The following is a 52,579-nucleotide window of genomic DNA, read 5'->3' on the forward strand; positions in this document are numbered from 1 at the left end:
GAGGTGCCAAACACCGCCGTCGATATGAACTCTTGGGCGGTATCAGCCTGTTATCCCCGGAGTACCTTTTATCCGTTGAGCGATGGCCCTTCCATTCAGAACCACCGGATCACTATGACCTGCTTTCGCACCTGCTCGCGCCGTCACGCTCGCAGTCAAGCTGGCTTATGCCATTGCACTAACCTCCTGATGTCCGACCAGGATTAGCCAACCTTCGTGCTCCTCCGTTACTCTTTAGGAGGAGACCGCCCCAGTCAAACTACCCACCAGACACTGTCCTCAACCCGGATCACGGGTCCACGTTAGAACATCAAACATTAAAGGGTGGTATTTCAAGGTCGGCTCCATGCAGACTGGCGTCCACACTTCAAAGCCTCCCACCTATCCTACACATCAAGGCTCAATGTTCAGTGTCAAGCTATAGTAAAGGTTCACGGGGTCTTTCCGTCTTGCCGCGGGTACACTGCATCTTCACAGCGAGTTCAATTTCACTGAGTCTCGGGTGGAGACAGCCTGGCCATCATTACGCCATTCGTGCAGGTCGGAACTTACCCGACAAGGAATTTCGCTACCTTAGGACCGTTATAGTTACGGCCGCCGTTTACCGGGGCTTCGATCAAGAGCTTCGCCTTGCGGCTGACCCCATCAATTAACCTTCCGGCACCGGGCAGGCGTCACACCGTATACGTCCACTTTCGTGTTTGCACAGTGCTGTGTTTTTAATAAACAGTTGCAGCCAGCTGGTATCTTCGACTGATTTCAGCTCCACGAGCAAGTCGCTTCACCTACATATCAGCGTGCCTTCTCCCGAAGTTACGGCACCATTTTGCCTAGTTCCTTCACCCGAGTTCTCTCAAGCGCCTTGGTATTCTCTACCTGACCACCTGTGTCGGTTTGGGGTACGATTTGATGTTACCTGATGCTTAGAGGCTTTTCCTGGAAGCAGGGCATTTGTTGCTTCAGCACCGTAGTGCCTCGTCATCACGCCTCAGCCTTGATTCTCCGGATTTGCCTGGAAAATCAGCCTACACGCTTAAACCGGGACAACCGTCGCCCGGCCAACATAGCCTTCTCCGTCCCCCCTTCGCAGTAACACCAAGTACAGGAATATTAACCTGTTTCCCATCGACTACGCCTTTCGGCCTCGCCTTAGGGGTCGACTCACCCTGCCCCGATTAACGTTGGACAGGAACCCTTGGTCTTCCGGCGAGCGGGCTTTTCACCCGCTTTATCGTTACTTATGTCAGCATTCGCACTTCTGATACCTCCAGCATGCCTCACAGCACACCTTCAACGGCTTACAGAACGCTCCCCTACCCAACAACACATAGTGTCGCTGCCGCAGCTTCGGTGCATGGTTTAGCCCCGTTACATCTTCCGCGCAGGCCGACTCGACCAGTGAGCTATTACGCTTTCTTTAAATGATGGCTGCTTCTAAGCCAACATCCTGGCTGTCTGGGCCTTCCCACATCGTTTCCCACTTAACCATGACTTTGGGACCTTAGCTGGCGGTCTGGGTTGTTTCCCTCTTCACGACGGACGTTAGCACCCGCCGTGTGTCTCCCGTGATAACATTCTCCGGTATTCGCAGTTTGCATCGGGTTGGTAAGTCGGGATGACCCCCTTGCCGAAACAGTGCTCTACCCCCGGAGATGAATTCACGAGGCGCTACCTAAATAGCTTTCGGGGAGAACCAGCTATCTCCCGGTTTGATTGGCCTTTCCCCCCCAGCCACAAGTCATCCGCTAATTTTTCAACATTAGTCGGTTCGGTCCTCCAGTTAGTGTTACCCAACCTTCAACCTGCCCATGGCTAGATCACCGGGTTTCGGGTCTATACCCTGCAACTTAACGCCCAGTTAAGACTCGGTTTCCCTTCGGCTCCCCTATTCGGTTAACCTTGCTACAGAATATAAGTCGCTGACCCATTATACAAAAGGTACGCAGTCACCCCATTAAAGAGGCTCCCACTGCTTGTACGTACACGGTTTCAGGTTCTTTTTCACTCCCCTCGCCGGGGTTCTTTTCGCCTTTCCCTCACGGTACTGGTTCACTATCGGTCAGTCAGGAGTATTTAGCCTTGGAGGATGGTCCCCCCATATTCAGACAGGATACCACGTGTCCCGCCCTACTCATCGAGCTCACAGCATGTGCATTTTTGTGTACGGGGCTGTCACCCTGTATCGCACGCCTTTCCAGACGCTTCCACTAACACACATACTGATTCAGGCTCTGGGCTCCTCCCCGTTCGCTCGCCGCTACTGGGGGAATCTCGGTTGATTTCTTTTCCTCGGGGTACTTAGATGTTTCAGTTCCCCCGGTTCGCCTCATTAACCTATGGATTCAGTTAATGATAGTGTGACGGATCACACTGGGTTTCCCCATTCGGAAATCGCCGGTTATAACGGTTCATATCACCTTACCGACGCTTATCGCAGATTAGCACGTCCTTCATCGCCTCTGACTGCCAGGGCATCCACCGTGTACGCTTAGTCGCTTAACCTCACAACCCGAAGATGTTTCTTACGAACCATCATCGTGTTGCGAAAATTTGAGAGACTCACGAACAACTTTCGTTGTTCAGTGTTTCAATTTTCAGCTTGATCCAGATTTTTAAAGAGCAAATATCTCAAACATCACTCGTAAGTGAGTTTTGAGATACAGTGGCCGGCGACTTTCACTCACAAACCAGCAAGTGGCGTCCCCTAGGGGATTCGAACCCCTGTTACCGCCGTGAAAGGGCGGTGTCCTGGGCCTCTAGACGAAGGGGACGTATCAGTCTGCTTCGCAAGACGCCTTGCTTTTCACTTTCTATCAGACAATCTGTGTGAGCACTTCAAAGAACGCTTCTTTAAGGTAAGGAGGTGATCCAACCGCAGGTTCCCCTACGGTTACCTTGTTACGACTTCACCCCAGTCATGAATCACAAAGTGGTAAGCGCCCTCCCGAAGGTTAAGCTACCTACTTCTTTTGCAACCCACTCCCATGGTGTGACGGGCGGTGTGTACAAGGCCCGGGAACGTATTCACCGTGGCATTCTGATCCACGATTACTAGCGATTCCGACTTCATGGAGTCGAGTTGCAGACTCCAATCCGGACTACGACGCACTTTATGAGGTCCGCTTGCTCTCGCGAGGTCGCTTCTCTTTGTATGCGCCATTGTAGCACGTGTGTAGCCCTGGTCGTAAGGGCCATGATGACTTGACGTCATCCCCACCTTCCTCCAGTTTATCACTGGCAGTCTCCTTTGAGTTCCCGGCCGGACCGCTGGCAACAAAGGATAAGGGTTGCGCTCGTTGCGGGACTTAACCCAACATTTCACAACACGAGCTGACGACAGCCATGCAGCACCTGTCTCACAGTTCCCGAAGGCACCATCCCATCTCTGGAATGTTCTGTGGATGTCAAGACCAGGTAAGGTTCTTCGCGTTGCATCGAATTAAACCACATGCTCCACCGCTTGTGCGGGCCCCCGTCAATTCATTTGAGTTTTAACCTTGCGGCCGTACTCCCCAGGCGGTCGACTTAACGCGTTAGCTCCGGAAGCCACGCCTCAAGGGCACAACCTCCAAGTCGACATCGTTTACGGCGTGGACTACCAGGGTATCTAATCCTGTTTGCTCCCCACGCTTTCGCACCTGAGCGTCAGTCTTCGTCCAGGGGGCCGCCTTCGCCACCGGTATTCCTCCAGATCTCTACGCATTTCACCGCTACACCTGGAATTCTACCCCCCTCTACGAGACTCAAGCTTGCCAGTATCAGATGCAGTTCCCAGGTTGAGCCCGGGGATTTCACATCTGACTTAACAAACCGCCTGCGTGCGCTTTACGCCCAGTAATTCCGATTAACGCTTGCACCCTCCGTATTACCGCGGCTGCTGGCACGGAGTTAGCCGGTGCTTCTTCTGCGGGTAACGTCAATGAGCAAAGGTATTAACTTTACTCCCTTCCTCCCCGCTGAAAGTACTTTACAACCCGAAGGCCTTCTTCATACACGCGGCATGGCTGCATCAGGCTTGCGCCCATTGTGCAATATTCCCCACTGCTGCCTCCCGTAGGAGTCTGGACCGTGTCTCAGTTCCAGTGTGGCTGGTCATCCTCTCAGACCAGCTAGAGATCGTCGCCTAGGTGGGCCGTTACCCCGCCTACTAGCTAATCCCATCTGGGCACATCCGATGGCAAGAGGCCCGAAGGTCCCCCTCTTTGGTCTTGCGACGTTATGCGGTATTAGCTACCGTTTCCAGTAGTTATCCCCCTCCATCGGGCAGTTTCCCAGACATTACTCCCCCGTCCGCCACTCGTCAGCAAAGAAGCAAGCTTCTTTCTGTTACCGTTCGACTTGCATGTGTTAGGCCTGCCGCCAGCGTTCAATCTGAGCCATGATCAAACTCTTCAATTTAAAAGTTTGATGCTCAAAGAATTAAACTTCGTAATGAATTACGTGTTCACTCTTGAGACTTGGTATTCATTTAGCGTCTTGCGACGTTAAGAATCCGTATCTTCGAGTGCCCACACAGATTGTCTGATAAATTGTTAAAGAGCAGTGCCGCTTCGCTTTTTCTCAGCGGCGCGGGGTGTGCATAATACGCTTTCCCGCTACAGAGTCAAGCATTTTTTCGCTTTTCTCTGTCGAAGTTCTCAGGAGAACCCCGCTGACCCGGCGGCTTATTTGCCGTTGTTCCGTGTCAGTGGTGGCGCATTATAGGGAGTTATTCCGGCCTGACAAGCGAAAAATATAAAAACTTTATCGTTCGCTCAATTTTCAGGCAAAACACCCCGAACATGGTCTTTTCCGTCTAACTTATAGACAGAAACGAGCCCCGAAGGACTCGTTTTATCATTTACTGGACGGCGACAATGCGGTCTTCATTAACTTCCAGGCGAATGACTTTGCCAGGAACCAATTCACCAGACAGTATTTGCTGCGCCAGCGGGTTTTCGATCTGTTGCTGGATAGCACGTTTCAGAGGACGTGCACCATAAACCGGATCGTAACCATTCTCGCTCAGCAGTTTCAGTGCCTCGTCAGAAATGTGGATTTCATAACCACGTTCTTCCAGACGTTTGTACAGACGTTTCAACTGGATCTGAGCAATCGAAGCGATATGTTGTTCACCCAACGGGTGGAAGACCACAACTTCATCGATACGGTTTATGAATTCCGGACGGAAGTTATGGCTAACCACGCCGAGCACCAGCTCTTTCATGCGCGCATAATCCAGTTCACCGAAACGTTCCTGGATCAGATCGGAGCCGAGGTTAGAGGTCATAATGACCACCGTATTACGGAAATCGACCGTTCTCCCCTGCCCATCAGTCAGACGTCCGTCATCCAGAACCTGCAACAGAATGTTGAATACATCCGGATGCGCTTTTTCCACTTCATCCAGCAGAATGACGGAATAAGGACGACGACGCACCGCTTCAGTCAGGTAGCCACCTTCTTCATAACCCACATATCCCGGAGGTGCACCAACCAGACGAGACACCGAGTGTTTCTCCATAAACTCGGACATATCGATACGAACCATCGCCTCGTCACTGTCGAACATAAAATTCGCCAGCGCCTTACAGAGTTCGGTTTTACCTACACCCGTTGGACCGAGGAACAAGAACGAACCAATCGGGCGATTAGGATCCGCAAGCCCCGCACGGCTACGACGAATGGCGTTAGATACCGCATCAACGGCTTCGTTTTGGCCAATAACACGATGGTGCAGTTCTTGCTCCATACGCAGCAGTTTTTCGCGCTCACTTTCCATCATGCGAGAAACAGGAATGCCCGTCCAACGCGCCAACACTTCAGCAATTTCTGCGTCAGTCACTTTATTACGCAACAGACGCATGGTTTTGCCTTCGAGCTGTGTAGCCGCTTCCAGTTGTTTTTCGAGCTCCGGAATTTTGCCGTATTGCAGTTCGGACATCCGCGCCAGATCACCTACACGGCGCGCCTGTTCAATGGCGATTTTCGCCTGTTCCAGTTCGGCTTTAATGGTCTGGGTGCCAGAGAGTGACGCTTTCTCTGCTTTCCACTCCTCTTCTAACTCAGAGTACTGGCGTTCTTTGTCACTCAGTTCTTCATTGAGCATATCCAGACGTTTTTTACTGGCTTCATCAGACTCTTTCATTAACGCCTGTTGTTCCAGCTTAAGCTGGATAATTCGACGATCGAGTCGGTCAAGCTCTTCCGGTTTTGAGTCAATCTGCATACGGATACTGGATGCCGCTTCATCGATCAGGTCGATGGCTTTATCTGGCAACTGACGGTCAGCAATGTAGCGATGAGACAACGTCGCCGCTGCAACAATTGCCGGGTCAGTAATTTGCACATGGTGGTGCAGCTCGTAACGTTCTTTCAGGCCACGTAGAATAGCAATGGTGTCTTCCACCGTTGGCTCGGCAACAAACACTTTCTGGAAACGACGTTCCAGCGCCGCATCTTTTTCAATGTACTGGCGATATTCATCAAGGGTGGTCGCGCCCACGCAGTGCAGTTCACCACGGGCCAGTGCCGGTTTCAGCATATTCCCGGCGTCCATTGCGCCATCGGCTTTACCTGCGCCCACCATGGTGTGCAGCTCATCGATAAACAGAATGACGTTGCCTTCCTGTTTCGACAGATCGTTCAGCACGCCTTTCAGACGTTCTTCAAACTCACCACGATATTTCGCCCCAGCCACCAGCGCGCCCATATCCAGCGCCAGTACGCGGCGGCCTTTCAGCCCTTCCGGTACTTCGCCATTGATAATACGCTGCGCCAAACCTTCAACGATGGCGGTTTTACCGACACCAGGTTCACCGATCAGTACCGGGTTATTTTTAGTACGGCGTTGCAGTACCTGAATGGTACGACGAATTTCTTCATCACGACCAATTACCGGATCGAGTTTACCTTGTTCGGCACGTTCGGTAAGGTCAATGGTATATTTTTTCAAAGCCTGACGTTGGTCTTCGGCTCCTTGATCATTCACGCTTTCACCTCCACGCATTTGTTCAATCGCTTGAGTAATGTTGGCGGTGGTCGCCCCTGCTGCTTTCAGGATGTCGGCCAGCGTGCCGCGAGACTCAAGTGCCGCCAGAACAAACAGTTCTGACGAGATAAAGTTATCACCACGTTTTTGCGCCAGCTTGTCGCAAAGATTAAGAACGCGCACCAGATCCTGTGAAGGCTGGACATCGCCCCCTGTACCTTCAACCTGCGGTAAACGATTTAATGCCTGATTGATATCTGTGCGCAATTGGCCAGCATTAATGCCAGCGGATGTTAATAAAGGACTAACCGACCCCCCTTCCTGATTCAGCAGGGCGCTCATTAAATGAAGTGGTTCGATGAATTGGTTGTCGTGCCCGAGTGCAAGTGATTGGGCATCGGCAAGAGCAAGCTGGAATTTGTTAGTAAGACGATCCAGACGCATAACTCCTCCCATAACGGATCAAAGTTGCTACTGGAGATTAAATGAGGTCATCCCTCAATTATTCAAGGTTATTGACCAGATTAATGTGAAAAGAAAATCACGCGTACCGGATCGTCTTGATTCTTTAGGTTATATCAGCCAAATGAAACTTGCCATACGACCCGTGCACTTGTCGCGACGATAAGAGAAGAAAGTCTCATTTTCAGTGTATGTACAGCGATTACCACCGAAAATTTGTTCAACACCGACGTTCGCCAGACGCTGCCGGGCAAGCAGATAAATATCCGCCAGATATTTATCACCACGCTGAATGAAAGCCTCGCTCGCTTTGGCATCTACTGCCATAAATGCCTCGCGAACCTCCGGCCCCACTTCAAAGGCGCGCGGACCAATTGCAGGTCCCAGCCAGGCAAGAATGTTTTCTGGCTTATCAGCAAAACAAGAAACTGTCTCCTCCAGCACACCAGCGCAAAGTCCACGCCAGCCAGCATGAGCAGCGGCGACTTCCGTTCCCGCACGGTTGCAAAACAGCACAGGCAGGCAGTCGGCAGTCATCACAGCGCAAACCGTGCCAGGTGTGTTGCTATAAGATGCATCCGCCCGTTTAGAGGCATAAGGTTCGCCAGTAAGCCTTAGAACATCTTTCCCATGTACCTGCTCAAGCCACACCGGTTTTGAAGGCAAATTGCCCGCAGCAAAAAGTCGCCTGCGATTCTCCTCAACGTGTTCCGGGTTATCACCACAATGGGCCCCCAGATTGAGAGAATCGTAAGGCGGTAAGCTAACGCCGCCAATACGGGTAGAGCTACAGGCCGCAACACCTTTTGGCAACGGCCACTGCGGGACAATCAACTTACTCATAACCAGTCCACTTCATCCTTATGCTCTTCGAAATCGGCGCGCATCACCTCAATCAGTTCAACCATATCTTGTGGGATAGGCGCGTGCCATTCCATTTCGATACCGGAAATCGGGTGATAGAGACGTAGCATCGTTGCGTGAAGCGCCTGACGATCAAACTTACGCAGCGTGGAGATAAACGCTTCCGACGCCCCCTTCGGCGGACGCGGGCGACCACCATAAACCGGATCACCCACCAGCGGATGAGTGATATGCGCCATATGCACGCGGATCTGATGCGTACGTCCTGTTTCGAGACGCAACCGCAGACGCGTGTGCACACGGAAGTGTTCCATGATGCGATAGTGAGTGACCGCTGGTTTGCCCATCGGATGCACCGCCATATGGGTGCGTTTGGTGGGATGGCGGCTGATTGGCTCGTCCACCGTGCCACCCGCAGTCATATGACCAATCGCTACGGCTTCGTACTCACGGGTAATTTCACGCCGTTGCAGAGACTCCACCAAACGCGTCTGAGCTGGAACCGTTTTTGCCACAACCATCAAACCCGTCGTGTCTTTATCCAGACGATGGACAATGCCCGCACGCGGAACATCTGCAATTGGCGGATAGTAATGAAGCAACGCATTCAACACCGTGCCATCAGGGTTACCCGCGCCAGGATGTACAACCAGGTCGCGCGGTTTATTAATAACAATGATGTCTTCATCTTCATAGACGATATCCAGTGGGATATCCTGCGGTTCAAAACGCGCTTCTTCTTCAATTTCGGCGTTGATGGCAACCTGCTCGCCACCCAATACTTTTTCTTTCGGCTTATCACAAACTTTGCCGTTAACCAGCACGCGCTGGTCGAGGATCCATTCTTTTATCCGCGAACGTGAATAATCCGGGAACATTTCGGCCAAAGCTTGATCTAAGCGTTGACCGAGTTGGTTTTCGGACACTGTTGCAGTGAGTTGTACTCGTTGTGCCATATATACTGCTTCTTCGTTTATCGTTGGGGTTTTACGGCTTTGCCGTTTAATATAGTGTGCTATTGTAGCTGGTCTTAACCGGGAGCAGGAACAGAGAATCTCCCGTAATACATTTTGAGGAAAGTCAAAACGTCATGACGCGCATGAAATATCTGGTGGCAGCCGCCACATTAAGCCTGTTTTTGGCGGGTTGCTCGGGTTCAAAGGAAGAAGTACCTGATAATCCGCCAAATGAAATTTACGCGACTGCACAACAAAAGCTGCAGGACGGTAACTGGAGACAGGCAATAACGCAACTGGAAGCGTTAGATAATCGCTATCCGTTTGGTCCGTATTCACAGCAGGTGCAGTTGGATCTCATCTACGCCTATTATAAAAACGCCGATCTGCCGTTAGCACAGGCTGCCATCGATCGTTTTATTCGCCTGAACCCGACCCATCCGAATATCGATTATGTCATGTATATGCGTGGCCTGACCAATATGGCACTGGATGACAGTGCGCTACAAGGATTCTTTGGCGTTGACCGTAGCGATCGCGATCCTCAACATGCTCGAGCTGCGTTTAGTGACTTTTCCAAATTAGTTCGCGGCTATCCGAACAGTCAGTACACCACCGATGCCACCAAACGTCTGGTGTTCCTGAAAGATCGCCTGGCGAAATATGAATACTCTGTTGCCGAGTACTATACAGAACGCGGCGCATGGGTTGCTGTCGTTAACCGTGTAGAAGGCATGCTGCGTGATTTCCCGGATACTCAGGCTACACGTGATGCTCTGCCACTAATGGAAAATGCTTACCGTCAGATGCAGATGAATGCACAAGCTGAAAAAGTCGCGAAAATCATCGCCGCAAACAGCAGTAATACATAACAGAATTCTGAAACACAAAACGGCAGCCCTTGAGCTCTAATGCCGATCAGTTAAGGATCAGTTGACCGATCCAGTGGCTGTGTAAAAATCCGGAAACGCTCACTCGTTTCCGGATTTTTTTATGCACATTGGACAGGCCCTTGATCTGGTATCCCGTTACGATTCTCTGCGTAACCCACTGACTTCTCTGGGGGATTACCTCGACCCCGAACTCATCTCTCGTTGCCTTGCTGAATCAGGTACTGTAACGCTACGCAAGCGCCGTCTTCCCCTCGAAATGATGGTCTGGTGTATTGTTGGCATGGCGCTTGAGCGTAAAGAACCTCTTCACCAGATTGTGAATCGCCTGGACATCATGCTACCGGGCAATCGCCCCTTCGTTGCCCCCAGTGCCGTTATTCAGGCCCGCCAGCGCCTGGGAAGTGAGGCTGTCCGCCGCGTGTTCACGAAAACAGCGCAGCTCTGGCATAACGCCACGCCGCATCCGCACTGGTGCGGCCTGACCCTGCTGGCCATCGATGGTGTGTTCTGGCGCACACCGGATACACCAGAGAACGATGCAGCCTTCCCCCGCCAGACACATGCCGGGAACCCGGCGCTCTACCCGCAGGTCAAAATGGTCTGCCAGATGGAACTGACCAGCCATCTGCTGACGGCTGCAGCTTTCGGCACGATGAAGAACAGCGAAAATGAGCTTGCTGAGCAACTTATAGAACAAACCGGCGATAACACCCTGACGTTAATGGATAAAGGTTATTACTCACTGGGACTGTTAAATGCCTGGAGCCTGGCGGGAGAACACCGCCACTGGATGATCCCTCTCAGAAAGGGAGCGCAATATGAAGAGATCAGAAAACTGGGTAAAGGCGATCATCTGGTGAAGCTGAAAACCAGCCCGCAGGCACGAAAAAAGTGGCCGGGACTGGGAAATGAGGTGACAGCCCGCCTGCTGACCGTGACGCGCAAAGGAAAAGTCTGCCATCTGCTGACGTCGATGACGGACGCCATGCGCTTCCCCGGAGGAGAAATGGCGGATCTGTACAGTCATCGCTGGGAAATCGAACTGGGATACAGGGAGATAAAACAGACGATGCAACTGAGCAGGCTGACGCTGAGAAGTAAAAAGCCGGAGCTTGTGGAGCAAGAGCTGTGGGGTGTCTTACTGGCTTATAATCTGGTGAGATATCAGATGATTAAAATGGCGGAACATCTGAAAGGTTACTGGCCGAATCAACTGAGTTTCTCAGAATCATGCGGAATGGTGATGAGAATGCTGATGACATTGCAGGGCGCTTCACCGGGACGTATACCGGAGCTGATGCGCGATCTTGCAAGTATGGGACAACTAGTGAAATTACCGACAAGAAGGGAAAGGGCCTTCCCGAGAGTGGTAAAGGAGAGGCCCTGGAAATACCCCACAGCCCCGAAAAAGAGCCAGTCAGTTGCTTAACTGACTGGCATTACAGCCCTTGAGCTGCCGTTTTTTTTATTCTGTAACGCGTGTAACTGAAGCGATTTAGTCGCGATCGATCTCATCAAATATGGCTCGCTTTGAGACATTCCTCAAGTAAAAAAACACTTCTTCCTGCGATTTCTCACAAAAAAACTTCGTTGACAAAAAGTGACAAAATTATGAGATTTCCATCACACATTTTGACATCAGGAACGGTATGCTGAATTCACCAAGACGGGAAGACAAGAGGTAAAATTTATGACAATGAACATTACCAGTAAACAAATGGAAATTACTCCGGCCATCCGCCAACATGTCGAAGACCGTCTCGCCAAACTGGAAAAATGGCAAACACATCTGATTAATCCACATATCATTCTGTCCAAAGAGCCACAAGGGTTCGTTGCTGACGCCACTATCAATACACCTAACGGCGTTCTTGTTGCCAGTGGTAAACATGAAGATATGTACACCGCAATTAACGAATTGATCAACAAGCTGGAACGGCAGCTCAATAAACTGCAGCACAAAGGCGAAGCACGTCGTGCCGCAACATCGGTGAAAGACGCCAACTTTGTCGAAGAAGTTGAAGAAGAGTAGTCCTTTATATTGAGTGTATCGCCAACGCGCCTTCGGGCGCGTTTTTTGTTGACAGCGTGAAAACAGTGCGGGTACTGTACTGAAGTCGCTTAAGGAAACAAATATGAAACACACTCTGTTCTTCTTCGCATTCTTTTTTACCTTCCCCTGAATGGGAGGCGTTTCGTCGTGTGAAACAGAATGCGAAGACGAACAATAAGGCCTCCCAAACCGGGGGGCCTTTTTTATTGATAACAAAAAAGGCAACACTATGACATCGGAAAACCCGTTACTGGCGCTGCGTGAGAAAATCAGCTCGCTGGATGAAAAATTACTGGCGCTACTGGCAGAGCGGCGCGAACTTGCTGTCGAGGTGGGAAAAGCCAAACTGCTCTCTCATCGCCCGGTACGTGATATCGATCGTGAACGCGATTTACTGGAAAAACTGATTACACTCGGTAAAACGCACCATCTGGATGCGCACTACATTACCCGTCTGTTCCAGCTTATCATTGAAGATTCCGTATTGACCCAGCAGGCACTGCTCCAGCAGCATCTCAATAAAATTAATCCGCACTCTGCCCGCATTGCTTTTCTTGGCCCGAAAGGTTCCTACTCACACCTTGCCGCCCGTCAGTATGCTGCCCGTCACTTCGAGCAATTTATTGAAAGTGGTTGTGTCAAATTTGCTGATATTTTTAATCAGGTGGAAACAGGTCAGGCCGACTATGCCGTCGTACCGATTGAAAATACCAGCTCCGGTGCCATTAACGATGTCTACGATCTGCTGCAACATACCAGCTTATCGATTGTTGGCGAGATGACGCTGACCATTGACCACTGCCTGCTGGTTTCTGGTACTACAGATTTATCCACCATCAACACGGTCTACAGCCATCCGCAGCCATTCCAGCAATGCAGTAAATTCCTTAATCGCTATCCGCACTGGAAGATTGAATATACCGAAAGTACGTCCGCGGCGATGGAAAAGGTTGCACAGGCAAAATCACCGCATGTTGCTGCATTGGGGAGCGAGGCAGGCGGCACTTTGTACGGCTTACAGGTGTTGGAGCGCATTGAGGCAAATCAGCGACAAAACTTCACCCGATTTGTCGTGCTGGCGCGTAAAGCCATTAACGTTTCAGACCAGGTTCCGGCAAAAACCACGCTGTTAATGGCCACCGGACAACAAGCCGGTGCACTGGTTGAAGCACTGCTGGTGCTGCGCAATCATAATCTGATCATGACCCGTCTGGAATCACGTCCGATTCACGGTAATCCGTGGGAAGAGATGTTTTATCTGGATATTCAGGCCAACCTTGAATCAGCAGAAATGCAAAAAGCATTGAAAGAGTTAGGTGAAATCACCCGTTCGATGAAGGTGTTGGGCTGTTACCCAAGCGAGAATGTGGTGCCTGTCGATCCTGCATGATGAAGCCGTGCCGGATGTGATACGTATCACCCGGCACAAAATTATTACTGCCGGTTGTCGTTTGCCTGACGCAATAACACACGGCTTTCACTCTGGAAGCGTTGCGCGTAATCACCGAACCAGTGCTCAACCTTGCGGAAACTGTCAATAAACGCCTGCTTATCGCCCTGCTCCAGCAACTCAATCGCCTCGCCAAAACGTTTATAGTAACGTTTGATCAGCGCCAGATTACGTTCTGACGACATGATGATGTCGGCATAAAGCTGCGGATCCTGGGCAAACAGTCGCCCGACCATCGCCAGTTCAAGGCGATAAATGGGCGAAGAGAGCGCCAGAAGTTGCTCAAGCTGAACATTTTCTTCTGCCAGATGCAGGCCATAAGCAAAAGTAGCAAAGTGGCGCAACGCCTGGATAAACGCCATATTCTGATCGTGCTCCACGGCGCTAATGCGATGTAACCGTGCGCCCCAGACCTGAATTTGCTCCAGAAACCATTGATACGCTTCCGGCTGGCGGCCATCACACCAGACAACGACCTGTTTCGCCAGGCTACCGCTGTCCGGGCCGAACATCGGGTGTAGCCCCAGCACCGGACCATCATGCGCCGCCAGCATGGCCTGCAACGGTCCATTTTTCACCGATGCCAGATCAACCAGAATACAGTCTTGCGGTAAACGCGGCAATTTTCCTATGACCTGCTCAGTAACATGAATCGGCACACTAACAATCACCATTCCGGCATCGGCAACAATCTCAGCCGCACGTTCCCAATCATGTTGTTCAAGGATCCGCACCTGATAACCCGAGAGTGTCAGCATCTTCTCGAACAATCGCCCCATCTGACCGCCACCGCCGACGATAACCACCGGGCGCAACGTAGGACAAAGCGTTTTAAAGCCTTTGTCGTTCTCGCTGGAGTAAGATTCACGCATCACCCGACGCAGGATGTCTTCAATGAGATCCGGCGGCACTCCGAGAGCTTCAGCCTCGGCGCGCCGCGAGGCCAGCATGGATGCCTCACGCTCCGGAACATAAATAGGCAACCCAAAACGGCTCTTCACCTCACCGACTTCGGCAACCAGTTCCAGACGCTTCGCTAATAAATTCAGCAGCTCTTTATCGACTTCATCAATTTGATCGCGTAATGCGGTCAACTCAGCAACCATAATAAACCTCTTAAGCCACGCGTGCCGTCAACTGTCCGTTGAGATCATGATGAATCTCACGCAGCAAGGCATCTGTCATTTCCCAGCTAATGCAGGCATCGGTAACGGATACACCGTATTTCATTGCGCTGCGCGGTTGCTCGGAAGACTGATTGCCTTCGTGGATATTACTTTCGATCATCAGACCAATAATTGAGCGATTGCCATCTTTGATTTGGGCAACCACGGACTCTGCTACCGCAGGTTGGCGGCGATAATCTTTATTGGAATTACCGTGGCTGCAATCTACCATCAGTGAGGGACGCAGTCCCGCCTGTTCCATCTCTTTTTCACATTGCGCAATATCCGCAGGGCTATAATTCGGTGCTTTGCCGCCGCGCAGGATCACATGTCCGTCCGGATTACCTTGCGTTTGTAGCAACGCAACCTGCCCTGCCTGGTTAATACCGACAAAACGGTGTGGCTGGGCGGCAGCTCGCATGGCGTTAATTGCCGTTGCCAGACTGCCATCGGTGCCGTTTTTAAAACCAACCGGCATAGACAGGCCAGATGCCATTTCACGGTGTGTTTGCGATTCTGTGGTGCGAGCACCAATTGCAGACCAGCTAAACAGATCACCAAGATATTGCGGGCTGTTTGGATCTAACGCCTCCGTCGCCAACGGCAGCCCCATGTTCACCAGTTCAAGCAGCAACTTACGCGCAATTTGCAGCCCGGCTTCTACGTCAAAAGAGCCATCCATATGTGGATCGTTAATTAACCCTTTCCAGCCGACAGTAGTACGGGGTTTTTCAAAATAGACGCGCATCACCAGATAGAGGTTATCGCTGACCTCTTCGGCAAGAGCTTTAAATCGACGAGCATATTCCAGAGCCGTTTCAGGATCATGAATGGAACAAGGACCACACACTACCAGCAGACGAGGATCGCGCCCGGCGATAATATCTGAAATGGTTTTACGCGAATCGGCAATCCTGGCTTCTTGTTGCAGGCTTAATGGAAAAGCGGCCTTCAATTGTTCCGGGGTCATCAGAACCTGTTCATCGGTAATGTGTACGTTATTCAGCGCGTCTTTTTGCATGATGGTGATCCTGTTTATGCTCGTTTGCGATAGTTGATCCTCAACGAGGATGACGTAACGATAACACAACAAGTAAAGATTTCAATCCAAATTTCGTAAATAATAGTTTACACATGCAGTTTTAATGCTTCTGAGACAATTAATTTCGTAAAAATAAATTTACACCACTATCAAAAACAATCCGCTATGCTTTGAAAAAGGAGAAAAAATGATGAAAAAATTTATCGGTCCCCTGTTGGCCTTAGTGATTAGCGGTTGCCAGATTGATCCTTATACTCACGCGCCAACCTTGACCAGTACCGACTGGTATGACGTTGGTATGGAAGATGCTATATCAGGCGTTGCCATAAAAGACGACGATACATTTAACGATTCACCAACAGATCGGGTGGTATACCTTAAAGGATATGCCGAAGGACAAAAGAAAACCTGCCAGCCTGATTTTACTTACGCCAGAGGGCTATCTGGTAAAAGCTTTCCCGCCAGTTGTGACACCGTGGAAAATGCCAGTCAACTGCATGAAGTATGGCAAAAAGGAGCCGATGAAAATGCCAGCACGATACGATTGAATTAATTTAAACCTCATCAATAAATTAATCATAAGATTTAACTTATTTGAATTTTAATTCTCGTTTTGATGACGAGTGCATAAAATAATGATATTTTAATGAGCATCCTAAAGAAAATTTTCGATGCGTTTCGAGCAACGGTGGTGAGGATCCCTGAATGCGCTTTTCTCACCGACCGATTTTACTACTGCTCTTTCTCCTGGCAGGATCGCCATTACTCGCTCAGGGTGCTTCTGACGTTACAAAAAATATACGTTTGATGGTTTCCGGTATCGTCAGCTACACTCGCTGGCCTGCATTGACTGGCCCACCAAGGCTATGTATTTTTTCATCTTCACGTTTTAGCGCAGCCCTACAAGAGAACAACGCAACTTCTTTGCCTTATCTCCCCATCATCATTAACTCTAAACAAGAGGCACTGATTTCAAGCTGCGATGGCTTTTATTTTGGCAACGAGTCACCGACATTCCAGATAGAATTAATCGATGAATATCCGTCTAAGGCGTTATTATTAATAGCCGAACAAAATACCGAGTGCATTATTGGCAGCGCCTTTTGCCTGATCATCAACAATAATAATGTCAGATTTGCCGTAAACCTGGATGCCTTATCGCGTAGTGGTGTAAAGGTCAACCCGGATGTCTTAATGCTCGCACGGAAGAAAAATGATGGGTAACGATAATTCTCTTAATAAGCGCCCCACGTTTAAAAGAGCATTACGCAATATCAGCATGACCAGCGTATTTATCACTATGACGCTGATCTGGCTGCTGCTTTCCGTGACATCGGTGCTGACCCTGAAACAATACGCGCAAAAAAACCTGGCACTCACCGCAGCGACAATGACTTACAGTCTGGAAGCTGCTGTCGTTTTTGCCGATGGTCCGGCAGCCACAGAAACGTTAGCCGCGCTGGGTCAGCAGGGCCAATTTTCAACCGCAGAAGTGCGAGATAACCAGCAAAACATTCTGGCATCCTGGCATTACACCAGTAAGGCTCCGGGCGAGACATTCAGTAATTTCATTAGCCACTGGCTCTTCCCCGCTCCCGTCATTCAGCCGATTCGCCATAATGGCAAAATCATTGGCGAAGTACAGTTAACTGCTCGCGACAACTCAATCAGTCATTTTATCTGGTTATCGCTGGCTGTTCTGACGGGTTGCATTCTGCTGGCATCAGGCATTGCAATCACCCTTACCCGCCATTTGCATAACGGACTGGTGGAAGCGCTAAAAAACATCACTGACGTCGTTCATGATGTGCGCTCCAACCGCAATTTTTCCCGCCGTGTTTCGGAAGAACGAATCGCAGAATTTCACCGCTTTGCTCTCGACTTCAATAGCTTGCTGGATGAAATGGAAGAGTGGCAGCTCCGTTTGCAGGCAAAAAATGCCCAGCTTCTACGTACCGCGCTACATGACCCATTAACCGGGCTGGCGAACCGCGCTGCATTCCGCAACTGTATCAATACGTTAATGAGTGATTCTGCTGCACGAGAAACCTCAGCTTTACTTTTTCTTGATGGCGATAATTTCAAATATATCAATGACACATGGGGGCACGCGACGGGCGATCAGGTCTTGATCGAGATAGCCATACGGTTAATGGAATTTAGCGGAAAACGACATCAGTCATACCGCATAGGAGGCGACGAGTTCGCCATGGTTCTGTCTGGCGTACTGTCAGAATATGAAGTGCAGCGCATCTGTGCAGATCTCACACAAACCTTTCATCGCCCATTCAATCTCCATAACGGTCATCAGGCCAGCATGACCTTAAGTATTGGATACGCCCTGACTCGTGAACACGATTCTGCCGAAAAATTACAAGAGCTGGCCGATCGTAATATGTATCAGGCCAAGCACCAGCGCGCCGAAACGCGGGTGAAATAACAAGGAAATATCTACATGATAAAGCAACTGGTAGCACCTCTGGTTTTCTCTTCTCTGATACTGGCAGGTTGCCAGGCTCCACAAGGCAAGTTTACCCCAGAGCAAGTCGCTGCTATGCAGTCTTATGGTTTTACTGAATCCGCCGGTGACTGGTCACTTGGCTTATCAGACACGATTCTGTTTGCTAAAAATGACTACAAACTACTTCCGGAAAGTCAGCAACAGATCCAAACCATGGCGGCGAAACTGGCTTCTACCGGGCTAACACATGCCCGTATGGATGGTCATACCGATAACTACGGTGAAGATAGCTACAATGAAGCCTTATCACTGAAGAGAGCGAATGTCGTCGCAGATGCCTGGGCTGAAGGTGGGCAAATTCCTCGCAGCAATCTCTCTACTCAAGGCTTAGGGAAAAAATACCCCATCGCCAGCAACCAGACATCTCAGGGTCGGGCCGAGAACCGCCGCGTCGCTGTGGTGATAAGTGCGCCTTAAACTCAATTTCAGTAGATAAAAAAAGGGCCAGCCAATTGGCCAGCCCTTCTTAACAGGATGTCGCTTAAGCGAAATCTTAGTTAAGACGCTCTTTGATACGAGCAGCCTTACCAGTACGCTCACGCAGGTAGTACAGTTTAGCTTTACGAACAGCACCACGACGTTTGACAGAAATGCTGTCAACTACCGGAGAGTGAGTCTGGAAGACACGCTCAACGCCTTCGCCGTTGGAAATTTTACGAACAGTGAATGCAGAGTGCAGACCGCGGTTACGAATAGCGATAACCACGCCCTCGAATGCCTGCAGACGTTTTTTGGAACCTTCAACAACCCATACTTTCACTTCCACGGTATCACCCGGACGGAAGGAAGGTACGTCCTGCTTCATCTGCTCTTGTTCAAGTTGCTTAATAATGTTGCTCATAATTTAATCTCTTATCCTGGGTAAACTGATATCTCGGGGGCTTACGCCATCCCATCATGTTTATGTTGCTGTTGCGCGTGTTCGGTTTTGAACTCCGCCAGCAACCTTGCTTGCTCTTCAGTCAGAGCCAGGTTTTCCAGAAGTTCAGGTCTTCTAAGCCAGGTACGGCCCAGCGACTGTTTCAAACGCCAGCGACGTATCTCGGCATGGTTGCCCGACAGTAACACTGACGGAACTTCCATCCCTTCTAACACCTCAGGCCGCGTATAGTGCGGGCAATCCAGCAATCCTTCAGCAAAGGAATCTTCCGTTGCTGAGGCTTCATGTCCCAGTACCCCCGGAATAAACCGGGAGACAGAGTCAATCAACGTCATTGCTGGTAACTCACCACCACTCAGAACGTAATCCCCGATTGACCATTCTTCGTCAATTTCGGTTTGGATCACGCGCTCATCTATACCTTCGTAGCGACCGCACACCAGAATCAATTTTTGATTCGTTGCCAGTTCGCTGACGCCTGCTTGATCAAGCTTGCGCCCCTGCGGTGACAGATAGATCACCTTAGCGCCTTCACCCGCCGCGCTTTTTGCTGCATGAATGGCATCCCGTAAAGGTTGCACCATCATTAACATCCCCGGTCCGCCGCCGTAAGGACGATCGTCCACGGTACGGTGCCGGTCATGCGTGAAGTCACGAGGACTCCAGCTCTGGATGCTCAGCAGGCCATTTTTAACTGCCCGGCCAGTTACCCCGTAATCGGTAATTGCGCGGAACATTTCAGGAAACAGGCTAATTATGCCAATCCACATAGCGCCGTCTTTTACCGTTTATCCGGTGGTTTAAAAACCAGGATCCCAATCTACTTCGATTGAACGAGTAGTGAGATCGACTTTCTTGATAACCTGCCCATCGAGGAACGGTACGAGACGTTCCTTGATACCAAACGCATCTTTCAGGTTTGCCTTAATGACGAGAACGTCATTAGATCCGGTTTCCATCATGTCGACGACTTTACCGAGATCGTAGCCTTCAGTGGTCACTACCTGGCAGCCCATCAGGTCTTTCCAGTAGTAGTCACCCTCTTCAAGCTGAGGCAACTGCGAAGAATCTACGACAATTTCACAATTCGTCAGCAGGTTCGCCGCATCACGATCGTCAACGCCTTTCAGCTTGATGATCATGTCCTGATTGTGGTGCTTCCAGCTTTCCAACTGGACTTGCTGCCACTGACCCGCCTTCTGGATAAACCAGGGCTGATAGTCAAAAATGCTTTCGGCGTCTTCGGTGGAAGAAAACACTCTGAGCCACCCACGAATACCGTAAGACGAACCCATTTTTCCCAAAACGATGGGATCAACAGGTGCTTGCGCGGTGAGTTGTTTGCTCATCATGACCACCGTGACAGATTAAGCTGCTTTGTTTACTTCTTTGATCAGCGCAGCAACGCGATCAGAAATAGTTGCGCCCTGGCCAACCCAGTGAGCAATGCGATCCAGATCCAGGCGGGCGCCTTCTTCTTTTTCGCTAGCGATTGGGTTGAAGAAACCAACGCGCTCAATGAAGCGACCGTTGCGTGCATTACGGCTGTCAGCGACAACAACCTGGTAGAACGGACGCTTTTTAGCGCCGTGACGTGCTAAACGAATAGTTACCATAACATCCTCTTGTGTGAATAAAACAACCGGACCCCATCGAGGAACGGAGTCCGGTGTCATATTAAAAGCCCGAAAATTTTACTGATTTCTGGAGAAAATGCAATCAACAGTTAATAACTCTGTCGCATAAGGTCATTTAGCGACCAGGAAATCCCGGCGGCATCATCCCTTTCATGCTTCTCATCATCTTCGCCATTCCGCCCTTCTTCATCTTCTTCATCATGCGCTGCATGTCGTCGAACTGCTTCAGAAGACGGTTAACATCCTGTACCTGCATACCGCAACCGGCAGCGATACGACGTTTACGCGAACCTTTGATGATTTCTGGCTTAGCGCGCTCTTTCAGCGTCATCGAGTTGATGATGGCTTCCATACGCACCAGCACTTTATCGTCCATCTGCGACTTCACGTTCTCCGGGATCTGCCCCATACCCGGCAGTTTGCCCATCAGGTTGGCCATGCCGCCCATGTTTTTCATCTGGCGCAACTGTTCAAGGAAATCGTTGAGATCGAAGCCGTCACCTTTTTTCAGCTTGCTGGCTAATTTCTCAGCCTGCGCGCGGTCAACTTTGCTTTCGATATCTTCGATCAGCGACAGAACATCGCCCATACCGAGAATACGGGAAGCGATGCGATCCGGATGGAACGGTTCCAGCGCCTCTGTTTTCTCACCAACACCGAGGAATTTGATCGGTTTGCCAGTGATGTGGCGAATCGAGAGCGCCGCACCGCCGCGGGCATCGCCGTCTACTTTGGTCAACACTACGCCGGTAAGCGGTAACGCTTCATTGAACGCTTTTGCCGTATTGGCGGCATCCTGACCGGTCATGGCGTCAACCACAAACAAGGTTTCAACCGGGTTAATCGAAGCGTGGACTTGTTTGATCTCGTCCATCATCGCTTCATCAACGTGCAAACGACCGGCAGTATCCACCAGCAACACGTCGTAGAATTTCAGTTTGGCTTCTTTCAGCGCCGCATTAACGATATCGACCGGCTTCTGACCAACATCTGAAGGGAAGAAATCGACGCCTACCTGTTCGGCCAGCGTCTCAAGCTGTTTGATTGCCGCCGGACGATAAACGTCGGCAGAAACCACCAGCACTTTCTTTTTGTGCTTCTCGCGCAGGAACTTACCGAGTTTACCAACGCTGGTTGTTTTACCGGCACCTTGCAGGCCCGCCATCAGCACCACCGCAGGCGGCTGCGCAGCCAGATTCAGGGTCTGGTTCTCTTCGCCCATCGCCGCAACCAGTTCGTTACGGACGATTTTGACGAACTCCTGCCCCGGCGTCAGGCTCTTGTTAACTTCATGACCAACCGCTTTCTCTTTTACGCGATTGATAAACTCACGCACTACCGGCAGAGCGACGTCCGCCTCCAGCAGCGCCATGCGCACTTCGCGCAGCGTATCTTTAACGTTGTCTTCAGTAAGGCGTCCACGGCCACTGATATTGCGCAGCGTGCGCGACAAACGATCGGTTAAATTATCAAACATTGTCTCTCGCCTGGGGTGGAAACGGTTGGCCGCAATCGCGACACATCATCAGTATTTTGCCGCAGTATAACATGAAGGCGTCTTTGTTGTTATGCAACGGTTGGAGCCGCGTTCACCTGACGCTATACTGCTTTTCTTTCTCATTGCTCAAACTGTCGACATTACTATGCCCGTTTTTGCTCTGCTCGCGCTCGTCGCCTACTCTGTCAGTCTCGCACTGATTATTCCCGGTCTGCTGCAAAAAAACGGCGGCTGGCGGCGAATGGCTATTATTTCTGCGGTCATCGCGCTGGTTTGCCACGCTATTGCTCTTGAAGCCCGCATACTGCCCGGCGGTGATAGCGGACAAAACCTTAGCCTGTTGAATGTCGGTTCGTTGGTCAGCCTGATGATCTGTACGGTGATGACCATTGTGGCCTCACGTAACCGTGGCTGGCTGCTGCTGCCGATTGTTTACGCCTTTGCGCTCATCAACCTGGCGCTGGCGACCTTCATGCCCAATGAATACATCACCCACCTGGAAGCAACACCCGGGATGCTGATGCACATTGGCTTATCGCTCTTTTCCTACGCCACGCTGATTATCGCTGCCCTGTACGCGCTGCAACTGGCATGGATTGATTACCAACTGAAGAACAAGAAGTTGGCGTTTAATCAGGAAATGCCTCCACTGATGAGTATTGAACGTAAAATGTTCCACATCACGCAAATTGGTGTGGTGCTATTGACGCTCACTCTCTGTACAGGCCTGTTCTACATGCACAACTTATTTAGCATGGAAAATATAGACAAGGCCGTGCTCTCTATTGTGGCGTGGTTTGTCTATATTGTGCTGCTGTGGGGGCATTATCATGAAGGATGGCGTGGACGCCGCGTTGTCTGGTTTAACGTCGCCGGCGCAGTCATTCTGACACTGGCCTATTTTGGCAGCCGAATTGTCCAGCAGTTAATCAGCTAAACCAGAAAAGGAGCTTCCCCTGGAACATATCTCTACTACCACGTTGATCATAATTTTGATCATCATGGTGGTCATTTCAGCCTATTTTTCCGGCTCCGAAACCGGAATGATGACACTCAACCGCTATCGCCTGCGACATATGGCGAAGCAGGGTAATCGCTCGGCTAAACGGGTCGAAAAATTACTGCGCAAACCTGACCGCCTGATAAGCCTGGTGTTAATCGGCAATAACCTGGTCAATATTCTCGCTTCCGCACTGGGCACCATTGTCGGAATGCGCTTGTACGGTGATGCAGGCGTGGCGATTGCGACCGGCGTGCTGACCTTCGTGGTGCTGGTTTTTGCCGAAGTATTGCCGAAAACCATTGCCGCGCTGTACCCGGAAAAAGTCGCCTATCCGAGTAGTTTTCTGCTGGCTCCGCTGCAAATTTTGATGATGCCACTGGTCTGGCTACTGAACGCCATCACCCGTATGCTGATGCGTATGATGGGTATCAAAACCGATATCGTAGTCAGCGGCTCTTTAAGCAAAGAGGAGTTGCGCACCATTGTGCACGAATCACGCTCACAAATTTCCCGCCGCAATCAGGATATGCTGCTATCGGTGCTCGATCTGGAAAAAATGACCGTTGATGACATCATGGTGCCGCGCAGTGAAATCATCGGCATCGATATCAACGACGACTGGAAATCGATTCTCCGTCAACTCTCCCACTCTCCTCACGGGCGCATCGTGCTGTACCGCGACTCTCTGGACGACGCCATTAGTATGCTGCGAGTACGTGAAGCCTGGCGGCTGATGTCGGAGAAAAAAGAGTTCACTAAAGAAACCATGCTGCGCGCTGCGGACGAAATTTATTTTGTTCCGGAAGGCACGCCGCTCAGTACACAATTAGTTAAATTTCAACGCAATAAAAAGAAAGTTGGTCTGGTCGTCAACGAATACGGAGATATTCAGGGGCTGGTCACAGTTGAAGATATTCTTGAAGAGATTGTCGGTGATTTCACCACGTCGATGTCACCAACGCTTGCCGAAGAGGTCACACCGCAAAACGACGGTTCGGTGATTATCGATGGCACCGCCAACGTGCGAGAAATTAACAAAGCCTTTAACTGGCATCTACCGGAAGATGATGCCCGCACGGTTAATGGCGTTATTCTGGAGGCGCTGGAAGAGATCCCTGTCGCAGGCACCCGCGTGCGTATTGGCGAGTACGATATCGATATCCTCGACGTTCAGGACAATATGATTAAGCAGGTAAAAGTTTTTCCTGTAAAACCGCTACGTGAAAGCGTGGCGGAGTAACGAAAACGGCCCGGCATTCATATGCAGGGCCGTAACTCATTACGAAGGCAGAAATTAAGCTTTCGCTTTCGCGACAGTAACCATCGCCGCACGAATCGTACGACCGTTCAGCGTATAACCCTTCTGCATGATGCCCAGTACGTTACCCGGCGCAACGTCATCAGATTCCACCATTGCGATGGCCTGATGCACGTTTGGATCCAGCGGTACGTTCGTTTCGGCAATGACATCAACGCCAAATTTACGTACTACATCCAGCATCGACTTCAGCGTCAGCTCAATACCTTCAACCATCGCAGACATATCCGGGTTAGCTTTATCAGCCACTTCCAGCGCACGATCCAGACTATCAATCACCGGCAGCAATTCGTTGATGAATTTCTCCAGCGCAAATTTATGCGCTTTTTCGATATCCAGTTCAGTACGACGACGCAGGTTTTCCATTTCCGCTTTTACGCGCAAAATACCGTCCCGTTCACGGGTCTGGGCTTCAGCCAGCTGAGCTTCGAGATTCGCAATTTTTTCATCGCGCGGATCCACCTGCTCAGCAGAAGCTTCTGGCTCAACTGCCTCAATCTCTTCGTGCTGATCCATGATAATTTCTTCCGGGGCTTGCCCCTCAGGCGTTTTCTGTTCTTTACTACTCATGAATTTCTCCGCGTTTTTTTCGCATTCATCTCGCTAACTTGGCTTATTATGGGGATCAGTTTCAGGGTTTCAAGGGAAGCACTCACATTGTCATCAATCTTCACAACAAGGACCTCGGAAAAATGAATAATCATTTCAAGTGTATTGGCATTGTGGGACACCCACGGCACCCTACTGCACTGACAACACATGAAATGCTCTACCGCTGGTTGTGCACAAAAGGTTACGAGGTCATCGTTGAGCAGCAAATCGCTCACGAACTGCAACTGAAGAATGTGAAAACTGGCACACTCGCGGAGATTGGACAACTGGCTGATCTCGCGGTAGTTGTTGGTGGCGACGGTAATATGCTGGGAGCGGCGCGCACGCTCGCCCGCTACGACATTAAAGTCATTGGCATCAACCGTGGCAACCTGGGTTTCCTGACTGACCTTGACCCCGATAACGCCCAACAACAGTTAGCCGATGTGCTGGAAGGCCACTACATCAGCGAAAAACGTTTTTTGCTGGAAGCACAAGTCTGCCAGCAAGATTGCCAGAAGCGCATCAGCACAGCGATTAACGAAGTAGTGCTTCACCCAGGTAAAGTAGCGCATATGATTGAGTTCGAAGTGTATATCGACGAGATCTTTGCGTTTTCTCAGCGCTCCGATGGACTGATTATTTCTACGCCTACAGGTTCTACCGCCTATTCCCTCTCGGCGGGCGGCCCGATTCTGACACCATCACTAGATGCAATTACCCTGGTGCCAATGTTCCCGCATACACTCTCGGCGCGCCCGCTGGTCATTAACAGCAGCAGCACAATTCGCCTGCGCTTTTCGCACCGCCGTAGCGATCTGGAAATTAGCTGCGACAGCCAGATAGCGCTACCGATTCAGGAAGGTGAAGATGTCCTGATTCGTCGTTGTGATTACCATCTGAATCTGATTCATCCAAAAGATTACAGCTATTTCAATACATTAAGCACTAAACTCGGCTGGTCAAAAAAATTATTTTAATTTTACACCAGCCTCTTTACTGTATATAAAACCAGTTTATACTGTACGCAATAACAGTAATGGTTTTTCATACAGGAAAACGACTATGTTGGCACAACTGACCATCAGCAACTTTGCTATTGTTCGTGAGCTTGAGATTGATTTTCACAGCGGTATGACCGTAATAACCGGTGAGACCGGCGCAGGCAAATCTATTGCAATAGATGCGCTCGGCCTTTGTCTCGGTGGTCGCGCTGAAGCCGACATGGTGCGTACCGGCGCTGCTCGCGCAGACCTGTGCGCTCGTTTTTCTCTTAAAGATACGCCAGCGGCTCTGCGCTGGCTGGAAGAAAACCAACTGGAAGATGGCCGCGAATGCCTGCTTCGTCGCGTGATCAGTAGCGATGGCCGCTCCCGTGGTTTCATCAACGGCACGGCCGTTCCTCTGTCACAACTGCGCGAACTGGGTCAGTTGCTCATCCAGATCCACGGTCAGCATGCTCATCAGTTACTTACCAAGGCCGAGCACCAAAAATTCCTGCTTGATGGCTACGCCAATGAAACTTCTCTGCTCCAGGAAATGACCGCTCGTTATCAGTTGTGGCATCAAAGCTGCCGCGACCTGGCGCATCATCAACAGTTAAGTCAGGAACGCGCCGCTCGCGCGGAACTGCTGCAATATCAGTTAAAAGAACTGAACGAATTTAATCCGCAGCCCGGTGAGTTTGAACAAATCGACGAAGAGTACAAGCGTCTGGCTAACAGCGGTCAATTGCTGACTACAAGCCAGAATGCACTGGCATTAATGGCCGACGGCGAAGATGCAAACCTGCAAAGTCAGCTTTATACAGCAAAACAATTGGTTAGCGAACTGATTGGTATGGACAGCAAACTGTCCGGTGTACTTGATATGCTGGAAGAGGCCACAATCCAGATAGCTGAAGCCAGTGACGAATTACGCCACTACTGCGATCGTCTGGATCTCGACCCTAACCGGTTGTTCGAACTTGAACAACGTATCTCAAAACAGATTTCACTGGCACGTAAACACCACGTCAGCCCGGAAGCATTGCCACAATATTATCAATCACTGCTGGAAGAACAACAGCAACTCGACGATCAGGCCGACTCGCAAGAAACTCTCGCGCTGGCCGTAACTAAACACCATCAGCAGGCGCTGGAAACGGCACGCGCGTTACACCAACAACGCCAGCACTATGCAGCAGAACTTGCGCACCTGATCACCGACAGTATGCACGCACTCTCCATGCCGCATGGGCAATTTACGATTGATGTGAAATTTGATGAGCATCACCTGAGCGCTGACGGAGCCGACCGCATTGAGTTTCGGGTTACCACCAACCCTGGTCAGCCAATGCAGCCTATCGCCAAAGTCGCATCCGGTGGTGAATTGTCGCGTATCGCTCTGGCGATTCAGGTTATTACAGCGCGTAAAATGGAAACGCCAGCGCTCATTTTCGATGAAGTGGATGTGGGGATCAGCGGCCCGACTGCAGCAGTCGTCGGCAAACTGCTACGTCAGCTTGGCGAATCAACCCAGGTAATGTGTGTTACCCACCTGCCACAAGTCGCAGGATGCGGTCATCAACACTATTTTGTCAGCAAAGAAACAGATGGCGCGATGACAGAAACACATATGCAATCACTGGATAAAAAGGCGCGGTTACAGGAGTTGGCGCGCTTACTTGGTGGTAGCGAAGTTACCCGCAACACCCTGGCGAACGCGAAAGAACTGCTTGCGGCGTAAACTTTTTTACTGCTTCACGGTCAGAGTAGACAGCAAAACGCCGTAAGACCCGACAGCAAAAGGTTTTAAAGTGACGAAAGGTCTATTATCATCGGCATATTACAGATGAGCCACGTACTGCTCGGGCCCGAAAAGGAATCAAATCACTATGCGCTGTAAAACGCTGACTGCTGCCGCAGCAGTACTATTGATGTTGACCGCAGGCTGTTCCACTCTGGAGCGAGTGGTTTACCGTCCTGACATCAACCAGGGGAACTATCTGACCGCTAACGACGTATCCAAAATACGCGTTGGCATGACGCAACAACAAGTTGCGTACGCATTGGGTACACCGCTGATGTCCGATCCATTTGGTACGAATACCTGGTTCTATGTCTTCCGCCAACAACCAGGTCATGAAGGTGTAACGCAGCAAACGCTGACGCTGACCTTTAACAGCAGCGGTGTGTTGACCAATATTGATAACAAACCCGCACTGAGTGGCAACGAATAAAATTTGCTGTTTATAGCGATCAAAAAGGTGCTCGCTGAGCACCTTTTTTCTGCCTGCTATTTATTCGCTGACTTCTCTGCCCGCTGCCTGCGAAGCTCTTTCGGATCGGCAATCAATGGTCGATAAATCTCTACACGATCGCCATCGCGCACGATATCACTCAGTTTTGCCGGACGACTGTAAATGCCGACTTTATTTTTAGTTAAATCGATATCTGTACGCAATTCCAGCAAACCGCTGGCGCGAATCGCCTCTTCAACCGTCGCTCCCTCCTGCAACATCACACGTTGCAGGTACTGCTTCTCTGGTAACGCGTAAGCTACCTCAACGGCAATTTTACCTGGCACTATAAACCTCTTTTGCTCGCACAGTGAAAGCCTGCACCATATTAGTCGCCAGCTCTTTAAACACGCGACCAAAGGCGAGTTCAATCAGCTTATTAGTAAACTCAAAATCGAGATGAAACTCGATACGGCACGCCTCCTGGCTCAGCGGCGTAAACTTCCAACCGCCGATCAACTTCTTGAACGGCCCATCAACCAGATTCATGAGGATACTTTGGTTACTGGTCAACTGATTCCGGGTAGTAAACGTTTTGCTGATCCCAGCCTTAGAGACATCTACCGCAGCGGTCATCTGCCCAGGAGTAGACTCCAGAATCCGACTTCCGGTACAACCCGGCAAAAACTGAGGATAAGACTGAACGTCATTCACTAACTGATACATTTGCTCCGCGCTGTAGGGTACGAGTGCGGTCCGGCTAATTTGAGGCATAACAAATTCCATCAACAAAAAACCAACAAATAATATCATTTATCCTGCTGTAAAAAAAACGCTATCCCGGCACTGGGTAACATCGGGTTCATGCTAAGATAGAGCCTTGTCCCCCGCAGGATTAATATGGGGTGTTTTCGATTTCAGATTACCGATGATTCACGACGCTTATGACGAAGAAAAAAGCACATAAACCTGGTTCAGCAACCATAGCGCTCAACAAGCGCGCCCGTCACGAATACTTTATTGAAGAAGAGTTTGAAGCGGGACTCGCCCTGCAAGGCTGGGAAGTTAAATCCCTGCGCGCAGGAAAAGCCAATATTAGCGACAGCTATGTTCTTCTGCGCGACGGAGAAGCGTTCCTGTTTGGCGCAAATATCACGCCGATGGCTGTGGCTTCCACGCATGTGGTGTGCGATCCTACTCGTACTCGCAAGCTACTTCTCAACCAGCGCGAACTGGACTCATTGTACGGTCGCGTAAATCGTGAAGGCTATACCGTAGTGGCGCTCTCCCTGTACTGGAAAAATGCCTGGTGCAAAGTAAAAATTGGTGTCGCGAAAGGTAAGAAACAACACGATAAACGTTCTGACATCAAAGAACGTGAATGGCAGGTGGATAAAGCACGTATCATGAAAAACGCTCACCGTTAAACCTACATAACATATACTGATCAGCCCCTCACCGCGCCTCCCCTCTCCGGTGGCGCGAATGAACATCTTGTTGATAATCATATTTAGCACAGATGTAGTCATCCCCATGCTTAATCGAATAAAAATCATGCTACGCAGGCGCTAAATCCTTGACGATGTCGCCATTGGGGCTGGTCATGGCGCTCACAAATCTGGTATACTCACCGTTACACATTGGGGCTGATTCTGGATTCGACGGGATTTGCGAAACCCAAGGTGCATGCCGAGGGGCGGTTGGCCTCGTAAAAAGCCGCAAAAAATAGTCGCAAACGACGAAAACTACGCTTTAGCAGCTTAATAACCTGCTTAGAGCCCTCTCTCCCTAGCCTCCGCTCTTAGGACGGGGATCAAGAGAGGTCAAACCCAAAAGAGATCGCGTGGAAGCCCTGCCTGGGGTTGAAGCGTTAAAACTTAATCAGGCTAGTTTGTTAGTGGCGTGTCTGTCCGCAGCTGGCAAGCGAATGTAAAGACTGACTAAGCATGTAGTACCGAGGATGTAGGAATTTCGGACGCGGGTTCAACTCCCGCCAGCTCCACCAATCATGATTAGACGGTGTAAGAACAACACCAACAAAAACAGGAAGTTAGCAGTCTCAGCAGGACACCGACCAGACGGTGAGGAGACAAAAAAGGATACGCAAAGGAGCCGCGGCTCTTTAGTGACATAGAAGTCCGCTTATGCGGGCTTTTTTATTTTTTCATCTGCTTAATTTGGCTGTGCTTCATCTATCCCCTCAACAAGCACCATTCTTTTCGTTCACAGCTTCCATATACCAACCAGCCACGAATGCCTTTCAGCCATAAAAAATGAATGTCTGTTATGAGCTCTGAGTTCAACGGGTCGATGCAACTCTATCCTTAATCAAGGGGGACGTTGCTCTTCTGAAATGCAAAAGGGTCTCTAAATGTGAATGGCACGATTATGCGGGATACTTACATAATGTATGGAGACTACGCATTATTCTCCCCCCAGCCAAACAGGTGAAGAACTAAAACTCACCTGTTTACAACAGGTTATTTCAAATTAACTCAATCGTGTATTAAATCGCAGGACACGTTTGTTTTGAAGTTTGAAATCACACCCAATACTCACCTCCTATAACCATCACTAACTTATTATTTTAAATAATTATTTCTCTAAAAAAGCATCTATAACTCACCTCACCATATGTTAATAAAAAATTGTTTTTGATCACAATAAGAAAACAATATGTCTCTTTTGTGCGCATTTTTCAGAAATGTAGATATTTTTAGATTATGGCTACGAAGTGAGCATCGCCATGTCACCCTACATCTCATAAGAGGATTGCTTCTGATGAATGCACTGACCGCCGTACAAACCAATACTGTCGATTCAGGCCAGGACTATAGCGGATTCACCCTCATACCGTCGGCGCAATCCCCGCGTCTGCTGGAACTCACCTTCACCGAACAGACGACCAAACAGTTTCTCGAACAGGTTGCCGAGTGGCCCGTGCAGGCGCTGGAGTACAAATCGTTTCTGCGTTTTCGGGTGGGCAAAATTCTCGACGATCTGTGTGCAAACCAACTACAGCCGCTGCTGTTGAAGACGTTGCTAAACCGCGCTGAAGGTGCGCTGTTGATCAATGCGGTAGGTGTCGATGATGTGAAGCAGGCGGATGAGATGGTGAAGCTGGCGACGGCGGTGGCGCATCTGATTGGTCGCTCAAATTTCGATGCGATGAGCGGTCAGTATTATGCGCGTTTTGTGGTGAAAAATGTCGATAACTCAGACAGCTATCTGCGCCAGCCGCACCGCGTGATGGAGTTGCATAACGACGGCACCTATGTCGAAGAGATCACTGATTACGTGCTGATGATGAAAATCGACGAACAAAACATGCAGGGCGGAAATTCGCTGCTGCTGCATCTCGATGACTGGGAACATCTGGACCACTTTTTCAGCCACCCGCTGGCGCGCCGTCCGATGCGTTTTGCCGCACCGCCAAGTAAAAACATCAGCAAAGATGTCTTCCATCCGGTGTTCGACGTCGATCAGCAGGGGCGCCCGGTGATGCGCTATATCGACCAGTTCGTCCAGCCGAAAGACTTCGAAGAAGGCGTATGGTTGAGCGAGCTTTCCGACGCCATTGAAACCAGCAAAGGCATTCTGTCTGTCCCCGTTCCCGTTGGCAAATTCCTGTTGATTAACAACCTGTTCTGGCTGCACGGTCGCGACCGCTTTACCGCGCATCCGGATCTGCGTCGCGAACTGATGCGCCAGCGTGGCTATTTCGCTTACGCCACTAACCACTACCAGACGCATCAGTAAGCGCAAAGGAATTGAGCGGATGTATGATTTTGTGATTATTGGCGGCGGCATCATCGGCATGTCGACCGCCATGCAACTGATTGATGTCTATCCGGACGCCCGCATTGCGTTGCTGGAAAAAGAGTCCGGCCCGGCCTGTCACCAGACGGGCCACAACAGCGGTGTGATCCATGCCGGGGTCTATTACACGCCCGGCAGCCTGAAGGCGAAATTTTGCCTGGCGGGAAACCGCGCCACCAAAGCCTTTTGCGATCAAAACGGCATTCACTACGACAACTGCGGCAAGATGCTGGTCGCCACGTCCGCTCTCGAAATGGAACGGATGCGCGCGTTGTGGAAACGCACGGCGGCGAACGGGATCGAGCGCGAATGGTTAAACGCCGACGAACTGCGCGAGCGCGAACCGAATATCACCGGGCTTGGCGGTATTTTTGTGCCGTCCAGCGGCATTGTCAGCTATCGCGAAGTGACGGCGGCGATGGCAAAAATCTTCCAGGCCAGAGGCGGTGAGATTATCTATAACGCCGAAGTCAGCGCGCTCAGTGAGCATAAAAACGGCGTGGTGATACGTACCCGTCAGGGCGACGAATATGAAGCATCGACGCTGATTAGCTGTTCCGGACTAATGGCTGACCGGCTGGTGAAAATGCTCGGCCTCGAACCGGGCTTTATCATCTGCCCGTTCCGTGGCGAGTATTTCCGCCTTGCGCCGGAGCATAACCAGATTGTTAACCATCTGATTTACCCCATCCCCGACCCGGCGATGCCATTTTTGGGCGTTCATCTCACCCGGATGATCGACGGTAGCGTGACCGTCGGGCCAAACGCGGTGCTGGCTTTCAAACGCGAAGGCTATCGCAAGCGCGACTTCTCATTTAGCGACACGCTGGAGATTTTGGGCTCTTCGGGGATTCGCCGGGTGCTACAAAACCACCTACGCTCAGGACTGGGCGAGATGAAAAACTCGCTGTGCAAAAGCGGCTATTTGCGGCTGGTGCAAAAGTATTGTCCCCGGCTTTCGTTAAGCGATCTCCAGCCCTGGCCCGCCGGTGTGCGGGCGCAGGCGGTATCGCCGGACGGCAAGCTGATTGACGATTTTCTGTTTGTCACCACCCCGCGCACGATCCACACCTGCAATGCGCCCTCCCCGGCAGCGACATCAGCAATTCCTATTGGTGCGCATATTGTCAGCAAGGTACAAACGCTGCTGGCAAGCCAGAGTAACCCCGGACGCACGCTGCGAGCGGCACGTAGTGTGGATGCCTTACACGCCGCATTTAATCAATAACCTTTGAAAACAGGATGTAGCGATGAAACTTAACGACAGTAACTTATTCCGCCAGCAGGCGTTGATTAACGGGGAATGGCTGGACGCCAACAATGGCGAGGTCATCGATGTCACCAATCCGGCGAACGGCGACAAGCTGGGTAGCGTGCCGAAAATGGGTGCTGATGAAACCCGTGCCGCTATCGACGCCGCCAACCGCGCCCTGCCCGCCTGGCGTGCGCTCACCGCCAAAGAACGCGCCACCATTCTGCGCAACTGGTTCAATTTGATGATGGAGCATCAGGACGATTTAGCGCGCCTGATGACCCTCGAACAGGGCAAACCGCTGGCTGAAGCGAAAGGCGAAATCAGCTACGCCGCCTCCTTTATTGAGTGGTTTGCCGAAGAAGGCAAACGTATTTATGGCGACACTATTCCCGGTCATCAGGCCGATAAGCGCCTGATTGTGATCAAGCAGCCGATTGGCGTTACTGCGGCCATCACGCCGTGGAACTTCCCGGCGGCGATGATTACCCGCAAAGCCGGTCCGGCACTGGCGGCAGGCTGCACGATGGTGCTGAAGCCCGCCAGTCAGACGCCGTTCTCTGCGCTAGCGCTGGCAGAGCTGGCGATCCGCGCGGGCATTCCGGCTGGCGTGTTTAACGTGGTCACCGGTTCGGCGGGCGCGGTCGGTAACGAACTGACCAGCAACCCGCTGGTGCGCAAGCTGTCGTTTACCGGCTCGACCGAAATTGGCCGCCAGTTAATGGAACAGTGCGCGAAAGATATCAAAAAAGTGTCGCTGGAGCTCGGCGGCAACGCGCCGTTTATCGTCTTTGACGATGCCGATCTCGACAAAGCCGTGGAAGGCGCGCTGGCCTCAAAATTCCGCAACGCCGGGCAAACCTGCGTCTGCGCCAACCGTTTATACGTGCAGGACGGCGTGTATGACCGCTTTGCCGAAAAATTGCAGCAGGCGGTGAGCAAACTGCAAATCGGTGATGGACTGGAAAAAGGCGTCACCATCGGACCGCTGATCGATGAAAAAGCGGTAGCAAAAGTGGAAGAGCATATTGCCGATGCGCTGGAGAAAGGCGCGCGCGTGGTTTGCGGCGGTAAAGCACACGAACGCGGCGGCAACTTCTTCCAGCCGACCATACTGGTGGACGTTCCGGCCAACGCCAAAGTGTCGAAAGAAGAGACGTTCGGCCCCCTCGCCCCGCTATTCCGCTTTAAAGACGAAGCCGATGTGATTGCGCAGGCCAATGACACCGAGTTTGGCCTTGCCGCCTACTTCTACGCTCGTGATTTAAGCCGCGTCTTCCGCGTGGGCGAGGCGCTGGAGTACGGCATCGTCGGCATCAATACCGGCATTATTTCCAATGAAGTGGCCCCGTTCGGCGGCATTAAAGCCTCGGGTCTGGGTCGTGAAGGTTCGAAGTATGGCATCGAAGATTACTTAGAAATCAAATACATGTGCATCGGTCTTTAACTGGAGAACGCGAATGAGCAGCAATAAAGAGTTAATGCAGCGCCGCAGTCAGGCGATCCCCCGTGGCGTCGGGCAAATTCACCCGATTTTCGCTGACCGGGCGGAAAACTGCCGGGTGTGGGACGTTGAAGGCCGTGAGTATCTTGATTTCGCGGGCGGGATTGCAGTGCTCAATACCGGGCACCTGCATCCAAAAGTGGTTGCGGCGGTGGAAGCGCAGTTGAAAAAACTGTCGCATACCTGCTTCCAGGTGCTGGCTTACGAGCCGTATCTGGAGTTGTGCGAGATTATGAATCAGAAGGTGCCGGGCGATTTCGCCAAAAAAACGCTGTTGGTCACCACGGGTTCGGAAGCGGTGGAAAACGCGGTAAAAATCGCCCGCGCCGCCACCAAACGCAGCGGCACCATCGCCTTTAGCGGTGCGTATCACGGGCGCACGCACTACACGCTGGCGCTGACCGGCAAGGTGAATCCGTACTCTGCGGGTATGGGGCTGATGCCGGGCCATGTTTATCGCGCGCTTTACCCTTGCCCACTGCATGGCATCAGTGAAGATGACGCTATCGCCAGTATCCACCGAATCTTCAAAAATGACGCTGCGCCGGAAGATATCGCCGCCATCGTGATTGAGCCGGTTCAGGGCGAAGGCGGTTTCTACGCCGCGACGCCAGCCTTTATGCAACGTTTACGCGCGCTGTGTGACGAGCACGGGATCATGCTGATTGCCGATGAAGTCCAGAGCGGCGCGGGACGTACCGGTACGCTGTTTGCGATGGAGCAAATGGGCGTTGCACCGGATCTCACCACCTTTGCGAAATCGATCGCGGGCGGCTTCCCGCTGGCGGGCGTCACCGGACGTGCCGAAGTGATGGACGCCGTCGCACCAGGTGGTCTGGGCGGCACTTATGCGGGTAACCCGATTGCCTGCGTGGCGGCGCTGGAAGTATTGAAGGTGTTCGAGCAGGAAAATCTGCTGCAAAAAGCCAACGATCTGGGGCAGAAACTGAAAGACGGGTTGTTGGCAATAGCCGAAAAACACCCTGAGATCAGCGATGTGCGCGGGCTGGGGGCGATGATTGCGATCGAGTTGTTTGAAAATGGCGATCACGACAAACCGGATGCGAAACTCACCGCCGAGATCGTAGCGCGCGCCCGCGATAAAGGTCTGATTCTTCTCTCCTGCGGCCCTTATTACAACGTACTGCGCATCCTTGTCCCCCTCACCATTGAAGATGCTCAGATCCGTCAGGGTCTGGAGATCATCAGCCAGTGTTTTGCTGAGGCGAAGCAGTAGCACCGCACCATGCCGGAGGCGACGCTTTGCGTCTTGCCCGGCCCACGGAAATGTAGGTCGGATAAGGCGTTTACGCCGCATCCGACACTCGGCGCACCATGCCGGAGGCGACGCTTCGCGTCTTGTCCGGCCTACGGGAATCCAGGTCGGATAAGGCGTTTACGCCGCATCCGACAATCTGTACGTAAACAGGAATAAATCTATGTCGGCCGGATAAGGCGGAGCCGCTCTCCGGCAAAAAGAGTTAATAACAATTAAACGCGTGACCCGACGCGGGAAATGTCGGGGCGCTCTCCCAAGTGACACACTTTCGAGAGGATTCAGGATGGGGCAATCATCGCAACCACATGAGTTAGGCGGCGGGCTGAAATCACGCCACGTCACCATGTTGTCTATTGCCGGTGTTATCGGCGCAAGTCTGTTTGTCGGTTCCAGCGTCGCTATAGCCGAAGCGGGTCCGGCGGTATTGCTGGCCTATCTGTTCGCCGGATTACTGGTGGTTATGATTATGCGAATGCTGGCGGAAATGGCGGTTGCTACGCCCGACACCGGCTCCTTTTCCACCTATGCCGATAAAGCCATTGGCCGCTGGGCGGGCTATACCATCGGCTGGCTGTACTGGTGGTTTTGGGTACTGGTTATCCCGCTGGAAGCCAACATTGCCGCCATGATCCTGCATTCATGGGTTCCCGGTATTCCCATCTGGTTATTTTCCCTCGTTATTACCCTCGCCTTAACCGGAAGTAATTTATTAAGCGTCAAAAACTACGGCGAATTTGAGTTCTGGTTAGCGATATGCAAAGTGATTGCTATCCTGGCGTTTATTTTCCTCGGTGCAGTGGCGATTAGCGGTTTTTATCCTTATGCCGAAGTGAGTGGTATCTCAAGATTATGGGATAGCGGCGGCTTTATGCCGAATGGTTTTGGTGCGGTATTAAGCGCGATGCTTATCACCATGTTCTCGTTTATGGGCGCGGAAATTGTCACCATCGCGGCAGCAGAATCCGACACGCCGGATAAACATATTGTTCGCGCCACCAACTCGGTTATCTGGCGTATCTCTATTTTCTATTTGTGTTCTATTTTTGTCGTCGTGGCTCTCATCCCGTGGAATATGCCAGGACTGAAAACCGTGGGTTCCTACCGTTCCGTGCTGGAGCTGCTGAATATTCCGCACGCAAAATTCATTATGGATTGCGTTATTTTGCTATCAGTGACCAGTTGCCTGAACTCAGCGCTGTATACCGCCTCGCGAATGCTTTACTCACTGAGCCGTCGCGGTGATGCACCTGCAGTAATGGGCAAAATCAACCGCAGTAAAACACCTTACGTGGCTGTATTACTCTCGACCGGTGCGGCGTTTTTAACGGTGGTGGTGAACTATTACGCGCCTGCGAAAGTGTTTAAATTCCTGATCGACAGCTCCGGCGCCATCGCCCTGCTGGTTTATTTAGTCATCGCCGTTTCACAATTGCGGATGCGTAAAATTCTGCTGGCAGAAGGCGGCGAAATTCGCCTGCGCATGTGGCTTTATCCGTGGCTTACCTGGCTGGTGATTAGCTTTATTACCTTTGTATTGGTGGTGATGTTATTCCGTCCGGCACAGCAACTCGAGGTCATTTCCACCGGCTTATTAGCAATAGGGATTATCTGTACCGTGCCAATTATGGCGCGCTGGAAAAAGCTAATAATGTGGCAAAAATTACCCGCGCATAATACGCATTAACGTTGAGCTGGAGTCACACCATGACCATTACGTCTCTGGATGGCTATCGCTGGCTGAAGAACGATATTATTCGCGGTCATTTTCAGCCGGATGAAAAACTGCGAATGAGTTTGCTGACGTCGCGCTATTCACTCGGCGTCGGGCCGTTGCGGGAAGCCCTTTCGCAACTGGTAGCGGAACGACTGGTTACGGTGGTGAATCAAAAAGGATATCGGGTGGCGTCTATGTCAGAGCAGGAACTGCTCGATATTTTCGATGCCCGCGCCAATATGGAAGCGATGCTGGTGAGTCTGGCGATTGCCCGTGGCAGTGATGAATGGGAAGCTGACATTCTCGCGAAAGCACATTTGCTTGGTAAACTGGAAGCCTCTGACGCCAGCGAGCAAATGCTTGATGAGTGGGACCAGCGCCATCAGGCATTTCATACTGCGATTGTGGCTGGCTGCGGTTCCCATTATTTACTACAAATGCGCGAGCGTTTGTTTGATCTGGCGGCACGCTACAGATTCATCTGGCTGCGGCAAACAGTGCTTTCAGTAGAAATGCTGGAAGATAAACGCGATCAGCATCAAATTTTAACCGACGCTGTGCTGGCGCGAGATACTGCGCGCGCCAGTGAGTTAATGCGTCAACATTTGCTGACGCCGATTCCGATTATCCAGCAGGCGATGGCGGGATAACGATCACTCTTCAGGAATACGCAAAACCTGCCCTGGATAAATTTTATCCGGGCTTTTTAGCATCGGTTTATTCGCTTCGAAGATTTTATTGTAGAGATTGGCGTTGCCGTAAACCTGTTTGGAAATGGCACTCAGGGTGTCGCCAGACTTAACGGTATAAAACTGGCTGGCAGTTGCTGACGTCGCCGTTTTTACCTGATCGTCCACGCTGGCAATACCGGAAATATTCCCCACTGCAACAAGGATTTTTTCCTTCGCTTCCTGACTTAAGCCGTCACCTGTGACTGTCGCTTTACCATCGACAATCTGAATATTCACTTTATCGGCATCGGGAATACCGGTTTTGTTCAGATGCTCTTGCACCTTCTTCGCCTGATCGTCTTTATCATGCTGACCGGTGACGGTATCCCAGAGCTTTTCTCCTGCCTCTTTCACAAAATTGAACAGACCCATAGCTACCTCATTCGTTAATGGAAACACTCAGAAAGTGTAGCAGAGGAACGCGGCGCGTTTACGCCGCGTGGGTGAGCAGAGGATTAATCGCGGGTTTGCACCCAAAAAGCGTGAATTAAACCAGGAATATAACCAAGCAACGTCAGCAGGATATTAATGATGAACGCCCAACCAAATCCTTTACCTAACAGCACGCCGAGCGGTGGCAAAATGATGGTGATGACGATTCTCCAGAAACCCATATTTACTCCCTATAAGAAAATTAATCATTGTTTAAAAAGAGATTTCACCTCTTAAGCGTAGTGATTTTAGCGGAGCCTGGCCGTTTCAGCCTACGCTTTTACCCTCATTTACGCTGCTTACGCTGGTATACGTTGCATTTTTAGTTTAGAGTTTACTTAATTTAGCAAATACTTAAATAACTATGACTGAACTAGCCCAACTACAGGCCAGTGCCGAACAGGCCGCGGCCTTGCTGAAAGCGATGAGTCACCCCAAACGGCTGCTGATTCTATGCATGCTTTGTGGTTCACCCTGCACCAGCGCCGGTGAACTGGCTCGCATTACCGGACTTAGCGCCTCTGCAACGTCACAGCATCTCGCTCGTATGCGTGACGAAGGGCTTATCGACAGCCAACGGGATGCGCAGCGCGTTCTTTATTCGATAAAAAATGAGGCGGTAAATGCCATTATCGCCACCCTGAAAAATGTCTATTGTCCGTAAGGAGTGACCATGGCTTTGACAACAATTTCGCCGCATGACGCACAAGAATTAATCGCGCACGGTGCAAAGTTAATCGATATTCGCGATGCCGACGAATATCTTCGTGAACATATTCCAGAAGCCTCTCTGGCACCGATATCTGTGCTGGAACAGTCTGGTCTCCCGGCAAAATTACGTAGCGAGCAAATTATATTCCACTGTCAGGCGGGAAAACGAACCAGTAATAATGCGCAAAAATTAGAAGCGATTGCCTCCCCCGCAGATATTTTTTTACTGGAAGGCGGAATTGATGGCTGGAAAAAAGCAGGATTTCCAGTAGCTGAAAATAAATCCCAGCCTTTGCCATTAATGCGTCAGGTGCAGATCGCTGCTGGTGGTTTAATATTAATCGGCGTCGTACTGGGTTATGCCGTTAATAGCAGCTTCTTCTTATTAAGTGGATTTGTCGGTGTTGGATTAATGTTTGCAGGAATCAGCGGTTTTTGTGGGATGGCAAGGCTGTTAGATAAGATGCCGTGGAATCAGCGAGCTTGAGTAACGACGCCGGACGCGCCATCGTGGCGACATCCGGCAACAGTGATTAGATCAGGAAATCGTCGAGAGATTTACCTTCTGCCAGAGCCTGAGCGATCGGCTTCGGTGTACGACCCTGACCGGTCCAGGTTTTGGTTTCACCATTAAAATCGGTGAATTGGTATTTCGCCGGACGCGGCTGGCGTTTTTTACCTGCACGCGGTGCAGCAGTATTATTACCAAATAACTCTTCCGGATTAATTCCGTCAGCCTTCATCAGCTCCAGCCAGGTGCTAATTTTCTCCTGGCGCTCAGCCAGTTCACGCTGCTGCTGTTCTTCTTCTTCACGTCTTTCTTTAGTGACAACCCTGAATTTTTCGAGCATTTCTTCAAGAACGTCAATGGAGAATTCGCGAGCCATCGCACGAAGGGTGCGGATGTTATTTAAACTTTGTAACATTACAGACATAATAAAGAAAACCTTTTAACGCCAAAACAAAAAAGTATTTCGCCGCGTAGTGTAAGCGATCGTTTATTATATTTCCACAAAATTTAATCTATTTACAATCGCCAGTGATATTATTTCAAGCGTTATTTCCAGATAGATTAATAATTATTTCAGATTATATATTAGCCATTTAGCTTAGTCATTCCAGCCATTAGCAAATAGTCAGGTGCTCTCTGTCTCATCGACACTGATGGCAAATCAACAACCTCCGAATAAATATACAGAAAAAACGAATAAAACAACAATTCAACACCTAAAATTTTATGCTGGCATTAGTCGCTTTAAGTCGCTAAAAATTCCAGATAGAGTAAAAGCGCTACTTACGCCGGATTGCCTACACTTTGCAGCATTACCTCCCTTAGCCTTCCCCGCCAAACATGTCAAAATACCAACATAACAATATGATTTTAAATCATATTATTAGAATAAGCATTTAAAAATCCATAATGTACAAAAAACACGCCATCGCGGAATATTTTATCTACGAAAACAAAATAAATAAAAATTTTTCACTAATTGATTACTTGCATCCAGCGATATACGCTATGCAAAGATGAAACAGGCAGCTCAGAGCACTGCATTCATTTTCATTCATATCCGATTTCGCTTTTATTAAGGAGCATTGGCATGTTCTCACCGCAGTCACGCTTGCGTCATGCAGTTGCAGACACGTTCGCGATGGTTGTTTACTGTTCTGTCGTGAACATGTGTATTGAAGTTTTCCTCTCCGGAATGAGCTTCGAGCAGTCTCTTTACTCCAGGTTAGTGGCAATTCCGGTGAACATCTTAATTGCATGGCCATACGGCATGTACCGGGATCTGTTTATGCGCGCGGCACGCAAAGTTAGCCAGTCTGGATGGATAAAAAATCTGGCAGATATTCTGGCTTATGTGACGTTTCAGTCACCGGTGTATATGGCGATCTTGCTGGTAGTGGGCGCCGACTGGCACCAGATTATGGCTGCGGTCAGTTCAAACATCGTTGTTTCGATGTTGATGGGGGCGGTCTATGGCTACTTCCTCGATTACTGCCGCCGGCTATTTAAAGTCAGCCGTTACCAGCAGGTAAAAGCCTGACTCTTCTTTTCGCGACTGGCAATGCCAGTCGCGTCTTTAATTGGTTTCGCCAAACAAGCCATGCAAATAACGTTCAAGCGCAACACGCGAACTAAAACCATGCGGAATACCGTAATGCTCGTGTCGCTCGCCCGCAAAGTAGAGCGGAAATTGCTGGTAATGATCGCAGGTTTTAATATCAGAAGCGGGTTCTGCCAGCGTCGAACTACGCTCTTTTAATGTTGGATGAATTACCAGTGCGGTACGTCCCATTCGTGCTTCGCGATTAACATAAACATAATGTTCCCCACGGCGGTAACCGTATGCTTTCTGGGTTACCACATCGACGGTAAAACCGACTTTCTCAAGTACGCGAGCTACCTCGTCTGGTCGTAAATACATATTTTATCCTCGTGATTATCTACCGCGGGCCTACCTTACCTGATTGAGCATTCACAACGCTTTCAGAAAAGTCCATAAAGCCGCGATGAGTCTCAGCAAAGAAAATTATGGTCTACACTGAAAATTACATCGAATTCAAAGGGGGATCATATGTTTAACCGACCTAACCGCAACGACGTCGATGATGGCGTGCAGGATATTCAGAATGATGTCAATCAATTAGCTGATAGCCTCGAATCTGTATTGAAGTCCTGGGGTAGCGACGCCAAAGGGGAAGCCGAAGCTGCACGCAGTAAAGCACAGGCGCTACTGAAAGAAACCAGAGCGCGGATGCATGGTCGTACTCGCGTCCAACAAGCCGCACGTGATGCCGTGGGTTGCGCTGATTCTTTTGTTCGTGAAAGACCCTGGTGTAGCGTGGGTACAGCGGCGGCGGTAGGGATTTTTATCGGTGCACTGTTAGGTATGCGCAAATCGTAGTGGAACAATGATAATAAATACACGTCCCTGGCCCCGAAGCCTGACTTCGGGGTTTTTAACTTAAGGCATCGCGTAATTGTTGTGCCACCTGCTGCGCCATGCTTTCGCTAACGATATTGGTAAACGAGAGCAGCAATCCTCCTTTCCCGGTTGACCGAATACGCCAGGTACTTAATGCCTGCACCGCAAGGCCAGCGGCATTAGCTTTACGCGCGTAGGCAATATCATCGCCCATCATGCTGATAACCATCTGGATTCCCCCTTTTTGCGGTACAACCTGAAATCCCTGTTGCGTAAGCGCCTGCTCAATCCACTGCCGACGCTGAGCATAGTGCTGACGCATTTTCTTCAGATGCCTCCAGAAATGCCCATCACGAATGAAATCTGCCAGAGTGTTCTGCCATAGAACAGGCACAGCACATGGCTCCAGCGATGCCTGTTGGCGGAATTGCGCAATCTGCTCCACCGGCACCACCAGCCACGCACAGCGCAGTGCCGGGAAAAGCGATTTGCTAAATGTTCCGGCATAAATCACCCGCTGCGGCGCATCGAGACTTTTCAGCGCCGGTAACGGCTTACCGTGATAGCGGAACTCACTGTCGTAATCATCTTCAATAACCCATGCCTGACTACGCTCTGCCCATTCCAGCACCTGGTGCCTGCGCGCCAAAGAGAGCGCAACACCCAGCGGGCTTTGATGTGCCGGAGTGATCAGAGCAAAACGCGCATCAGGATAATTTTGTATTCCGCTTGTGACATGCAGTCCGTTGTCGTCAACAGGCACAGGAAAAACGTTCACACCGTGGCGAGTGACAATCGGACGAATCAGTGGAAAACCGGGATCTTCCATCCACATCCCGTCTCCCGGTTCCGCCAGTGCACGCAAAATTAAGCTCATCGATGCCGCATAACCGTGTGTGATAAATACCTGCTCAGGCTGGCTCTCAATTCCGCGCGAGACACGTAGATAATCAACAATTGCCTCGCGCAACGCCGCCTCGCCGCAGACATCGCCTAACGCCAAATTAAAACGCGTCTGGGTTCGCAGGCGACGGCCCATCACCCGCGCCCACAGCTCACGCGGAAAGAGATCGAGTGCGGGTAATCCCATTTGAAACGGCAACGGCTGCTCGCTTTCACCGGCAAAGACGACGACATCAGAAGATGATTTTTGTGGATGTATCTGTTCGCTGACAAAGGTGCCTGCCTGCCCCCGCCTGACCAGCCAGCCCTGTGCCACCAGCTCAGCATAAGCATTTTCGACTGTGGAGCGAGACACGCCCAGTTCCTGCGACCAGGTTCGGCTGGAAGGTAGCCTTGCGCCAGGTTTCAGTTCCCCTTGCTCAATAGCCGTTTTTAACTGACGGGCGATTTCCTGATAACGCGGCATATGGTCTGCTTTTTTACGTAATTTATGGCTCTCTTTGACAGTCCATTATAGTGCTACATTGCAGGCGTTAATAAGAGGAGAAACTGTATGACTACATTACGTCAACCCTACTACGAACTTAGCCCGGCAGTGTATAACGCACTGGTGCAGGCCAAAACGGCGCTGGAAAATAGTACGCTGGATACCACTCTGATGGAGTTAGTTTATTTACGCGTCTCACAAATCAACGGCTGCGCATTTTGTCTGGAGATGCACAGTAAAGCATTACGCAAATCCGGTGTGCCGCAGAACAAACTGGACGCCCTGGCAGGCTGGCGCGTAAGCCATCATTTTGACGATCGCGAGCGGGCGGCGCTGGCATGGGCGGAATCGGTGACCGATATTGCCCGAACCCATGCAGAAGATGACGTTTATCAGCCTCTGCTTAAGTACTTCAGCGCAGCAGAGATCAGCGACTTAACGTTTGCCATCGGGCTGATGAATTGTTTTAACCGCCTGGCGGTTTCCATGCGGATGTAATTTGCTGTTGCCGGGGGCTCGCCCGGCAACAAAACACAAAATCCCCTACCCCGTTGAGCCACTCAACGGCGGTATCAATAATCTAAAATTCCCATATCTTGTATGGTTGAATCTTTTTTCAACTACATCTAGTATCTCTGTATCAACAGAGAGACAACCCGACGCGTATCATCGCGCCGTATCTTCATTTTAAACGGAAATACGAATCATGCGCATTACTATTTACACTCGTAACGATTGCGTTCAATGCCACGCCACCAAACGAGCAATGGAAAACCGTGGCTTTGACTTTGAGATGATTAATGTCGATCGCGATCCTGAAGCGGCAGAGGCGTTACGTGCTCAGGGCTTTCGCCAGTTGCCGGTAGTGATTGCAGGTGATCTTAGCTGGTCTGGCTTTCGTCCGGACATGATCAACCGCCTGCATCCAGCGCCACACGCAGCCAGCGCATGAGTCAGCTCGTCTACTTCTCCAGTAGCTCCGAAAACACACATCGCTTTATCAAACGTTTAGGGCTGCCCGCCGTGCGCATTCCGCTCAATGAGCGGGAACGGATTCAGGTAGACGAGCCTTACATCCTGATCGTGCCCTCTTACGGCGGTGGCGGTACGGCTGGCGCTGTGCCATGGCAGGTGATTCGCTTTTTAAACGACGAACATAACCGGGCGTTGCTTCGCGGCGTTATTGCTTCGGGTAATCGCAATTTTGGTGAGGCGTATGGCCGCGCCGGAGATGTGATTGCCCGGAAATGCGACGTGCCGTGGCTATACCGCTTTGAACTCATGGGTACGCAAAGCGATATCGAAAACGTTCGTAAAGGAGTAACCGAATTTTGGCAACGACAACCGCAGACCGCCTGACGCAGGAAACGATGGATTACCACGCCCTGAATGCGATGCTTAACCTTTACGATAGCGCGGGTCGCATTCAGTTCGATAAAGATCGCCAGGCAGTAGACGCTTTTATGGCGACACATGTACGCCCGAACAGTGTGACTTTTAGCAGCCAGCAGCAGCGCCTGAACTGGCTGGTCAACGAAGGTTACTATGATGAAAGCGTCCTCAACCGCTACTCTCGCAACTTTGTCATTACGCTGTTTGCCCATGCACACGCCAGTGGTTTTCGTTTCCAGACGTTCCTCGGTGCATGGAAGTTTTACACCAGCTATACGCTGAAGACTTTCGACGGTAAACGTCATCTGGAAGATTTTGCCGATCGGGTCACGATGGTGGCGCTAACGCTGGCGCAAGGTGATGAGACGCTGGCGACGCAGCTAACCGATGAGATGCTGTCAGGACGCTTTCAGCCTGCCACGCCAACATTCCTCAACTGTGGTAAACAGCAGCGAGGCGAACTGGTTTCCTGTTTTCTGCTACGTATTGAAGACAATATGGAGTCGATTGGTCGGGCGGTTAATTCCGCACTGCAACTGTCAAAACGCGGCGGCGGCGTGGCGTTTTTGCTGTCGAATCTGCGGGAAGCGGGTGCACCGATTAAACGTATTGAAAATCAATCTTCTGGCGTGATTCCGGTGATGAAAATGCTGGAAGACGCATTTTCCTATGCCAACCAGCTCGGCGCTCGTCAGGGGGCTGGGGCTGTATATCTGCACGCACACCATCCCGATATTCTGCGTTTTCTCGACACAAAACGGGAAAATGCCGATGAAAAAATCCGCATTAAAACGTTGTCGCTGGGGGTAGTGATCCCGGATGTCACCTTCCATCTGGCGAAAGAGAATGCGCAGATGGCGCTGTTTTCGCCCTATGACGTTGAGCGAGTTTACGGCAAGCCGTTTGCTGATATCGCCATCAGCGAACACTATGACGAACTGGTTGCCGATGAACGCATCCGCAAAAAATACATCAACGCCCGTGATTTCTTCCAGCGGCTGGCGGAGATCCAGTTTGAGTCCGGCTATCCCTACATCATGTATGAAGATACGGTTAACCGTGCTAACCCTATTGCCGGGCGCATAAATATGAGTAATCTCTGCTCAGAAATTTTGCAGGTTAACAGCGCCTCAGCGTATGACGAGAATCTCGACTATGCTCGCACAGGCCATGATATTTCCTGCAATTTAGGCTCGTTGAATATTGCTCACACTATGGATTCGCCAGACTTTGCCCGCACGGTAGAGACAGCCGTGCGCGGTCTGACGGCGGTGTCAGATATGAGTCATATCCGCAGCGTGCCGTCCATCGAAGCCGGAAATGCCGCCTCGCACGCCATCGGCCTGGGGCAGATGAATCTGCACGGCTATCTGGCGCGTGAGGGTATCGTTTACGGTTCGCCGGAAGCACTGGATTTTACCAATCTCTATTTCTACACCATCACCTGGCACGCCCTGCGCACTTCGATGTTGCTGGCGCGCGAACGTGGTGAAACCTTCGCCGGATTCAAACAGTCACGCTATGCCAGCGGTGAATATTTTAGCCAATATCTGCAAGGTAACTGGCAGCCGAAAACGGCGAAAGTTGGCGAACTGTTTGCCCGTAGCGGTATTACGTTACCTACCCGTGAGATGTGGGCGCAACTGCGCGACGACGTGATGCACTACGGCATTTACAACCAGAATCTTCAGGCGGTGCCGCCAACCGGTTCTATCTCTTATATCAACCATGCTACGTCGAGTATTCATCCGATTGTGGCGAAAGTAGAGATACGCAAAGAGGGCAAAACAGGACGCGTTTACTACCCTGCCCCGTTTATGACTAACGAAAATCTGGCGCTATATCAGGACGCTTACGAAATTGGCGCGGAAAAGATTATCGACACCTACGCCGAAGCGACTCGCCATGTCGATCAGGGGCTGTCGCTGACGCTGTTTTTCCCCGATACCGCCACCACTCGCGATATCAATAAAGCGCAGATTTACGCCTGGCGCAAAGGTATCAAAACGCTCTACTACATCCGCCTGCGTCAGATGGCGCTGGAAGGCACTGAAATTGAAGGCTGCGTCTCCTGTGCACTTTAAGGAATATCTATGAAACTCTCACATATCAGCGCCATCAACTGGAACAAGATTACTGACGATAAAGATCTGGAAGTATGGAATCGCCTGACCAGCAATTTCTGGCTACCGGAAAAAGTGCCACTGTCGAACGATATTCCCGCGTGGCAAACGTTAAGTACCATCGAACAACAACTGACGATGCGCGTATTTACTGGACTGACGCTGCTCGACACGTTGCAAAACGTTATCGGCGCGCCTTCGTTGATACCCGATGCACTCACGCCCCATGAAGAAGCAGTGTTGTCGAATATCAGCTTTATGGAAGCCGTTCATGCCCGCTCTTACAGCTCTATTTTCTCGACGCTGTGCCAGACAAAAGAGGTTGATGCCGCCTATGCCTGGAGTGAAGAAAATGCGCCGTTGCAACGAAAAGCACAGATTATTCAGCAATATTATCGCGGTGATAGCCCGCTGAAAAAGAAAATCGCCAGTGTCTTTCTTGAATCATTTTTGTTCTATTCCGGCTTCTGGCTGCCAATGTATTTTTCCAGTCGCGGAAAGCTGACCAATACCGCCGATCTGATCCGCCTGATTATCCGCGATGAAGCAGTACACGGTTATTACATTGGCTATAAATATCAGAAAAGCCTGGAAAAAATCTCCCAGGCACAACGTGAAGAATTAAAGAGTTTCGCCTTCGATTTATTGCTGGAACTTTACGACAACGAGTTGCAATACACCGATGAGCTGTACGCCGAAACAACATGGGCTGACGATGTGAAAGCGTTTCTCTGTTACAACGCCAATAAAGCCTTAATGAATCTGGGATACGAACCGTTATTTCCAGCAGAAATGGCAGAAGTAAATCCGGCAATCCTTGCCGCGCTTTCACCGAATGCCGACGAAAATCACGATTTCTTTTCCGGCTCTGGTTCCTCTTATGTGATGGGAAAAGCGGTCGAAACAGAAGACGAAGACTGGAGTTTTTGACGAGGTTATTTTTCAAAAATATCACCACCCACAGCAGGGAAATAATTCCAGTTAAACAGCTTTTTATCACGCAAATATTTTGTGGTGATCTACACTGACCCTCTGTTGCATTATTCGCCTGAAACCACAATATTCAGGCGTTTTTTCGCTATCTATAACAAAAAATATCAACTTTTCTCGATTTGCTCTCAGCCCTTATATCACGGGAAACTCCGGCAATTTGCTCGCATCAATATTCATGCCACATTTGCCCTCAGGGGTTGCCTCAGATTCTCAGTATGTTAGGGTAGAAAAAAGTGACTATTTCCATTGGGTAATATATCGACATAAACAAATAACAGGAATCTTTCTATTGCATGGCAATTAAATTAGAAATTAAAAATCTTTATAAAATATTTGGTGAGCATCCACAGCGAGCTTTCAAATATATCGAACAAGGACTTTCAAAAGAACAAATTCTGGAAAAAACTGGGCTATCGCTTGGCGTAAAAGACGCCAGTCTGGCCATTGAAGAAGGCGAGATATTTGTCATCATGGGATTATCCGGTTCGGGTAAATCCACAATGGTACGCCTTCTCAATCGCCTGATTGAACCCACCCGCGGACAAGTGCTGATTGACGGTGTAGATATTGCCAAAATATCCGACGCCGAACTCCGTGAGGTGCGCAGAAAAAAGATTGCGATGGTCTTTCAGTCCTTTGCCTTAATGCCGCATATGACCGTGCTGGACAATACCGCGTTTGGCATGGAACTAGCCGGAATTAACGCCGAAGAGCGTCGGGAAAAAGCCATTGATGCACTACGTCAGGTAGGTCTGGAAAATTATGCCCACAGCTACCCGGACGAACTCTCTGGTGGGATGCGTCAACGTGTTGGATTAGCCCGTGCATTAGCCATTAATCCGGATATTTTATTAATGGATGAAGCCTTCTCGGCGCTCGATCCATTAATTCGCACCGAGATGCAGGATGAATTGGTAAAATTACAGGCGAAACATCAGCGCACCATTGTCTTTATTTCTCACGATCTCGATGAAGCTATGCGTATTGGCGACCGAATTGCCATTATGCAAAATGGCGAAGTGGTACAGGTCGGCACACCGGATGAAATTCTCAATAATCCGGCGAATGATTATGTCCGCACCTTCTTCCGCGGCGTTGATATTAGTCAGGTATTCAGCGCGAAAGATATTGCCCGCCGCAGCCCGAATGGTTTAATTCGTAAAACCCCCGGCTTCGGTCCGCGTTCGGCACTGAAATTATTACAGGATGAAGATCGCGAATATGGCTACGTCATCGAACGCGGTAATAAATTTGTCGGCGCAGTCTCTATCGATTCGTTAAAAGCAGCATTAACGCAGCAGCAAGGTCTTGATGCGGCGCTGATTGATGCGCCGTTAGCGGTCGATGCGCAAACGCCTCTTAGCGAGTTGCTCTCTCATGTCGGACAGGCACCCTGTGCGGTGCCCGTGGTCGACGAGGACCAACAGTATGTCGGCATCATTTCGAAAGGAATGCTGCTGCGCGCTTTAGATCGTGAGGGGGTAAATAATGGCTGATCAAAATAATCCGTGGGATACCACGCCAGCGGCAGACAGCGCCGCACAATCCGCAGATGCCTGGGGTACACCGGCTGCGGCACCGACTGACGGCGGCGGCGCTGACTGGCTGACCAGTACGCCTGCACCAAATGTCGAGCATTTTAATATTCTCGATCCGTTTCATAAGACGCTGATCCCACTCGACAGTTGGGTAACTGAAGGGATCGACTGGGTCGTTACCCATTTCCGCCCCCTCTTCCAGGGTGTGCGCGTTCCGGTGGATTATATCCTCAACGGTTTCCAGCAACTGCTGCTGGGGATGCCCGCGCCTGTGGCAATTATCGTTTTCGCCCTGATAGCCTGGCAGATTTCCGGTGTCGGAATGGGCGTGGCGACGCTGGTTTCACTGATTGCTATCGGCGCGATCGGCGCATGGTCGCAGGCAATGGTGACTTTGGCGCTGGTGTTAACCGCCCTGCTATTCTGTATTGTCATCGGTTTGCCGCTGGGGATCTGGCTGGCAAGAAGCCCACGGGCAGCAAAAATCATCCGTCCACTGCTTGATGCCATGCAGACGACGCCAGCGTTTGTCTATCTGGTGCCAATCGTCATGCTGTTTGGTATCGGCAACGTGCCGGGCGTGGTGGTGACCATCATCTTTGCTCTGCCGCCTATTATCCGTCTGACCATTTTGGGGATTAACCAGGTTCCGGCGGATCTGATTGAAGCCTCGCGCTCATTCGGTGCCAGCCCGCGCCAGATGCTGTTCAAAGTTCAGTTACCGCTGGCGATGCCGACCATTATGGCGGGCGTCAACCAGACGCTGATGCTGGCCCTTTCTATGGTGGTCATCGCCTCGATGATTGCCGTCGGCGGGCTGGGTCAAATGGTACTGCGCGGTATCGGGCGTCTGGATATGGGGCTTGCCACCGTTGGCGGCGTCGGGATTGTCATCCTCGCCATTATCCTCGATCGCCTGACACAGGCCGTGGGGCGCGACTCACGTAGTCGCGGCAACCGTCGCTGGTACACCACTGGCCCTGTCGGTCTGCTGACCCGTCCGTTCATTAAATAACTCTGCACCTGCCCGGTGACGCCGGGCATTGCCACCCTGCCAAAAAAAGGAATAACAATGCGACATAGCGTACTTTTTGCGACAGCGTTTGCCACGCTTATCTCTACACAAACTTTTGCTGCCGATCTGCCGGGCAAAGGTATTACCGTTAATCCGGTTCAGAGCACCATTACCGAAGAAACCTTCCAGACGTTGCTGGTCAGCCGTGCGCTGGAAAAATTAGGTTATACCGTCAACAAACCCAGCGAAGTGGATTACAACGTTGGTTATACGTCACTGGCTTCCGGCGATGCGACCTTTACCGCTGTGAACTGGACGCCGCTGCATGACAACATGTATGAGGCTGCCGGTGGCGATAAGAAGTTTTATCGCGAAGGGACATTTGTTAACGGCGCTGCGCAGGGATACCTGATCGATAAGAAAACGGCCGACCAGTACAAAATTACCAACATCGCGCAGCTAAAAGATCCGAAGATTGCCAAACTGTTTGATACCAACGGCGATGGCAAAGCGGATTTAACTGGCTGTAACCCCGGCTGGGGCTGCGAAGGCGCTATCAACCACCAGCTTGCCGCTTATGATCTGACGAATACCGTAACCCATAATCAGGGGAACTACGCGGCGATGATGGCCGACACCATCAGCCGTTACAAAGAGGGCAAGCCGGTGTTTTACTACACCTGGACACCGTACTGGGTGAGTAACGAACTGAAGCCGGGGAAAGATGTAGTCTGGTTGCAGGTGCCGTTCTCCGCACTGCCGGGTGATAAAAACGCCGATACCAAACTGCCGAATGGCGCAAATTACGGCTTCCCGGTTAGCACCATGCATATCGTTGCCAACAAAGCCTGGGCCGAGAAAAACCCGGCGGCAGCGAAACTGTTCGCCATTATGCAGTTGCCGGTTGCGGACATTAATGCCCAGAACGCCATTATGCATGACGGCAAAGCCTCAGAAGGCGATATTCAGGGCCACGTTGATGGCTGGATCAAAGCCCACCAGCAGCAGTTTGATGGCTGGGTGAATGAGGCGCTGGCAGCGCAGAAGTAGTTTTTATTCGGGCGGATAGGGTGTTTACGCCGTATCCGCCATTCTGTGCACAATGCCTGATGCGACGCTGGCGCGTCTTATCAGGCCTACAAACCACACTCATTTCGTAGGGCGGAAAGGCGTTTTCGCCGCATCCGCCTTCTGTACACAATGTCTGATGCGACGCTGACGCGTCTTAT

Annotated in this window: 51 protein-coding genes, 1 tRNA gene, 2 rRNA genes, 1 other RNA gene and 1 other annotated feature; of the genes, 34 read left to right on the plus strand and 21 right to left on the minus strand. The window is 50.7% G+C overall.

Annotated elements, in window-relative coordinates; genetic code table 11:
• From A1WG_RS18155 to rluD, 6 genes are all read right to left on the minus strand, one after another.
• A 23S ribosomal RNA gene (locus tag A1WG_RS18155) occupies positions 1-2,502 on the minus strand; the annotation flags it as partial.
• Positions 2,503-2,695: 193 nt separating this feature from the next.
• Positions 2,696-2,771: transfer RNA gene (locus A1WG_RS18150), tRNA-Glu, on the minus strand.
• 85 nt (positions 2,772-2,856) lie between these two features.
• Positions 2,857-4,398: ribosomal RNA gene (locus A1WG_RS18145) — 16S ribosomal RNA — on the minus strand.
• Between the two features lie 442 nt (positions 4,399-4,840).
• Positions 4,841-7,414, minus strand: coding sequence for an ATP-dependent chaperone ClpB (gene clpB / locus A1WG_RS18140; RefSeq protein WP_001516905.1), 2,574 nt, complete (start codon positions 7,412-7,414; stop codon positions 4,841-4,843).
• A 129-nt stretch (positions 7,415-7,543) separates the two neighbouring features.
• Positions 7,544-8,275, minus strand: a complete 732-nt coding sequence (gene yfiH / locus A1WG_RS18135; protein WP_000040161.1) for a purine nucleoside phosphorylase YfiH — start codon at positions 8,273-8,275, stop codon at positions 7,544-7,546.
• Positions 8,272-9,252: a 23S rRNA pseudouridine(1911/1915/1917) synthase RluD gene (gene rluD, locus A1WG_RS18130; protein WP_000079112.1), complete on the minus strand. Its 981-nt coding sequence runs from the start codon at positions 9,250-9,252 to the stop codon at positions 8,272-8,274. Before rluD ends, yfiH begins: the two co-directional genes overlap by 4 nt.
• 134 nt (positions 9,253-9,386) lie before the next feature.
• On the opposite strand from rluD, the gene bamD reads away from it, so the two are divergent.
• From bamD to pheA, 5 genes are all read left to right on the plus strand, one after another.
• Positions 9,387-10,124: an outer membrane protein assembly factor BamD gene (gene bamD / locus A1WG_RS18125; protein ID WP_000197680.1), complete on the plus strand. Its 738-nt coding sequence runs from the start codon at positions 9,387-9,389 to the stop codon at positions 10,122-10,124.
• A 121-nt stretch (positions 10,125-10,245) separates the two neighbouring features.
• A complete protein-coding gene (locus A1WG_RS18120; protein WP_000547185.1) occupies positions 10,246-11,574 on the plus strand; it encodes an IS4-like element IS4 family transposase in 1,329 nt (442 codons plus the stop codon).
• Between the two features lie 261 nt (positions 11,575-11,835).
• Positions 11,836-12,177, plus strand: coding sequence for a ribosome-associated translation inhibitor RaiA (raiA, locus tag A1WG_RS18115; protein ID WP_000178461.1), 342 nt, complete (start codon positions 11,836-11,838; stop codon positions 12,175-12,177).
• A gap of 102 nt (positions 12,178-12,279) precedes the next feature.
• Positions 12,280-12,405, plus strand: a sequence feature (Phe leader region).
• Positions 12,281-12,328, plus strand: a complete 48-nt coding sequence (gene pheL, locus A1WG_RS24470) for a pheA operon leader peptide PheL (RefSeq protein WP_101958059.1) — start codon at positions 12,281-12,283, stop codon at positions 12,326-12,328. Its footprint overlaps the feature before it by 48 nt.
• Before the next feature lie 22 nt (positions 12,406-12,427).
• Positions 12,428-13,588 carry a bifunctional chorismate mutase/prephenate dehydratase gene (gene pheA, locus A1WG_RS18110; protein ID WP_001516906.1) on the plus strand — a complete coding sequence of 387 codons (1,161 nt, stop codon included), beginning with the start codon at positions 12,428-12,430 and terminating at the stop codon, positions 13,586-13,588.
• A 44-nt stretch (positions 13,589-13,632) separates the two neighbouring features.
• Here pheA and tyrA read toward each other — a convergent pair whose 3' ends face one another.
• Both tyrA and aroF read right to left on the minus strand, forming a co-directional pair.
• Entirely contained in the window at positions 13,633-14,754 is a 1,122-nt protein-coding gene (gene tyrA, locus A1WG_RS18105; protein WP_000225243.1) for a bifunctional chorismate mutase/prephenate dehydrogenase, read from the minus strand.
• Positions 14,755-14,764: 10 nt separating this feature from the next.
• Positions 14,765-15,835 carry a 3-deoxy-7-phosphoheptulonate synthase AroF gene (aroF, locus tag A1WG_RS18100; RefSeq protein WP_001516907.1) on the minus strand — a complete coding sequence of 357 codons (1,071 nt, stop codon included), beginning with the start codon at positions 15,833-15,835 and terminating at the stop codon, positions 14,765-14,767.
• A 208-nt stretch (positions 15,836-16,043) separates the two neighbouring features.
• Between aroF and A1WG_RS18095 the strand changes: the two genes are divergently transcribed.
• The 4 genes from A1WG_RS18095 (at position 16,044) to A1WG_RS18080 (ending at position 18,794) form a co-directional block, all read left to right on the plus strand.
• A complete protein-coding gene (locus A1WG_RS18095) occupies positions 16,044-16,409 on the plus strand; it encodes a DUF2799 domain-containing protein (protein WP_000976009.1) in 366 nt (121 codons plus the stop codon).
• Between the two features lie 152 nt (positions 16,410-16,561).
• Complete coding sequence (locus A1WG_RS18090) at positions 16,562-17,080, plus strand: regulatory sequestration protein YfiR (protein WP_001516909.1); 519 nt, start codon at positions 16,562-16,564, stop codon at positions 17,078-17,080.
• Positions 17,070-18,296 (plus strand): diguanylate cyclase DgcN/YfiN, encoded by a 1,227-nt coding sequence (gene dgcN, locus A1WG_RS18085; protein ID WP_001516910.1) that lies wholly within the window; start codon positions 17,070-17,072, stop codon positions 18,294-18,296. The genes A1WG_RS18090 and dgcN overlap by 11 nt, the downstream gene beginning before the upstream one ends.
• A 15-nt stretch (positions 18,297-18,311) precedes the next feature.
• Positions 18,312-18,794: an OmpA family protein gene (locus tag A1WG_RS18080; protein ID WP_000595358.1), complete on the plus strand. Its 483-nt coding sequence runs from the start codon at positions 18,312-18,314 to the stop codon at positions 18,792-18,794.
• Between the two features lie 76 nt (positions 18,795-18,870).
• On the opposite strand, the gene rplS is transcribed toward A1WG_RS18080, so the two are convergent.
• The 5 genes from rplS to ffh all read right to left on the minus strand — a co-directional run bounded on the left by rplS (position 18,871) and on the right by ffh (position 22,371).
• Positions 18,871-19,218, minus strand: a complete 348-nt coding sequence (rplS, locus tag A1WG_RS18075; RefSeq protein WP_000065253.1) for a 50S ribosomal protein L19 — start codon at positions 19,216-19,218, stop codon at positions 18,871-18,873.
• A gap of 41 nt (positions 19,219-19,259) precedes the next feature.
• Entirely contained in the window at positions 19,260-20,027 is a 768-nt protein-coding gene (gene trmD / locus A1WG_RS18070) for a tRNA (guanosine(37)-N1)-methyltransferase TrmD (protein WP_000264785.1), read from the minus strand.
• Between the two features lie 30 nt (positions 20,028-20,057).
• Positions 20,058-20,606: a ribosome maturation factor RimM gene (gene rimM / locus A1WG_RS18065; protein WP_000043335.1), complete on the minus strand. Its 549-nt coding sequence runs from the start codon at positions 20,604-20,606 to the stop codon at positions 20,058-20,060.
• 18 nt (positions 20,607-20,624) lie between these two features.
• Positions 20,625-20,873, minus strand: a complete 249-nt coding sequence (gene rpsP / locus A1WG_RS18060) for a 30S ribosomal protein S16 (RefSeq protein WP_001371138.1) — start codon at positions 20,871-20,873, stop codon at positions 20,625-20,627.
• A gap of 136 nt (positions 20,874-21,009) precedes the next feature.
• The gene (gene ffh, locus A1WG_RS18055) at positions 21,010-22,371 is read right to left on the minus strand and encodes a signal recognition particle protein (protein ID WP_001516911.1); all 1,362 of its coding nucleotides are present in this window, start codon (positions 22,369-22,371) and stop codon (positions 21,010-21,012) included.
• 166 nt (positions 22,372-22,537) lie between these two features.
• Here ffh and A1WG_RS18050 point away from each other — a divergent pair, with 166 nt between their 5' ends.
• Positions 22,538-23,329: a cytochrome C assembly family protein gene (locus A1WG_RS18050; RefSeq protein WP_010376639.1), complete on the plus strand. Its 792-nt coding sequence runs from the start codon at positions 22,538-22,540 to the stop codon at positions 23,327-23,329.
• Positions 23,330-23,348: 19 nt separating this feature from the next.
• The gene (locus A1WG_RS18045; RefSeq protein WP_010723175.1) at positions 23,349-24,635 is read left to right on the plus strand and encodes an HlyC/CorC family transporter; all 1,287 of its coding nucleotides are present in this window, start codon (positions 23,349-23,351) and stop codon (positions 24,633-24,635) included.
• A gap of 54 nt (positions 24,636-24,689) precedes the next feature.
• Here A1WG_RS18045 and grpE read toward each other — a convergent pair whose 3' ends face one another.
• Positions 24,690-25,283, minus strand: coding sequence for a nucleotide exchange factor GrpE (gene grpE, locus A1WG_RS18040; RefSeq protein ID WP_001366580.1), 594 nt, complete (start codon positions 25,281-25,283; stop codon positions 24,690-24,692).
• 122 nt (positions 25,284-25,405) lie between these two features.
• On the opposite strand from grpE, the gene nadK reads away from it, so the two are divergent.
• The 3 genes from nadK to bamE all read left to right on the plus strand — a co-directional run bounded on the left by nadK (position 25,406) and on the right by bamE (position 28,524).
• Entirely contained in the window at positions 25,406-26,284 is an 879-nt protein-coding gene (gene nadK / locus A1WG_RS18035) for an NAD(+) kinase (RefSeq protein ID WP_001059172.1), read from the plus strand.
• Between the two features lie 85 nt (positions 26,285-26,369).
• The gene (gene recN / locus A1WG_RS18030; protein ID WP_001516912.1) at positions 26,370-28,031 is read left to right on the plus strand and encodes a DNA repair protein RecN; all 1,662 of its coding nucleotides are present in this window, start codon (positions 26,370-26,372) and stop codon (positions 28,029-28,031) included.
• 148 nt (positions 28,032-28,179) lie between these two features.
• The gene (gene bamE / locus A1WG_RS18025; RefSeq protein WP_001203438.1) at positions 28,180-28,524 is read left to right on the plus strand and encodes an outer membrane protein assembly factor BamE; all 345 of its coding nucleotides are present in this window, start codon (positions 28,180-28,182) and stop codon (positions 28,522-28,524) included.
• A gap of 56 nt (positions 28,525-28,580) precedes the next feature.
• Here the strand turns inward: bamE and A1WG_RS18020 are convergent, their stop codons facing one another.
• The gene (locus tag A1WG_RS18020) at positions 28,581-28,871 is read right to left on the minus strand and encodes an RnfH family protein (protein WP_001117829.1); all 291 of its coding nucleotides are present in this window, start codon (positions 28,869-28,871) and stop codon (positions 28,581-28,583) included.
• Positions 28,861-29,298: a type II toxin-antitoxin system toxin RatA gene (gene ratA, locus A1WG_RS18015; protein WP_010376629.1), complete on the minus strand. Its 438-nt coding sequence runs from the start codon at positions 29,296-29,298 to the stop codon at positions 28,861-28,863. The genes A1WG_RS18020 and ratA overlap by 11 nt, the downstream gene beginning before the upstream one ends.
• Positions 29,299-29,468: 170 nt before the next feature.
• On the opposite strand from ratA, the gene smpB reads away from it, so the two are divergent.
• The 8 genes from smpB (at position 29,469) to csiR (ending at position 38,742) form a co-directional block, all read left to right on the plus strand.
• Entirely contained in the window at positions 29,469-29,951 is a 483-nt protein-coding gene (smpB, locus tag A1WG_RS18010) for an SsrA-binding protein SmpB (protein ID WP_000162574.1), read from the plus strand.
• A 215-nt stretch (positions 29,952-30,166) separates the two neighbouring features.
• Positions 30,167-30,529, plus strand: a transfer-messenger RNA (tmRNA) gene (gene ssrA, locus A1WG_RS22850).
• Positions 30,530-31,305: 776 nt separating this feature from the next.
• Positions 31,306-32,283 carry a glutarate dioxygenase GlaH gene (glaH, locus tag A1WG_RS18005; protein WP_001516913.1) on the plus strand — a complete coding sequence of 326 codons (978 nt, stop codon included), beginning with the start codon at positions 31,306-31,308 and terminating at the stop codon, positions 32,281-32,283.
• A 19-nt stretch (positions 32,284-32,302) separates the two neighbouring features.
• A complete protein-coding gene (gene lhgO / locus A1WG_RS18000) occupies positions 32,303-33,571 on the plus strand; it encodes an L-2-hydroxyglutarate oxidase (protein ID WP_001516914.1) in 1,269 nt (422 codons plus the stop codon).
• Between the two features lie 22 nt (positions 33,572-33,593).
• On the plus strand, positions 33,594-35,042 hold the full coding sequence (gene gabD, locus A1WG_RS17995; RefSeq protein WP_001516915.1) for an NADP-dependent succinate-semialdehyde dehydrogenase: 1,449 nt from the start codon (positions 33,594-33,596) through the stop codon (positions 35,040-35,042).
• A gap of 13 nt (positions 35,043-35,055) precedes the next feature.
• Positions 35,056-36,336, plus strand: coding sequence for a 4-aminobutyrate--2-oxoglutarate transaminase (gabT, locus tag A1WG_RS17990; protein ID WP_001516916.1), 1,281 nt, complete (start codon positions 35,056-35,058; stop codon positions 36,334-36,336).
• A 325-nt stretch (positions 36,337-36,661) separates the two neighbouring features.
• Positions 36,662-38,062, plus strand: a complete 1,401-nt coding sequence (gene gabP, locus A1WG_RS17985) for a GABA permease (protein ID WP_000531675.1) — start codon at positions 36,662-36,664, stop codon at positions 38,060-38,062.
• Between the two features lie 20 nt (positions 38,063-38,082).
• Positions 38,083-38,742, plus strand: coding sequence for a DNA-binding transcriptional regulator CsiR (gene csiR, locus A1WG_RS17980; protein ID WP_001516917.1), 660 nt, complete (start codon positions 38,083-38,085; stop codon positions 38,740-38,742).
• A 3-nt stretch (positions 38,743-38,745) separates the two neighbouring features.
• Here csiR and kbp read toward each other — a convergent pair whose 3' ends face one another.
• Positions 38,746-39,195 carry a potassium binding protein Kbp gene (gene kbp, locus A1WG_RS17975; RefSeq protein WP_001516918.1) on the minus strand — a complete coding sequence of 150 codons (450 nt, stop codon included), beginning with the start codon at positions 39,193-39,195 and terminating at the stop codon, positions 38,746-38,748.
• A gap of 83 nt (positions 39,196-39,278) precedes the next feature.
• Entirely contained in the window at positions 39,279-39,437 is a 159-nt protein-coding gene (locus A1WG_RS17970) for a YqaE/Pmp3 family membrane protein (RefSeq protein ID WP_000508177.1), read from the minus strand.
• A gap of 182 nt (positions 39,438-39,619) precedes the next feature.
• On the opposite strand from A1WG_RS17970, the gene A1WG_RS17965 reads away from it, so the two are divergent.
• Both A1WG_RS17965 and A1WG_RS17960 read left to right on the plus strand, forming a co-directional pair.
• A complete protein-coding gene (locus tag A1WG_RS17965) occupies positions 39,620-39,919 on the plus strand; it encodes an ArsR/SmtB family transcription factor (RefSeq protein WP_001516919.1) in 300 nt (99 codons plus the stop codon).
• Positions 39,920-39,928: 9 nt separating this feature from the next.
• Positions 39,929-40,453: a rhodanese family protein gene (locus tag A1WG_RS17960; protein WP_001229434.1), complete on the plus strand. Its 525-nt coding sequence runs from the start codon at positions 39,929-39,931 to the stop codon at positions 40,451-40,453.
• Positions 40,454-40,499: 46 nt separating this feature from the next.
• On the opposite strand, the gene stpA is transcribed toward A1WG_RS17960, so the two are convergent.
• Positions 40,500-40,901 (minus strand): DNA-binding protein StpA, encoded by a 402-nt coding sequence (gene stpA, locus A1WG_RS17955; RefSeq protein ID WP_000115376.1) that lies wholly within the window; start codon positions 40,899-40,901, stop codon positions 40,500-40,502.
• Between the two features lie 666 nt (positions 40,902-41,567).
• Between stpA and alaE the strand changes: the two genes are divergently transcribed.
• Positions 41,568-42,017 carry an L-alanine exporter AlaE gene (alaE, locus tag A1WG_RS17950; RefSeq protein ID WP_000492662.1) on the plus strand — a complete coding sequence of 150 codons (450 nt, stop codon included), beginning with the start codon at positions 41,568-41,570 and terminating at the stop codon, positions 42,015-42,017.
• A gap of 36 nt (positions 42,018-42,053) precedes the next feature.
• Here alaE and A1WG_RS17945 read toward each other — a convergent pair whose 3' ends face one another.
• The gene (locus A1WG_RS17945) at positions 42,054-42,398 is read right to left on the minus strand and encodes a DUF2002 family protein (protein WP_000281311.1); all 345 of its coding nucleotides are present in this window, start codon (positions 42,396-42,398) and stop codon (positions 42,054-42,056) included.
• A gap of 150 nt (positions 42,399-42,548) precedes the next feature.
• Here A1WG_RS17945 and A1WG_RS17940 point away from each other — a divergent pair, with 150 nt between their 5' ends.
• Positions 42,549-42,878: an ElaB/YgaM/YqjD family protein gene (locus A1WG_RS17940; protein WP_000483312.1), complete on the plus strand. Its 330-nt coding sequence runs from the start codon at positions 42,549-42,551 to the stop codon at positions 42,876-42,878.
• Positions 42,879-42,933: 55 nt separating this feature from the next.
• Here the strand turns inward: A1WG_RS17940 and A1WG_RS17935 are convergent, their stop codons facing one another.
• On the minus strand, positions 42,934-44,268 hold the full coding sequence (locus A1WG_RS17935; protein WP_001516920.1) for a MocR-like pyridoxine biosynthesis transcription factor PdxR: 1,335 nt from the start codon (positions 44,266-44,268) through the stop codon (positions 42,934-42,936).
• An 87-nt stretch (positions 44,269-44,355) separates the two neighbouring features.
• Between A1WG_RS17935 and A1WG_RS17930 the strand changes: the two genes are divergently transcribed.
• The 8 genes from A1WG_RS17930 to proX all read left to right on the plus strand — a co-directional run bounded on the left by A1WG_RS17930 (position 44,356) and on the right by proX (position 52,400).
• Positions 44,356-44,787, plus strand: coding sequence for a carboxymuconolactone decarboxylase family protein (locus A1WG_RS17930; RefSeq protein ID WP_000209798.1), 432 nt, complete (start codon positions 44,356-44,358; stop codon positions 44,785-44,787).
• Between the two features lie 208 nt (positions 44,788-44,995).
• Positions 44,996-45,241 carry a glutaredoxin-like protein NrdH gene (gene nrdH, locus A1WG_RS17925; protein ID WP_001223225.1) on the plus strand — a complete coding sequence of 82 codons (246 nt, stop codon included), beginning with the start codon at positions 44,996-44,998 and terminating at the stop codon, positions 45,239-45,241.
• Positions 45,238-45,648 carry a class Ib ribonucleoside-diphosphate reductase assembly flavoprotein NrdI gene (nrdI, locus tag A1WG_RS17920; protein ID WP_016242531.1) on the plus strand — a complete coding sequence of 137 codons (411 nt, stop codon included), beginning with the start codon at positions 45,238-45,240 and terminating at the stop codon, positions 45,646-45,648. Before nrdH ends, nrdI begins: the two co-directional genes overlap by 4 nt.
• Positions 45,621-47,765: a class 1b ribonucleoside-diphosphate reductase subunit alpha gene (gene nrdE, locus A1WG_RS17915; RefSeq protein WP_001516922.1), complete on the plus strand. Its 2,145-nt coding sequence runs from the start codon at positions 45,621-45,623 to the stop codon at positions 47,763-47,765. Before nrdI ends, nrdE begins: the two co-directional genes overlap by 28 nt.
• A 9-nt stretch (positions 47,766-47,774) precedes the next feature.
• Complete coding sequence (gene nrdF / locus A1WG_RS17910) at positions 47,775-48,734, plus strand: class 1b ribonucleoside-diphosphate reductase subunit beta (protein WP_001516923.1); 960 nt, start codon at positions 47,775-47,777, stop codon at positions 48,732-48,734.
• 356 nt (positions 48,735-49,090) lie between these two features.
• On the plus strand, positions 49,091-50,293 hold the full coding sequence (gene proV, locus A1WG_RS17905; RefSeq protein WP_000985481.1) for a glycine betaine/L-proline ABC transporter ATP-binding protein ProV: 1,203 nt from the start codon (positions 49,091-49,093) through the stop codon (positions 50,291-50,293).
• On the plus strand, positions 50,286-51,350 hold the full coding sequence (gene proW / locus A1WG_RS17900) for a glycine betaine/L-proline ABC transporter permease ProW (RefSeq protein ID WP_000774962.1): 1,065 nt from the start codon (positions 50,286-50,288) through the stop codon (positions 51,348-51,350). Before proV ends, proW begins: the two co-directional genes overlap by 8 nt.
• A 57-nt stretch (positions 51,351-51,407) precedes the next feature.
• Positions 51,408-52,400, plus strand: a complete 993-nt coding sequence (proX, locus tag A1WG_RS17895; RefSeq protein WP_001516924.1) for a glycine betaine/L-proline ABC transporter substrate-binding protein ProX — start codon at positions 51,408-51,410, stop codon at positions 52,398-52,400.
• Positions 52,401-52,579: the final 179 nt, after the last annotated feature.

The organism is Escherichia sp. KTE96 (genome assembly GCF_000408525.1).
GTDB lineage: Bacteria > Pseudomonadota > Gammaproteobacteria > Enterobacterales > Enterobacteriaceae > Escherichia > Escherichia marmotae.

Bases quoted from the DNA above. Each gene is read 5' to 3' on its own strand.
- clpB (WP_001516905.1), bottom strand. From the start codon at position 7,414: ATGCGTCTGGATCGTCTTACTAACAAATTCCAGCTTGCTCTTGCCGAT.
- smpB (WP_000162574.1), top strand. From the start codon at position 29,469: ATGACGAAGAAAAAAGCACATAAACCTGGTTCAGCAACCATAGCGCTC.
- gabP (WP_000531675.1), top strand. From the start codon at position 36,662: ATGGGGCAATCATCGCAACCACATGAGTTAGGCGGCGGGCTGAAATCA.
- A1WG_RS18095 (WP_000976009.1), top strand. From the start codon at position 16,044: ATGATGAAAAAATTTATCGGTCCCCTGTTGGCCTTAGTGATTAGCGGT.
- A1WG_RS17935 (WP_001516920.1), bottom strand. From the start codon at position 44,268: ATGCCGCGTTATCAGGAAATCGCCCGTCAGTTAAAAACGGCTATTGAG.
- A1WG_RS18050 (WP_010376639.1), top strand. From the start codon at position 22,538: ATGCCCGTTTTTGCTCTGCTCGCGCTCGTCGCCTACTCTGTCAGTCTC.
- bamD (WP_000197680.1), top strand. From the start codon at position 9,387: ATGACGCGCATGAAATATCTGGTGGCAGCCGCCACATTAAGCCTGTTT.
- nrdF (WP_001516923.1), top strand. From the start codon at position 47,775: ATGAAACTCTCACATATCAGCGCCATCAACTGGAACAAGATTACTGAC.
- alaE (WP_000492662.1), top strand. From the start codon at position 41,568: ATGTTCTCACCGCAGTCACGCTTGCGTCATGCAGTTGCAGACACGTTC.
- rimM (WP_000043335.1), bottom strand. From the start codon at position 20,606: ATGAGCAAACAACTCACCGCGCAAGCACCTGTTGATCCCATCGTTTTG.
- proW (WP_000774962.1), top strand. From the start codon at position 50,286: ATGGCTGATCAAAATAATCCGTGGGATACCACGCCAGCGGCAGACAGC.
- dgcN (WP_001516910.1), top strand. From the start codon at position 17,070: ATGATGGGTAACGATAATTCTCTTAATAAGCGCCCCACGTTTAAAAGA.
- proV (WP_000985481.1), top strand. From the start codon at position 49,091: ATGGCAATTAAATTAGAAATTAAAAATCTTTATAAAATATTTGGTGAG.
- aroF (WP_001516907.1), bottom strand. From the start codon at position 15,835: ATGCAAAAAGACGCGCTGAATAACGTACACATTACCGATGAACAGGTT.
- A1WG_RS17960 (WP_001229434.1), top strand. From the start codon at position 39,929: ATGGCTTTGACAACAATTTCGCCGCATGACGCACAAGAATTAATCGCG.
- A1WG_RS17965 (WP_001516919.1), top strand. From the start codon at position 39,620: ATGACTGAACTAGCCCAACTACAGGCCAGTGCCGAACAGGCCGCGGCC.
- gabD (WP_001516915.1), top strand. From the start codon at position 33,594: ATGAAACTTAACGACAGTAACTTATTCCGCCAGCAGGCGTTGATTAAC.
- rpsP (WP_001371138.1), bottom strand. From the start codon at position 20,873: ATGGTAACTATTCGTTTAGCACGTCACGGCGCTAAAAAGCGTCCGTTC.
- nrdH (WP_001223225.1), top strand. From the start codon at position 44,996: ATGCGCATTACTATTTACACTCGTAACGATTGCGTTCAATGCCACGCC.
- tyrA (WP_000225243.1), bottom strand. From the start codon at position 14,754: ATGGTTGCTGAGTTGACCGCATTACGCGATCAAATTGATGAAGTCGAT.
- nrdI (WP_016242531.1), top strand. From the start codon at position 45,238: ATGAGTCAGCTCGTCTACTTCTCCAGTAGCTCCGAAAACACACATCGC.
- glaH (WP_001516913.1), top strand. From the start codon at position 31,306: ATGAATGCACTGACCGCCGTACAAACCAATACTGTCGATTCAGGCCAG.
- ffh (WP_001516911.1), bottom strand. From the start codon at position 22,371: ATGTTTGATAATTTAACCGATCGTTTGTCGCGCACGCTGCGCAATATC.
- A1WG_RS17970 (WP_000508177.1), bottom strand. From the start codon at position 39,437: ATGGGTTTCTGGAGAATCGTCATCACCATCATTTTGCCACCGCTCGGC.
- kbp (WP_001516918.1), bottom strand. From the start codon at position 39,195: ATGGGTCTGTTCAATTTTGTGAAAGAGGCAGGAGAAAAGCTCTGGGAT.
- nadK (WP_001059172.1), top strand. From the start codon at position 25,406: ATGAATAATCATTTCAAGTGTATTGGCATTGTGGGACACCCACGGCAC.
- recN (WP_001516912.1), top strand. From the start codon at position 26,370: ATGTTGGCACAACTGACCATCAGCAACTTTGCTATTGTTCGTGAGCTT.
- A1WG_RS18080 (WP_000595358.1), top strand. From the start codon at position 18,312: ATGATAAAGCAACTGGTAGCACCTCTGGTTTTCTCTTCTCTGATACTG.
- yfiH (WP_000040161.1), bottom strand. From the start codon at position 8,275: ATGAGTAAGTTGATTGTCCCGCAGTGGCCGTTGCCAAAAGGTGTTGCG.
- A1WG_RS17945 (WP_000281311.1), bottom strand. From the start codon at position 42,398: ATGTATTTACGACCAGACGAGGTAGCTCGCGTACTTGAGAAAGTCGGT.
- stpA (WP_000115376.1), bottom strand. From the start codon at position 40,901: ATGTCTGTAATGTTACAAAGTTTAAATAACATCCGCACCCTTCGTGCG.
- pheA (WP_001516906.1), top strand. From the start codon at position 12,428: ATGACATCGGAAAACCCGTTACTGGCGCTGCGTGAGAAAATCAGCTCG.
- A1WG_RS17940 (WP_000483312.1), top strand. From the start codon at position 42,549: ATGTTTAACCGACCTAACCGCAACGACGTCGATGATGGCGTGCAGGAT.
- raiA (WP_000178461.1), top strand. From the start codon at position 11,836: ATGACAATGAACATTACCAGTAAACAAATGGAAATTACTCCGGCCATC.
- bamE (WP_001203438.1), top strand. From the start codon at position 28,180: ATGCGCTGTAAAACGCTGACTGCTGCCGCAGCAGTACTATTGATGTTG.
- csiR (WP_001516917.1), top strand. From the start codon at position 38,083: ATGACCATTACGTCTCTGGATGGCTATCGCTGGCTGAAGAACGATATT.
- gabT (WP_001516916.1), top strand. From the start codon at position 35,056: ATGAGCAGCAATAAAGAGTTAATGCAGCGCCGCAGTCAGGCGATCCCC.
- A1WG_RS17930 (WP_000209798.1), top strand. From the start codon at position 44,356: ATGACTACATTACGTCAACCCTACTACGAACTTAGCCCGGCAGTGTAT.
- A1WG_RS18090 (WP_001516909.1), top strand. From the start codon at position 16,562: ATGCGCTTTTCTCACCGACCGATTTTACTACTGCTCTTTCTCCTGGCA.
- ratA (WP_010376629.1), bottom strand. From the start codon at position 29,298: ATGCCTCAAATTAGCCGGACCGCACTCGTACCCTACAGCGCGGAGCAA.
- grpE (WP_001366580.1), bottom strand. From the start codon at position 25,283: ATGAGTAGTAAAGAACAGAAAACGCCTGAGGGGCAAGCCCCGGAAGAA.
- rluD (WP_000079112.1), bottom strand. From the start codon at position 9,252: ATGGCACAACGAGTACAACTCACTGCAACAGTGTCCGAAAACCAACTC.
- A1WG_RS18120 (WP_000547185.1), top strand. From the start codon at position 10,246: ATGCACATTGGACAGGCCCTTGATCTGGTATCCCGTTACGATTCTCTG.
- lhgO (WP_001516914.1), top strand. From the start codon at position 32,303: ATGTATGATTTTGTGATTATTGGCGGCGGCATCATCGGCATGTCGACC.
- rplS (WP_000065253.1), bottom strand. From the start codon at position 19,218: ATGAGCAACATTATTAAGCAACTTGAACAAGAGCAGATGAAGCAGGAC.
- proX (WP_001516924.1), top strand. From the start codon at position 51,408: ATGCGACATAGCGTACTTTTTGCGACAGCGTTTGCCACGCTTATCTCT.
- trmD (WP_000264785.1), bottom strand. From the start codon at position 20,027: ATGTGGATTGGCATAATTAGCCTGTTTCCTGAAATGTTCCGCGCAATT.